This window comes from Thalassobacillus cyri, assembly GCF_900107755.1.
Taxonomy (GTDB): domain Bacteria; phylum Bacillota; class Bacilli; order Bacillales; family Halobacillaceae; genus Thalassobacillus; species Thalassobacillus cyri.
This window is the reverse complement of sequence record NZ_FNQR01000011.1, coordinates 1-57671: the sequence shown is the minus strand read 5'-3', so window position 1 is coordinate 57671 and position 57671 is coordinate 1. Positions and strand designations below refer to the sequence as shown.

The 57671-nt window shown below is 42.1% G+C and carries 58 protein-coding genes, 1 other RNA gene and 2 other annotated features (1 of these 61 running past the window's edge); of the genes, 5 read left to right on the top strand and 54 right to left on the bottom strand.

Translation table 11 applies throughout. The features are described 5' to 3' along the window. The 19 genes from BLV00_RS13530 to BLV00_RS13440 form a co-directional block, all read right to left on the bottom strand. Positions 1-305 carry the beginning of a peptidoglycan D,D-transpeptidase FtsI family protein gene (locus BLV00_RS13530; protein WP_342722763.1) on the bottom strand. 1333 nt of this gene lie to the left of the window's left edge, so 305 of the gene's 1638 nt are visible here — the first part of the coding sequence; it begins with the start codon at positions 303-305; the stop codon falls past the left edge of the window. A gap of 155 nt (positions 306-460) precedes the next feature. Beyond that, positions 461-937, bottom strand: coding sequence for a transcription elongation factor GreA (greA, locus tag BLV00_RS13525; protein WP_093045512.1), 477 nt, complete (start codon positions 935-937; stop codon positions 461-463). Between the two features lie 184 nt (positions 938-1121). Then, entirely contained in the window at positions 1122-1757 is a 636-nt protein-coding gene (udk, locus tag BLV00_RS13520; protein WP_093045511.1) for a uridine kinase, read from the bottom strand. Between the two features lie 2 nt (positions 1758-1759). Further along, on the bottom strand, positions 1760-2950 hold the full coding sequence (locus tag BLV00_RS13515; RefSeq protein WP_245728972.1) for a peptidase U32 family protein: 1191 nt from the start codon (positions 2948-2950) through the stop codon (positions 1760-1762). Between the two features lie 101 nt (positions 2951-3051). Continuing rightward, on the bottom strand, positions 3052-3981 hold the full coding sequence (locus BLV00_RS13510; protein WP_093045509.1) for a peptidase U32 family protein: 930 nt from the start codon (positions 3979-3981) through the stop codon (positions 3052-3054). A 7-nt stretch (positions 3982-3988) separates the two neighbouring features. Next, complete coding sequence (locus BLV00_RS13505; RefSeq protein WP_093045508.1) at positions 3989-4621, bottom strand: O-methyltransferase; 633 nt, start codon at positions 4619-4621, stop codon at positions 3989-3991. Positions 4622-4797: 176 nt separating this feature from the next. Next, positions 4798-5934: an endolytic transglycosylase MltG gene (gene mltG / locus BLV00_RS13500; RefSeq protein ID WP_093045507.1), complete on the bottom strand. Its 1137-nt coding sequence runs from the start codon at positions 5932-5934 to the stop codon at positions 4798-4800. Between the two features lie 142 nt (positions 5935-6076). Then, positions 6077-6358, bottom strand: a complete 282-nt coding sequence (locus BLV00_RS13495; protein WP_093045506.1) for a DUF1292 domain-containing protein — start codon at positions 6356-6358, stop codon at positions 6077-6079. Between the two features lie 14 nt (positions 6359-6372). Then, on the bottom strand, positions 6373-6789 hold the full coding sequence (ruvX, locus tag BLV00_RS13490) for a Holliday junction resolvase RuvX (protein WP_093045505.1): 417 nt from the start codon (positions 6787-6789) through the stop codon (positions 6373-6375). Beyond that, positions 6790-7056, bottom strand: a complete 267-nt coding sequence (locus BLV00_RS13485) for an IreB family regulatory phosphoprotein (protein WP_093045504.1) — start codon at positions 7054-7056, stop codon at positions 6790-6792. A gap of 72 nt (positions 7057-7128) precedes the next feature. After that, positions 7129-9756, bottom strand: a complete 2628-nt coding sequence (gene alaS, locus BLV00_RS13480; protein WP_093045595.1) for an alanine--tRNA ligase — start codon at positions 9754-9756, stop codon at positions 7129-7131. 310 nt (positions 9757-10066) lie between these two features. Next, positions 10067-11128, bottom strand: a complete 1062-nt coding sequence (locus tag BLV00_RS13475) for an AI-2E family transporter (protein WP_093045503.1) — start codon at positions 11126-11128, stop codon at positions 10067-10069. A gap of 1 nt (position 11129) precedes the next feature. Further along, positions 11130-11306, bottom strand: a complete 177-nt coding sequence (locus BLV00_RS22020) for a hypothetical protein (RefSeq protein WP_093045502.1) — start codon at positions 11304-11306, stop codon at positions 11130-11132. Between the two features lie 141 nt (positions 11307-11447). Next, positions 11448-13763, bottom strand: coding sequence for an SF1B family DNA helicase RecD2 (gene recD2 / locus BLV00_RS13465; RefSeq protein WP_093045501.1), 2316 nt, complete (start codon positions 13761-13763; stop codon positions 11448-11450). Between the two features lie 25 nt (positions 13764-13788). Then, entirely contained in the window at positions 13789-14454 is a 666-nt protein-coding gene (locus tag BLV00_RS13460) for a tetratricopeptide repeat protein (protein WP_093045500.1), read from the bottom strand. Positions 14455-14538: 84 nt separating this feature from the next. After that, a complete protein-coding gene (mnmA, locus tag BLV00_RS13455; RefSeq protein ID WP_093045594.1) occupies positions 14539-15651 on the bottom strand; it encodes a tRNA 2-thiouridine(34) synthase MnmA in 1113 nt (370 codons plus the stop codon). A gap of 26 nt (positions 15652-15677) precedes the next feature. Further along, complete coding sequence (locus tag BLV00_RS13450; protein ID WP_093045499.1) at positions 15678-16820, bottom strand: cysteine desulfurase family protein; 1143 nt, start codon at positions 16818-16820, stop codon at positions 15678-15680. A gap of 20 nt (positions 16821-16840) precedes the next feature. Beyond that, on the bottom strand, positions 16841-17260 hold the full coding sequence (gene cymR, locus BLV00_RS13445; protein WP_028783311.1) for a cysteine metabolism transcriptional regulator CymR: 420 nt from the start codon (positions 17258-17260) through the stop codon (positions 16841-16843). Next, positions 17193-17897, bottom strand: a complete 705-nt coding sequence (locus BLV00_RS13440; RefSeq protein ID WP_093045498.1) for a YczE/YyaS/YitT family protein — start codon at positions 17895-17897, stop codon at positions 17193-17195. Before BLV00_RS13440 ends, cymR begins: the two co-directional genes overlap by 68 nt. A gap of 150 nt (positions 17898-18047) precedes the next feature. On the opposite strand from BLV00_RS13440, the gene BLV00_RS13435 reads away from it, so the two are divergent. Together BLV00_RS13435 and BLV00_RS13430 are read left to right on the top strand one after the other, a co-directional pair. Further along, positions 18048-19325, top strand: a complete 1278-nt coding sequence (locus BLV00_RS13435; RefSeq protein WP_093045497.1) for a replication-associated recombination protein A — start codon at positions 18048-18050, stop codon at positions 19323-19325. A 111-nt stretch (positions 19326-19436) separates the two neighbouring features. Further along, a complete protein-coding gene (locus tag BLV00_RS13430; RefSeq protein ID WP_093045496.1) occupies positions 19437-20105 on the top strand; it encodes an RsfA family transcriptional regulator in 669 nt (222 codons plus the stop codon). Between the two features lie 309 nt (positions 20106-20414). Here the strand turns inward: BLV00_RS13430 and BLV00_RS13425 are convergent, their stop codons facing one another. The 4 genes from BLV00_RS13425 to hisS all read right to left on the bottom strand — a co-directional run bounded on the left by BLV00_RS13425 (position 20415) and on the right by hisS (position 24676). Continuing rightward, positions 20415-21170 (bottom strand): tRNA threonylcarbamoyladenosine dehydratase, encoded by a 756-nt coding sequence (locus tag BLV00_RS13425; protein ID WP_093045495.1) that lies wholly within the window; start codon positions 21168-21170, stop codon positions 20415-20417. 166 nt (positions 21171-21336) lie between these two features. Next, positions 21337-21520, bottom strand: a non-coding RNA gene (gene ssrS, locus BLV00_RS13420) — 6S RNA. A 103-nt stretch (positions 21521-21623) separates the two neighbouring features. Continuing rightward, positions 21624-23399, bottom strand: coding sequence for an aspartate--tRNA ligase (aspS, locus tag BLV00_RS13415; protein ID WP_093045494.1), 1776 nt, complete (start codon positions 23397-23399; stop codon positions 21624-21626). 2 nt (positions 23400-23401) lie between these two features. Next, complete coding sequence (gene hisS / locus BLV00_RS13410; protein WP_093045493.1) at positions 23402-24676, bottom strand: histidine--tRNA ligase; 1275 nt, start codon at positions 24674-24676, stop codon at positions 23402-23404. A 66-nt stretch (positions 24677-24742) separates the two neighbouring features. Further along, positions 24743-24966 (bottom strand) — a binding site (T-box leader). Positions 24967-25139: 173 nt separating this feature from the next. Between hisS and BLV00_RS13405 the strand changes: the two genes are divergently transcribed. Further along, positions 25140-26408 (top strand): N-acetylmuramoyl-L-alanine amidase family protein, encoded by a 1269-nt coding sequence (locus BLV00_RS13405; RefSeq protein WP_093045492.1) that lies wholly within the window; start codon positions 25140-25142, stop codon positions 26406-26408. 36 nt (positions 26409-26444) lie between these two features. On the opposite strand, the gene dtd is transcribed toward BLV00_RS13405, so the two are convergent. The 7 genes from dtd to BLV00_RS13370 all read right to left on the bottom strand — a co-directional run bounded on the left by dtd (position 26445) and on the right by BLV00_RS13370 (position 35636). Further along, positions 26445-26891, bottom strand: coding sequence for a D-aminoacyl-tRNA deacylase (gene dtd / locus BLV00_RS13400; RefSeq protein WP_093045491.1), 447 nt, complete (start codon positions 26889-26891; stop codon positions 26445-26447). A gap of 14 nt (positions 26892-26905) precedes the next feature. Further along, positions 26906-29107 (bottom strand): RelA/SpoT family protein, encoded by a 2202-nt coding sequence (locus BLV00_RS13395; protein WP_093045490.1) that lies wholly within the window; start codon positions 29105-29107, stop codon positions 26906-26908. Positions 29108-29246: 139 nt separating this feature from the next. Continuing rightward, complete coding sequence (locus tag BLV00_RS13390; RefSeq protein WP_093045489.1) at positions 29247-29759, bottom strand: adenine phosphoribosyltransferase; 513 nt, start codon at positions 29757-29759, stop codon at positions 29247-29249. After that, complete coding sequence (gene recJ, locus BLV00_RS13385; RefSeq protein ID WP_093045488.1) at positions 29749-32091, bottom strand: single-stranded-DNA-specific exonuclease RecJ; 2343 nt, start codon at positions 32089-32091, stop codon at positions 29749-29751. Before recJ ends, BLV00_RS13390 begins: the two co-directional genes overlap by 11 nt. Positions 32092-32157: 66 nt before the next feature. Then, positions 32158-32499 carry a LapA family protein gene (locus tag BLV00_RS13380; RefSeq protein ID WP_093045487.1) on the bottom strand — a complete coding sequence of 114 codons (342 nt, stop codon included), beginning with the start codon at positions 32497-32499 and terminating at the stop codon, positions 32158-32160. A gap of 329 nt (positions 32500-32828) precedes the next feature. Then, complete coding sequence (secDF, locus tag BLV00_RS13375) at positions 32829-35105, bottom strand: protein translocase subunit SecDF (RefSeq protein ID WP_093045486.1); 2277 nt, start codon at positions 35103-35105, stop codon at positions 32829-32831. A 225-nt stretch (positions 35106-35330) separates the two neighbouring features. Continuing rightward, entirely contained in the window at positions 35331-35636 is a 306-nt protein-coding gene (locus BLV00_RS13370; RefSeq protein ID WP_093045485.1) for a post-transcriptional regulator, read from the bottom strand. A 124-nt stretch (positions 35637-35760) separates the two neighbouring features. On the opposite strand from BLV00_RS13370, the gene spoVB reads away from it, so the two are divergent. Continuing rightward, positions 35761-37314 carry a stage V sporulation protein B gene (gene spoVB, locus BLV00_RS13365; RefSeq protein ID WP_093045484.1) on the top strand — a complete coding sequence of 518 codons (1554 nt, stop codon included), beginning with the start codon at positions 35761-35763 and terminating at the stop codon, positions 37312-37314. An 80-nt stretch (positions 37315-37394) separates the two neighbouring features. On the opposite strand, the gene BLV00_RS13360 is transcribed toward spoVB, so the two are convergent. Further along, complete coding sequence (locus BLV00_RS13360; protein ID WP_093045483.1) at positions 37395-38084, bottom strand: DUF421 domain-containing protein; 690 nt, start codon at positions 38082-38084, stop codon at positions 37395-37397. A gap of 118 nt (positions 38085-38202) precedes the next feature. Further along, a complete protein-coding gene (locus BLV00_RS13355) occupies positions 38203-39495 on the bottom strand; it encodes an ArsB/NhaD family transporter (RefSeq protein ID WP_093045482.1) in 1293 nt (430 codons plus the stop codon). 120 nt (positions 39496-39615) lie between these two features. Between BLV00_RS13355 and BLV00_RS13350 the strand changes: the two genes are divergently transcribed. Continuing rightward, a complete protein-coding gene (locus tag BLV00_RS13350; RefSeq protein ID WP_093045481.1) occupies positions 39616-40005 on the top strand; it encodes a TIGR04086 family membrane protein in 390 nt (129 codons plus the stop codon). Between the two features lie 28 nt (positions 40006-40033). Here BLV00_RS13350 and yajC read toward each other — a convergent pair whose 3' ends face one another. The 22 genes from yajC to BLV00_RS13240 all read right to left on the bottom strand — a co-directional run bounded on the left by yajC (position 40034) and on the right by BLV00_RS13240 (position 57428). Then, entirely contained in the window at positions 40034-40297 is a 264-nt protein-coding gene (gene yajC, locus BLV00_RS13345; protein WP_093045480.1) for a preprotein translocase subunit YajC, read from the bottom strand. A gap of 15 nt (positions 40298-40312) precedes the next feature. After that, positions 40313-41449 carry a tRNA guanosine(34) transglycosylase Tgt gene (tgt, locus tag BLV00_RS13340; RefSeq protein WP_143030725.1) on the bottom strand — a complete coding sequence of 379 codons (1137 nt, stop codon included), beginning with the start codon at positions 41447-41449 and terminating at the stop codon, positions 40313-40315. 19 nt (positions 41450-41468) lie between these two features. Beyond that, positions 41469-42494, bottom strand: a complete 1026-nt coding sequence (gene queA, locus BLV00_RS13335; RefSeq protein WP_093045478.1) for a tRNA preQ1(34) S-adenosylmethionine ribosyltransferase-isomerase QueA — start codon at positions 42492-42494, stop codon at positions 41469-41471. 19 nt (positions 42495-42513) lie between these two features. After that, on the bottom strand, positions 42514-42714 hold the full coding sequence (locus BLV00_RS13330) for a DUF2905 domain-containing protein (protein WP_093045477.1): 201 nt from the start codon (positions 42712-42714) through the stop codon (positions 42514-42516). Further along, a complete protein-coding gene (gene ruvB / locus BLV00_RS13325; protein WP_093045476.1) occupies positions 42711-43712 on the bottom strand; it encodes a Holliday junction branch migration DNA helicase RuvB in 1002 nt (333 codons plus the stop codon). The genes BLV00_RS13330 and ruvB overlap by 4 nt, the downstream gene beginning before the upstream one ends. A 20-nt stretch (positions 43713-43732) precedes the next feature. Further along, positions 43733-44350 carry a Holliday junction branch migration protein RuvA gene (ruvA, locus tag BLV00_RS13320; RefSeq protein ID WP_093045475.1) on the bottom strand — a complete coding sequence of 206 codons (618 nt, stop codon included), beginning with the start codon at positions 44348-44350 and terminating at the stop codon, positions 43733-43735. A 115-nt stretch (positions 44351-44465) separates the two neighbouring features. Continuing rightward, on the bottom strand, positions 44466-45026 hold the full coding sequence (locus BLV00_RS13315) for a BofC C-terminal domain-containing protein (protein WP_093045474.1): 561 nt from the start codon (positions 45024-45026) through the stop codon (positions 44466-44468). A 76-nt stretch (positions 45027-45102) separates the two neighbouring features. Next, on the bottom strand, positions 45103-45855 hold the full coding sequence (locus BLV00_RS13310) for a YebC/PmpR family DNA-binding transcriptional regulator (RefSeq protein ID WP_093045473.1): 753 nt from the start codon (positions 45853-45855) through the stop codon (positions 45103-45105). Between the two features lie 93 nt (positions 45856-45948). Continuing rightward, on the bottom strand, positions 45949-46524 hold the full coding sequence (locus tag BLV00_RS13305) for a YhcN/YlaJ family sporulation lipoprotein (RefSeq protein WP_093045472.1): 576 nt from the start codon (positions 46522-46524) through the stop codon (positions 45949-45951). 76 nt (positions 46525-46600) lie between these two features. Then, positions 46601-47347 (bottom strand): NAD(+) synthase, encoded by a 747-nt coding sequence (gene nadE, locus BLV00_RS13300; protein ID WP_093045471.1) that lies wholly within the window; start codon positions 47345-47347, stop codon positions 46601-46603. 34 nt (positions 47348-47381) lie between these two features. After that, entirely contained in the window at positions 47382-48344 is a 963-nt protein-coding gene (locus tag BLV00_RS13295) for a phosphotransferase (RefSeq protein ID WP_218131908.1), read from the bottom strand. Beyond that, positions 48328-49488, bottom strand: a complete 1161-nt coding sequence (gene safA / locus BLV00_RS13290; RefSeq protein ID WP_093045470.1) for a SafA/ExsA family spore coat assembly protein — start codon at positions 49486-49488, stop codon at positions 48328-48330. The genes BLV00_RS13295 and safA overlap by 17 nt, the downstream gene beginning before the upstream one ends. Before the next feature lie 290 nt (positions 49489-49778). Then, a complete protein-coding gene (gene pheA / locus BLV00_RS13285) occupies positions 49779-50678 on the bottom strand; it encodes a prephenate dehydratase (protein WP_093045469.1) in 900 nt (299 codons plus the stop codon). A 22-nt stretch (positions 50679-50700) separates the two neighbouring features. Beyond that, positions 50701-51150: an ACT domain-containing protein gene (locus BLV00_RS13280; RefSeq protein ID WP_028783339.1), complete on the bottom strand. Its 450-nt coding sequence runs from the start codon at positions 51148-51150 to the stop codon at positions 50701-50703. Between the two features lie 59 nt (positions 51151-51209). Further along, entirely contained in the window at positions 51210-52490 is a 1281-nt protein-coding gene (gene obgE / locus BLV00_RS13275; protein ID WP_093045468.1) for a GTPase ObgE, read from the bottom strand. 5 nt (positions 52491-52495) lie between these two features. Further along, positions 52496-53038: a Spo0B domain-containing protein gene (locus BLV00_RS13270; RefSeq protein WP_093045467.1), complete on the bottom strand. Its 543-nt coding sequence runs from the start codon at positions 53036-53038 to the stop codon at positions 52496-52498. 247 nt (positions 53039-53285) lie between these two features. Beyond that, complete coding sequence (gene rpmA / locus BLV00_RS13265; protein ID WP_028783342.1) at positions 53286-53576, bottom strand: 50S ribosomal protein L27; 291 nt, start codon at positions 53574-53576, stop codon at positions 53286-53288. Between the two features lie 13 nt (positions 53577-53589). Further along, complete coding sequence (locus BLV00_RS13260; protein WP_093045466.1) at positions 53590-53919, bottom strand: ribosomal-processing cysteine protease Prp; 330 nt, start codon at positions 53917-53919, stop codon at positions 53590-53592. Between the two features lie 11 nt (positions 53920-53930). Then, entirely contained in the window at positions 53931-54242 is a 312-nt protein-coding gene (rplU, locus tag BLV00_RS13255; RefSeq protein WP_093045465.1) for a 50S ribosomal protein L21, read from the bottom strand. A 13-nt stretch (positions 54243-54255) separates the two neighbouring features. Then, positions 54256-54327 (bottom strand) — a sequence feature (ribosomal protein L21 leader region). Between the two features lie 36 nt (positions 54328-54363). Next, complete coding sequence (locus BLV00_RS13250; protein WP_093045464.1) at positions 54364-55797, bottom strand: ribonuclease E/G; 1434 nt, start codon at positions 55795-55797, stop codon at positions 54364-54366. Positions 55798-55810: 13 nt separating this feature from the next. Continuing rightward, positions 55811-56671, bottom strand: coding sequence for a M50 family metallopeptidase (locus BLV00_RS13245; RefSeq protein WP_093045463.1), 861 nt, complete (start codon positions 56669-56671; stop codon positions 55811-55813). Then, positions 56658-57428 carry a M23 family metallopeptidase gene (locus BLV00_RS13240; protein ID WP_093045462.1) on the bottom strand — a complete coding sequence of 257 codons (771 nt, stop codon included), beginning with the start codon at positions 57426-57428 and terminating at the stop codon, positions 56658-56660. The genes BLV00_RS13245 and BLV00_RS13240 overlap by 14 nt, the downstream gene beginning before the upstream one ends. Positions 57429-57671 lie beyond the last annotated feature (243 nt).

The window sequence follows — 57671 nt, the reverse complement described above, 5'->3', positions numbered from 1 at the left end:
AGATTATATCCTTTATCTTTAAGAAAAAATGCTTCCTCTTCTTTGGAGAACCAATCATTCCATAACGATTGATCAACACCGGTGATTTCTTTTAGCACAGTCTTAATTTCTTCCACTTCATTGACAAAAGGAAACATCACCACGTCTCTTTCTATTTTCTTATTCATCGGGTTGCCATATCTATCGAGAATAAGACCTCTGCCAGCAGATAATTCGATTTTCGAAGTCCGCTGTGAAGTACTTTCCTGCAGCAAATTCACATGTGAATTTCCGAAGTTTTCCGTACTGAAAAGCTGGATATCCATCAACCGGTAAATCAAAATGGCAAAAACAACAAGTAAACTAATCATAAAAATTATTAAACGATTAGGGTTCATGTCCACACCTCTATCTCCAGTATGGACTTCAGTTATCGTTCTAAAACAAAAAAATGACGGGGAACCCCGTCATTTTTTACAAGCTATTCAACACTTACAATTTTCACTTCAATTTCTCCACCGGGGGTCATTACAGTAACCTGCTCTCCGACCTCATGCCCGATAAGACTTTTAGCCATCGGAGAGTCGTTGGAAATTTTCCCTTCAAATGGATCTGCTTCTGCACTTCCGACAATCGTATATTTTTCTTCGTCTCCTTCAGGAAGTTCCTGGAAGGTAACAGATTTACCTAAAGAGACCATATCAGGGTTCTGATTATCATTTTCAATAATTACAGCATTGCGAATCATATTTTCTACTTGAGAAATACGTGCTTCCACAAAGGCCTGCTCATCTTTAGCAGAATCATATTCAGAGTTCTCAGAAAGGTCACCAAAATCACGGGCGACTTTAATTCTTTCTACTACTTCTTGTCGACGCTCTGTCTTCAAGTAATGTAGCTCATTCTCTAACTTTTCTTTACCTTCTTGTGTCATATAGTAGCTTTTTTCTTCAGCCATATCACAAACACTCCTTTTATCCCAACTATATTCCTATCCCCAATATAACTATAAATATAAGTTGCACATAGCTCATGTGCGCTCTTGCTTGAGTATACTTCATTTTATCGAGGAACATGTCTATCTAGAACTACTAAACAAAACTATGCCAGATTTCATATGACATTTCAACTCTTTTTACCAATTATTTCTCGCTGCGTTCTTCCAGAATCGTTTTAATTTTAGTAGCCATCAAATCAATAGCCACATGATTTTGGCCGCCTTCCGGGATGATGATGTCCGCATATCTTTTCGTCGGTTCTACAAATTGAAGATGCATAGGACGTACAACGTTGATATACTGCTCAATCACGGAGTCAATCGATCGGCCGCGTTCTTTAATGTCTCTCATCAGACGGCGAATGATACGGACATCAGCATCGGTATCGACAAAAACTTTGATATCCATCAGGTCACGGAGACGTTCATCTTCCAGTACAAGAATACCCTCGACAATGATAACTTCTCTCGGTTCTACATGTATCGATTCATTAGATCTTGTGTGCATTTTATAATCATAGACTGGCTTCTCAATCGGTTTCTCCTGGATCAGCTGCTTTAAGTGCTCGATCAGTAAGTCATTGTCAAATGCCAAAGGGTGGTCATAATTAGTTTTTAAACGTTCTTCCATAGGCAGATGATATTGGTCTTTATAATAATAATCTTGTTCAATCATTAATAATGGTTTATCAGCAAAACGCTGGATCACAGAACGGGTCACACTTGTCTTTCCCGATCCTGTACCACCAGCAACTCCTATTACAACTGGTCTTTCTGACATGCTTAGTGGTTCTCCCTTCGCATCATGTTATATGGATATACAGGTCGATCAACTTTTATTTTTACTATTTGAAGCGGGTGGTTGGCTTTATCGATCTGCTGTTCATTTTCATCCCAGATTGCTGCAACTCTTTGAGAGAATCCACCAATTTCAGGACCGAAAAATTCAATCTTGTCCCCTACTTTAAACAAGTTGCGCTGCTGTATGGTTGCGGTATTTGTTTCCATATCGAAATCAATTACCATTCCTGCAAATACATAATTAGTTTTACGTATTCCATTATCTTTCCCATACATTTGCTCTTCAAAGCTTGGAACCCCTTCATAAAAGGCGGAAGCGGTGTCTCGATTGGCACACTTAGCAAGCTCTCTTACCCATTCTTCTTTAATCGTAAAATTATCAGGATCTTCACAGTAAGCGTCGATAACCTGACGATAGACACTGACTACGGTTGCAACATAGTGAATCGACTTCATCCTGCCTTCGATTTTCAAACTATCGATACCAATATCACACATTTTAGGGATTGAGTGAAGTAAGTTCAAGTCTTTGGGACTCATAGCAAATGGTGCAGATTGTGTAGGAAATACATTTTTATCTGCCTCACTATCTCTTTGCTTCATCAAATCATAATCCCATCGGCATGACTGACAACAGCCACCACGATTAGAATCCCGTGCTGTCATATGATTACTTAATACACACCTGCCAGAATATGCGATACACATGGCACCATGAATGAATGTCTCGATTTCGATGTCTACATTTTCTTTCATTTCTTTGATTTCTTCGTGACTCGTCTCCCTGGCCAGCACTACCCGTTCCAGACCTTCTTCTTTCCAAAACTGGACCGCTTTCCAATTGGAAAGAGATTGTTGCGTACTCAGATGGATCTCAAGTTTAGGGGCTGCCTGTTTGCATGTTTCAATGATTAAAGGATCAGCGACGATGATCCCATGAACGCCTGCAGCTTCAATCCCCTTTAAATACTCTTTTAACCCTTCCATATTTTCATTATGAGCAATAATATTAGTAGTCACATAAATACGTGCTTTATATCTTTCAGCAAACTGAACACCTTCCCGCATCTCCTCTAAGGAAAAGTTATCTGCATTTGAACGGAGACCGAACTCTTGTCCTCCGATAAAGACAGCATCAGCCCCATATCGGACAGCTATTTTCAACTTCTCCAAATTTCCTGCAGGTGCAAGCAGTTCTGGTTTTTTAGTGATTTTTCTTTTCCATTGACAACAGTTGATATTTCTCCGATTGCCATCATGGTACCCCCTTAACTCTAGTAAACCGTCTCTTTGAAGAAGAAGCCTGTATCCAATTTCCGATTCTTAGGTTGAATGTTTTCTATCTTAGCGTGCCATTCTCCTGCTTGTTTAAAATACTCGTTTTCGTCATTCAAATAAGTATCTATCGCCTTCCGGTATAAGGCGGTGACTTCTTTCTTGTAAGAAGCTGATTTAAAAATGAAATCAATTTTTAAAGCATCAATACCTGAATCGACCAGCTCATCCAATTCATCAATCATACAAACGTCATTAGGGCTCATGATATGGGTGCCATTTTCGTCTTCAAAAATTGGATAACGATTATCACGTTCATGGTCATATAAGTATAAATTTTCATCTTTTCCCTTTCGTTCGATTTCCATGGCTCTCCCTTGATAACGGAAATAATTCCCTATCAATAGTCGTTTTGATTGGAACATAGCAGTCATCCCGTGGACCTGTACTTCAATCTCTACTTCAGCATTTTCTTTGATTTCTGTCACCTGGTCCAAGTTCAGCTCTTTTGCAAGAACAGCTCGTTTTGAACCTTTTCTCCCCCAATAATTGGCAGTGTACCAATTAGTGCCGGTCGTTTCTGTGCTCCAATGCAGCTTCATATTTGGTGCTACTTCTCTGACTGTCATGAGCACAGCTGGATCTCCGAAAATGATGGCATCTGCATCTATACTTTCAACAAAGCTGACGTAATCTTTCATTGCGTCCAACTTCTCATTATGGAAAATGCCATTGACAGCGACATAAGCTTTTTTATCATAGTTGTGAATAAGTTGAACCGCCTTACGCAGCTGCTCTCTTTTAAATTCACCAGCCAGACGAAGTCCAAAAGCTTGTTCTCCAATAATGAAAGCATCAGCACCAGCCTCGGCTAGTATGCCAATATCCTCTAAATTACCGGGCGTCACTACTAATTCTGGTTTCTTCATCGTCGTATCACCTCTTTACAGTCAGTGCTATGCCGTCACCAATCGGTACAATCGTAGTATGATAATGCGGATGGTTGATCAACCATTCATTATAGGAACGGATTTTGTCGCCAATTTTTTGCATGCGTTTGTTTTCATCATCTTTTCCTGCAGGGTATCCTTTAAACAAAACATTATCAGAAATAATGATTCCTTTATCTGTAACCATCTGACTATAATACTCAAAGAATTTTTGGTATTGACCTTTAGCAGCATCTATAAAAAGCAAATCAAAAGGACCTTTTTTAGAGATTTCTTCTTGTAATTCAAGAGCATCCCCAAAGACAAGGTCGATATGGCTGTGCTCATCTAATCTTTCAAGGTTGGCTTTCGCTTGTTGATGACGTTCAGGGTCCCGCTCGATTGTCACTATGGCAGATTCCGGGTAAGCTTCCAACATTCGCAGGGCAGAATAACCGATAGCGGCACCTATTTCTAAAATTCTTTCTGGCCGACTGACTCGTACAAGCTGCATTAAATAATGAATACCTAAAGGCTCCATAATTGGAACATGATTCTCTTTGGCAAACTGCTCTAATTCTTCAGCCCATAACGGGGTAGATGGTAAGAGCGAGGCCAAGTATTCTTCCGTTCGATCCATTATAAACACTCCTTTACCAACCTTTCGTTCATTTTACAACCCTAATATTTTAACATAAAGCTTATATTTCTTCAGTAAAATATCTCACACACTAAAAAGACTGCCTCCTCAGGATGCTGTCTTTAAATAGTGCTAATCTATTCAGACGTTACAAACCTGCTGAGACAGCCCCTTCATTACCTTTGGCTATCGATATGTTTCTTTTTCTTTTTAAGGTGGTCATCATAATTGGTCGAATAATATACGTTACCGTCGCCATCAGCTACAAAATATAGATTATCAGATTCTTTTGGACGCACTGCAGCTTCCAGTGAGTTTTTGTTAAAATTTGATATCGGTCCTACTGGCAGGCCTTTTATCTGGTAAGTATTGTATGGAGACTCTACTTCTAAATCTTCATGAAGGACTCTGTCTTTATGTTTTCCAAGCGCATATAGGACTGTGGGATCTGTTTGAAGCGGCATTTCTTCCTCCATTCGATTATAAAACACACCAGCTATTTTCTTTCGATCTTCGGCTGTAGGAGCTTCGTTCTCTAAAAGTGAAGCCATTGTAATTACTTCATGTACATTAGAAATACTTAAGTTTTCCAGTTCAGACAGGTAAGGCTTAACATTTTTCTGCGTTCTGGTCAACATGCTCTCGATAATCGTTTCTATGCTTGGATTTTCATCATAAAAATCGTAAGTAGAAGCGAATAAATACCCTTCTAAAGGGTGACGGATTTCAGGTGATTGAATTTCCTCCGTCAATAGCTGAGGATATTGCTTTATCAATTTTTCTATATACGCAGGGTCGTCCGCTTTCTTCATGAATTCCTTGGCTGTGAAGTCTGTCTGTTTTGATTTTGCAAAGGTCTCTGCAATTTGTGTGATTTTTCTGCCTTCAGGGACAGTTACCCGGAACAATGGCTCCCTGATAACCTTTCCTGTTTTCAATGACTCTATCAATTGGTCGATAGACATTGCCTGGGTAAACTGATACTCCCCCGCTTGAAAATCAGATTCATTTTTGAATTTGGTATAAAACCGGAAAATTACATCATTTTTAATGAGGTCGTTCTCTTCTAATATGCTTGCGATAGAAGAAGTAGAAGAACCGAGTGGTATTTCAACTGTAATTTCTTCTTCTGCATTGGGGTCAACCGGCTCTAAAGATGCTTTAATATATAAATAACCGGCGATTCCGCCGCCAATAAAAACAACTAATAATGTTGTCAATACAATAGCTACAACTTTACGAACCGTGCTCGCTTCTTCCCCTCTTCTTTTCAGTCGCTTCTGATATAAATCCTTAAAGTTCGAATCAGACATTGCCCCATCCTCCTTAAATCCATCCGGTACATTATACTACAAAAAGCACCATATTTTCTACGGTGAAATGAACAAAGGGGCAACAGACCGGACTTGAAGGCATTAAAAAAACACGCTTCCTATCAGGAAGCGTGTCGAATCCTTACTCGTTCTCTTCAGTCAATGTGTTCAAAGTTTCTTCTACCATATTCCACTCTTCGTCGGTCTCAATTTGGTATAACGCCAAATCATCATCGTCCCCTTCTTTTTCCTCGTAACGGAAAGCGAATACTTCAACTTCTTCTTCGTCTTTCTGTTCAGCTGGAACGACAGCGATATAAGAATGGTTGGTCTCGTCTACATCAAAGGTGAATAATACTTCAAATAAATGTTCTTCCCCATTCTCATCAGGGATAATAATTCGCTCTTGTTCTTCTAAAGCCATGAAAATCCACTCCTTTATTGATTGGCATCTAGGTAGCTCTGTAAAATAATGCCGGCTGCCATTTTATCAATTACTTTTTTTCTTTTCTTCCTGCTGACATCCGCATTCAATAACACACGTTCAGCAGCCATTGTTGTCAATCTTTCGTCCCAGAAAACAACAGGGATTTCGAAAGCTTCTTCAATTTTCACACCAAAATCCTTGCTGGCTTCACCTCTGGGACCCACCGTGCCATTCATATTCTTCGGAAGGCCGATGACCATCTTAGAAACGTCATGTTCCTCGATGAGTTTCTTCAAGGCCCCATGTGCTGTGTCAAAATCAGGCTCTGTCCACTTGAGCGTAGTTATCCCTTGTGCAGTCCAGCCTAATCCGTCGGAGACTGCTACTCCGATTGTTTTTTCTCCGACATCTAATCCCATCGTTTTCATTTATTTATCTTTATTTCCCTCCAAATAGTATTTCACCAGCTCTTCAATTAATTCGTCCCGTTCCATTTTCCTGATTAAGTTTCTGGCATCTTTGTGGCGAGGAATATACGCTGGATCCCCGGAAAGCAGGTAGCCGACTATTTGGTTGATCGGATTATAGCCTTTTTCTTTCAGTGCTTCGTGCACCGAAAGAAGGACGGATTGTACATCCTGATCGAACGGCTCCTCTGAAAAATTAAACTTCATGGTCTTGTCCATTGAACTCATCTTAACACCTCGCACTTTTTTATGATTTACTCCATTATATACTTAATTCAGGAGTTTGAAAAACATAGGAGCTTATTGGACGTATTCTTTTGCATACTGAAGGGCGTCACCAATTTTTGAAGGGTCTTTCCCCCCGGCTTGCGCCATATCTGGACGTCCACCACCACCGCCGCCGCAGCGAGCTGCAGCTTCTTTGATCAATTTTCCTGCATGATAACCATCTTCGATAAGGTCTTTGGAAACTCCTGCAATTAATTGTACCTTTTCACCATTTGCAGCTGCTAACAGGATAATTCCTGAGTTTAATTTTTGCTTTAGCTCATCCATCATGTTTCGCAAACTGTTGGCATCTTTGACGTCTACCTGCTTCGCGAGCACTTGGATGCCATTCACTTCTTCCACTTCATTCAGAATTGAGCTAGCTTCCAAATTGGAAAGCTTACCAGCCAGGGATTCCTTCTCCCTTTGTTCGGCTTTCAGCTCCTGATGAAGCGCATCGATTCGTTCAGGCACTTGTTCAGGTTTTGTTTTCAGACGTTCAGCAGCATCCTTAAGGAGTATCTCTTTCCCATTCATATATTGATATGCGCCTTTTGCTGTAACTGCTTCAATACGTCGGGTACCTGCCCCGATTCCTGTCTCGGAGACAACTTTAAACAATCCGATTTCGGCCGTATTAAGTACATGACAGCCACCGCAAAGCTCAAGACTGTAATCACCTACTTGAACGACACGGACTTCATCTCCGTATTTTTCACCGAATAATGCCATGGCACCTTTTTCCTTTGCTTCCTGTAAGGAATTATATTCTATTTTTACAGGAATGGAATCCCAGACTTTCTGATTGACGATTTCTTCAATTTTATGCAATTCATCTTCCGATACAGACCCGAAATGTGAAAAGTCAAAGCGAAGACGGTCTGGCGCCACAAGTGAACCAGCTTGATTAACATGATCACCGAGTACATCCTTCAATGCTTGATGCAGCAAGTGAGTCGCCGTATGGTTTTTTACCACAAATGAACGAGAAGATTGATCTACAGTTGCTTCCACTACTGCACCTTTTGTCAGCGTACCTTCCTTGACCACTACTTCATGCATATGTTGTCCATTAGGTGCCTTTTGTACATTCTGCACTTCAATGACAACCTCATTATTTTTCATAACACCTTTATCAGCGATTTGCCCACCGCTTTCTGCGTAAAAAGGAGTTTTATCCAGAAAAATATAAGCCCTCTCTCCTGACTCAACAGTGTCTGCAAATGTTTTCCCTTTAATCAGTTCAACAACTGTTGCTTTTACATGTAAGTTTTCATATCCGACAAATTCACTGTCTACCTGAACATCTCCAAGCACGCCTTCCTGAATTTGCATGGAATCCGACTTCTGGCGAGCACTTCTGGCGCGTTCACGCTGCTTTTCCATTTCTGCCTGGAAGCCTTCTTCGTCAATGGTAAATCCGGCTTCTTCAACATATTCCTCTGTCAATTCCTTCGGAAAACCGTAGGTATCATATAAACGGAAAACTTCTGTTCCAGGGAACACATTGCTCCCCTTTTTCGTTTCATCCTTGATGATGTCTGACAGAATCACCAGCCCGTCATTCAATGTTTCATGAAAACGCTCTTCTTCTGTTTTAATTACATTTTGGATGAATGATTGCTTTTCGTTCACTTCCGGGTAGAAATCGATCATGATTTGAGCAACCTGAGGAACCAGCTTATACATGAATGGCTCATGGATACCGATTTGCTTTGCAAATCTTACTGCGCGGCGCAAAAGACGACGTAAAACATATCCTCGCCCTTCATTGGAAGGCAGTGCTCCATCTCCTACCGCAAATGCCACCGTACGGATGTGATCGGCAATTACTTTAAATGCTACATCATAGTCGCTGTGTTGCCCATACTTTACATTGGCAAGCTTCTCTGTTTCCTTAATGATAGGCAGGAATAAATCCGTTTCAAAGTTTGTCGGGGTATCCTGGATGACACATACCATACGTTCCAAGCCCATTCCTGTATCAATATTCTTCTTCGGTAAAGGTGTATAGGTATCATCAGGGTTATGATTGAATTGGGAAAATACAAGATTCCATATTTCTAAGTAACGTTCATTTTCTCCCCCAGGATATAATTCAGGGTCGTTCGGGTCATTACCATATTTTTCTCCACGGTCGAAGAAAATTTCCGTGTTTGGGCCACTTGGCCCTTCCCCGATATCCCAGAAATTCTCTTCCAGGCGGATGATGCGCTCTTCAGGAATACCAACTATGCCTTTCCAGATACTGTATGCTTCATCATCTTCGGGATGGACAGTAACAGATAAACGTTCTTCCTCAAATCCAATCCACTCAGGGCTTGTAAGGAATTCCCACCCCCATTTTATTGCTTCTTCTTTAAAGTAATCACCTATTGAGAAATTTCCGAGCATTTCAAAGAACGTGTGGTGACGTGCAGTTTTACCAACATTCTCAATGTCATTGGTTCGAATTGATTTTTGAGCATTGACAATCCGTGGGTTCTCAGGAATGACCCGGCCGTCAAAGTACTTTTTCAAAGTTGCTACCCCGCTGTTGATCCATAGTAAAGACGGATCTTCATGGGGAACAAGGGAAGCACTCGGTTCAGTCCGGTGCCCTTTTTCATTGAAGAAGTCCAGATACATTTGACGTACTTGTGCTGATGTCAGTTTTTTCATCATTCATTTCCTCCTTATCGTATAAAAAAACCCGTCCATGCTCGTATTGAGCAGGGACGGGTTATGATTTCCGCGGTACCACCCTGATTATGGAGTAGAACTCCATCACCTTGGACGCTTGATAACGGTGCGCTGCCGGCGGGAATTAACCGCACTCTGGAATAGCTTCCGCAGCCCTTCATCCAGGATCTCTTTCAGCCAGGGAAATCCTTCTCTTAAAGATGGTCTGCTGCATACTCATTTCCTTCTACATATTTCGATAACATTTTGATTTGGATATGCGTTATTATAGATAAATATCCAAGAGATGTCAATGGGTAGTCCTTGCTCTCCATATATGCTCCACAATCACCTTGATACAGGTGAGAATCGGCACTGCAAGAATCATTCCTAATATCCCTGCCGTTTCTTCCCCTACCAGCAATGCAAGGATGATCAATATCGGGTGGATATGAATACTCTTCCCTACAATATAAGGTGATAACAAATTCCCTTCGATCACCTGTACTACAATGATTGTAATAAGAACATAGGCTACCATATTCACAGAGGTAGTCAGCGCGATAATGACAGCTGGAAAGGCACCGATCAGAGGGCCGAAATACGGTATGATATTCGTTGCCCCGACAATTACCCCTAAAAGTAAAGGATACTTGATCCCAATCAGCCAAAAACCAAGAAAAGACAGACCCCCTACGAATAGGCATACGATGAATTGGCCACGAATATAGCCCCCTAAAGAGACACTGATATCCTGTACCAGCGTCTTACCTTCAAAATGGAAGCGTTTTGGAGTCAGCTTTTTGCAAGCGTCCTTAATTCGTTCGATATCCTTTAAAAAGTAAAACGTCAATACAGGAATGACTGCTGCAATAACAAGCACTTCCACGATACCACTAAAGCTCGCAATCAGCATGGTGACACGCTCATTGGTCCAAGTTTCCATTTGATAAAGGATTTCGGTCAATTGATCATGAAAGCTTTCCGGCAAGTCCGATGTTTGCTGGTAGATTTGTAATATTAAATTCCGGTAACCTTCGGCGAATTCCGGGATTTGTGCATTCAAGTCTTTCAATTGATGGATTAACCGGGGTATTCCTTTATATAATCCATACCCCACTCCAGCAAAAAATATAAAGAAGATTACCAGTATCGCTATCCAGCGAGGAAGGTGGCGTTCATGTAACTTTTCGACGATAGGATGAAGTAGAAAAGCAATAAACCCTGCAATCAAGAAAGGGGTGAGTACCTTCCAGATTCCGACTAACAACCCGTTGTAGTAAGGAAACAGCTTCGCAAGCAAGAATAGACTTAATAGTATAAAGATCAGCAGCACAAAACGATACAATGCGCGTCTGATTTTCTCTTCCATTTTACTCTGCTTCCTGGAAGAAAAGGTCATTAAGGGAACTGAGGCTGCCGTCTTCTTCAATCTGATGGACGTTCATTCTGCCATTTTCATAGGATAATTCAATATAGCAATTCCAGCAATAGTACTGGTTGGTACCAACTTTTCCAATATCTTTTCGCTGACAGTTAGGGCAAATCAAGAGAAAAACTCCTTTTTAGCCCCTATCATGTCCCGGCAAAGCTTCAAATATACATAGAAATACTCTCCAGTGCCCGGAATTTGGCTTACTGGGTACCATTCTTATATTGAGAGTAATCCCTACAACCTCCACCTATGCTGTTCACATAAAGTCATAAGGAGAAATCTCTTCTTCTTCCTCGTCTGGTATTGGTGTAGCGTTGTTCTCCATCAGTTTTTCTTTCAACTGCGTGTAGCGAAGGTTTGTATCCTCAGTTTTGACTCCTTCTAAAAAAGCTTGTTTATCTCCACAAATAATCAACGATTGCTTGCTTCTTGTAATAGCAGTATATAAAAGATTTTTACGCAGCATCCGACGGTAGCTGCGAACCACTGGCAGAATGACAATCGAAAATTCAGAGCCCTGGGATTTGTGGATAGAAGTGCAATAGGCATGCGTGATGTTAGTCAGGTCTTTCTTAGGGTAGACAACTTCTTTTCCGTCAAAATCTATTACTACCTGTTCTACCTGATCAACATTCTCATCTTCTCTGAAAATGGCAACAATTTCTCCAATATCCCCATTATAGACACCGTCCTCCGGCTGATTGACTAGTTGAATCACTTTATCACCCGTTCTGTAGACAAGCTCTTTGAACTTTATATCACGTTTTTGTTTACTAGGGGGATTAACTAACAATTGAATCTCTTCATTCAATTTGTTGATGCCTACCTGTGTTCGGTACATGGGAGCAAGCACTTGTATTTCACGAGGTTCAATCCCTTTATCGATAGCGCGTTTTACTATATGTGTCACTACATCCACTAACTGATGTTCTTTGGCGTCAATAAAGGTGAAGTCTCGCTCTTTTTTCAAGGATTGTGAGGTACAATTGTCATTTTTAATTTCGTGAGCCAATTGAATGATACGTGAGCCCTCTTTTTGGCGGTAAACCTCCTGCAGCTGGACATAAGGCAACTGCTCCGAACCTAGCATATCTGTCAAGACCTGCCCTGGTCCGACTGAAGGCAGCTGATCTTCATCACCTACGACCAGTACTTGCATATCTTTCGGTATAGCTCGGAATAATTGGTTAGCCAGCCAAATATCCACCATGGAAAATTCGTCAACAATAAGAACTTTGCCTTCCAACTGATTATTTTGGTTCTTTTCAAAAGAATTTTTACCATCCCAGCCAAGTAGGCGGTGAACCGTTCTTGCCGGTAAACCAGTTGATTCTGTCATCCGTTTGGCAGCTCTGCCGGTAGGCGCAGTCAATATAAATGGAAAAGGTTCATCCTGATCATAATCATCCGGGTTAAGCGATAACTCATTCAATTCGGCATAGGCCCGGATGATTCCTTTGATAACCGTCGTCTTCCCCGTACCTGGACCCCCTGTCAAAATCATCACTTTCGATTGTAATGATTTTTCAATGGCCTGGAATTGATCCTGCCCATAACTAAGTGATTCTTCTTCTTCTACTGAGCCGATAATCTTCAATAACTCCGCTTGTGTATAATCAGCATCCATTTTTTCTGCTGTTATCCGATCTAACTGATGGCAAAAGCCATTTTCTGCATGAAACAAGGAAGGAAGATAAATACGATCCGTTTCGATCCTCACCACCCCTTCCTCGCCCATTTGAATCAGTTGTTGGGAGAGATGATCAAAAGTGATTCCCTGCTGGCTGCCATTCAGAAGCCGGTCAAGGCTTTCCAATACATCACGGGTAGGTAAGTAAACATGACCAGTCTGATAACTTTGTTGAAGAATATATAGACATGCAGCCCTGATCCGTGTCGGATGATCGAAGGGTACCTGGTTTACTCGGGCTACTTCATCAGCCCGGTGAAAACCAAATCCCTCCACATGGAATACAAGCTGATAAGGATCTTCCTGAAGGATAGAGAGGCTTTCATCTTTGAACACCTCATAAATCTTTTGAGCCATTTTCAATCCGAATCCATATTGCGACACATGAATAACGACGTGTTCAAAACCTTGGTGTTCTTTCAATGCATGATATAAACGGTCAGCCTGTTCTTTCTTCATACCTGGGACATTATCTAATACATTTTTATCGTTCAGGATGGAGTTCACAGCTTGGTTCCCAAGGGTTTGATAAATTTTTTCCGCTGTTTTTTTACCAATGCCCTGGAACAAATCACTGGATAAGTATGCGATCAGTCCATCTTTTGATTCAGGCAGCACCCTGCGGTAAAAATCAATTTGGTATTGTTGCCCAAACTTAGGGTGCTGCTCTATTTTTCCTTGAAATAAATAGCTTTCCCCCTCTTCTAAAGGAGAAAAATGTCCCTTGATTACGACGTCCTTTTCTTCTATTGGTTCATTCGTATCTTTGATACGGACGGAAGCAATGGAAAAATGTTCGGACTCATTATGAAAGATCATCCGGTTCAGCGTACCTTTAATATAACCTGATTCAAGCTGCTGCTTATCGTCAATCGTTTCCATTGCTATCCGTTTTCTCCTTTCCTGCCTAGCTTTGGTTGTCTAACATATTTTCTATCTGTTTTTTACCATTGGCCGCGAGCATGTGTTCCGGCTGGATCTCCAAGGCCTGATTAAACTTGGCAAGTGCCTTGTCTACATCTTCCTTGTACAATGCAATCACACCAAGGTTATAATAGGCATCACTATGATTTGGTTCTAATTGTAGCACATGATTCATCTGTTGCTCTGCGTGCTCGATATCTTCATTTTGTGCCAGACACAGCCCATATTGGAATTGTATATCAATATCATTTTCATCTATTTCAGCTGCTGTCATTAAATAAGGCAATGCAAGACGGTAATGCTCCTGATGGATGAACGTCATTCCCATCATGAAATGGACATCTGCTTCATTCAAGCCCTCTTCAATTGCACGTAAAAATTGCTCCTGAGCCCTGCTATAATCCTCTTGTTCGTAAAAGGTGTTTCCTAAACCATAATAGGCGGTAGCCGCGTGGCTGTCTTTTTCTATCGCCCGCTCAAAAAAGCGCTGTGCTCGTTCATAATCTTTCATATGCAACAATAAGTTACCAAAATTGATATAACCTAATGGTTCCTCCGGATTATCTTCAATCGCTTCTGTGAACCATTTAGCAGCCTGCTCTAAATTCTGTTGTTTCATCTCTTCGATACCTTTAGCCAACTTATCCATATCGTATCCCTTCCTTTCTTCACATGAGAAAAGACCATGCGCGCATCCTGCCATGCATGGTCTTAGTTGAACATTTTCTTGCTCTTACCCTACATAGGTCAGAGCTTGCTCGTTCTTAAGCACCTCATCAATCGTTGCTCCCCCAAGACAAACTTCTCCATCATAAAAGACAACAGCCTGGCCAGGTGTAATCGCCCGTTGTGCCTCGTGAAAAATCACTTTCACTTTATCGTCGTCTAACACCATCACAGTCACCGGACTGTCATCCTGGCGATAACGGAATTTGGCGGTACATTCCATCTTTTCTGCCGGCATTTTACCACTGATCCAATTGATTTGGCTGGCAATCAGCGCGTCTGAATATAAGGTCTCATGATGAAACCCCTGTCCGACATAGAGGATATTCTCTTTCAGATTTTTCCCAACGACAAACCAGGGTTCACCAGCTCCGCCGATTCCCAAACCTTGTCGCTGGCCCAGCGTATAATACATCAACCCATCATGCTTACCCTTCACTTCCCCATCAAGGGTCTGCATTTCTCCCGGTTGCGCAGGTAGATATTCACTCAAGAATTCCTTGAAATTACGTTCACCTATAAAACAGATGCCAGTGCTGTCTTTCTTTGTTGCTGTAGCTAAATCATGCTCTTTGGCAATTTCCCGTACTCTCTTTTTCTCCAGATGGCCAAGCGGGAACATTACTTTAGCCAGTACATCCTGGGAAAGCTGATTCAGGAAATACGTTTGATCTTTGTTATTATCTATCCCGCGCAACATTTCAAATTGACCGTCTTTTTCTCTCACCTGTGCATAATGGCCGGTAGCCAAATAATCTGCACCTAGAGAAACAGCGTGATCCAGAAATGCTTTGAACTTGATTTCCTTATTACACATGACATCCGGGTTTGGAGTTCTACCTGCCTTATATTCATCTAAAAAGTAGCTGAACACTTTATCCCAGTATTGTTTTTCAAAATTGACTGCATAGTAAGGGATATCCAGCTGATTACACACACGTATGACATCTTCAAAATCTTCTGTTGCGGTACATACGCCATTTTCATCCGTATCATCCCAATTTTTCATAAAGATGCCGACAACATCATACCCCTGCTCTTTTAAAAGCAAAGCAGCTACAGAGGAATCCACTCCCCCGCTCATTCCGATGACGACTCGAGTATCTTTAGGATCTTTCATATTTTTCACCATCTTTCATGCTTCTATCATTCACTCAACCGTTTAATCACCTGGCTGATTTTTTTGGCTGCGTCGACTACATTCTCTTCGTTGTTTGCCATTCCAAAACTGAACCGTATCGAATTAATCGTTCTGGCATCTTCTTTGCCATACATCGCTGAAAGCACATGAGAGGGCTCTACAGATCCAGCTGTACAGGCACTGCCACTCGAAGCAGCTACACCTGCCAGATCCAAATTAGTCAACATGGTCTCAACGTTCATTCCTGGAAAACTCAGATTAATGATGGTCGGAGCCATATTTTCCAGTTCTCCATTGATTGTGAATTCAATCTGTTCATCTTCTAAGGTTTCCAAAAACAGCTTTTTATATCGATGATAGGTTTCCATCCGGGACTCTCGTTCTTCCAGCATTACTTGTACTGCGGTTTGCAAACCTTTGACACCAGGAAGATTTTCAGTGCCAGGGCGTCGTTTTCGCTCTTGTTCACCGCCATAGTGCAAGGTTTGCATCTGGGTCCCCTCTTTTGCATAAAGGAACCCGATTCCTTTAGGACCGTTGATTTTGTGCCCTGACACAGTGAGCATATCCACTTTCATGGCTGCCACACTAACATCCAGAACTCCATAAGCCTGCACCGCATCAGTATGGAAATAAGCCTGATGTTTTTCTAAAAGCTCGCCAATTTCCTTGATCGGCTGGATCATACCCGTTTCATTATTGACTGTCATTACTGAAACGATCGTCGTATCCTCGGTTAAAGCAGCTTCCAATTCTTCCATCCCAATGAGGCCAGATTTATCCGGGTGTAGATAAGTGACGCGGAAGCCTTCTTTTTCCAGTTGCTTTGCAGCATGGAGCGTTGCATGATGTTCCATCGCCGTTGTGATGACATGATCTCCTTTTCCCCTGTTCGCGCGGGCTGTTCCGATTAATGCAAGGTTATCCGCTTCCGTGCCACTACTTGTAAAAATAATTTCTTTTTCACTGGCTCCGATGCTTTTTGCTATGGTACGACGCGCCTCATCAAGGATTCTCCTCGCCTTTCGGCCAAACTGGTGGACACTTGAAGGATTTCCGAACACATCCTGATAGACAGGCAGCATACTTTCAATCACTTTTGGGTGCATGGGAGTAGTGGCTGCATGATCTAAATATATTGCTTTCATTCCAATCACTTCCATTTAAATTAAATATAAAACATATATGCGTCCTGTGTTTGATCCTCGACATGATCTTTCAAATCTTCGAGAGTCGTGGTATCCAACACTTCTTTCACTGCATCCCTTACTCTTTTCCACAAAGCTTGCTTGGCTGGCTCCTCGTCCTCGATCCCTTCTACGGGAGTGATAGGACCTTCTAACACACGAATAACATCTCCTGCAGTAATCTCATGTGGCGCTTTAGTCAGCATATAGCCTCCATACGCTCCACGGACACTTTTTACTAAACGTGCATTTCGCAGAGGAGCAACCAACTGCTCCAAATAATGCTCAGATAGATCCTTTTCTCTAGCTATTTGTTTCAGTGATATCGGTCCCTCACCGTACCTTTTCGCCAGTTCGATCATGATTGTCAGCCCGTAACGGCCTTTTGTAGATATTTTCATTTCTTTCACCTTTCTTCAAGAAAAAATTAAGTAATTTTTTTGCCTGGGGAAGGGAATATCCAACCATCGTTCCGAGGAACAACGCGATAAATACCGTCCCGATTCCGACTGGTCCGCCTAGCAGCCAACCAAGAAGTGCTACAATGATTTCATTCCAATTCCTTACTGTTGATACTTTCCAACCTGTCACATCTGTCAGAACCAGCATCAAACTGTCCCGGGGGCCAGCTCCCATCCCAGGTGAAACATAAATGCCTATTCCATAAGCCATGACTGCCGTCCCTGCTACGAATACTAATAATTCTGTCCATAAGTGATCGGGTGCTGGCAAAATCCAATTGAAAAAATCAATAAACACACCGATTAACACCATATTTAATATCGTACCGATTTGTGGCCATTGTTTCATCGCTATTGATGTAACAGCTACAATTACCAATCCGGCAATAATGGACCAGGACCCTACGGTTAAACCCAGTTGAACAAATAATCCATAATGAAAGACATCCCATGGACCGATACCAAGACCTTTTGCTTGCATGGTTAGTGAGATGCCCAAAGCTAATATGATTAAACCGATCACAAAAAATGACCAGCGTACCACTTGGTTATGAGAATTCTTCTGATGTTGAAGCATGTATTTCCTCCTAACTTCCAAACAGCGTCAGAACGACCACTTCCGTTTTGAACTAAACGCTATTATAGCATGAAAGTGCGGCTCTTGCATTCTATCTGAAATATGACTACGCTTATCAAAAGAAAGAAGAAGAATAAAGGGGATAATAAAATGAAACAACAGCCGCTTGCTTTTCGGATGCGACCTACCAATATAGATGAAATAATCGGACAGAAGCACCTCGTTTCTGAAGGGAAAACGATAAGGAGGATGGTGCAAGCCAACCGATTGGCTTCCATGATCCTTTTCGGCCCGCCAGGAACCGGCAAAACATCCATGGCTATGGCCCTGGCAAAAAGTCTGAACTTGCCTTACAAATTATTGAATGCCGTTACGGATAAGAAAAAAGATATGGAAATTGCAGTTGAAGAGGCAAAAATGCATGGTCAGATGGTGTTGATTTTAGATGAGGTACATCGTTTAGATAAAGGAAAGCAGGATTTCCTGCTCCCCCACTTAGAGACCAATTTGTTGACGCTGATCGGCTGTACCACCAGTAATCCTTATCATTCCATCAACCCGGCAATCCGAAGCCGCTGTCACTTATTCGAACTTTACAGACTAAGCAAAGATGATATCAAAGAAGCTTTATCACGTGCTATTGCAGATAAAAAAGAGGGGCTGGCTGAGCTTGAACTCGAGGTCTCGCAAGAAGCGATGGATCACTTTGCTCAGGCTGCTAACGGCGACCTTCGCGCGGCCTTAAATGGGTTAGAGCTAGCCGCCTATTCCACCCCAGCTGATCAGGACGGAATGGTACATATTAATCTTGAATCGGCAGAAGAGTGTATGCAGAAGAAAAGTTTTACACACGACAAAGATGGAGATGCCCATTATGACGTCTTGTCAGCCTTTCAAAAGTCCATACGCGGAAGCGATGTAAATGCCTCCCTCCACTATTTAGGTCGTCTGATCGAAGCTGGAGACCTTGATAGTATCGCCCGGAGGTTAGTGGTAATCGCCTATGAAGAAATTGGGCTTGCTAACCCACAAGCAGGGCCACGTGCAATTGCTGCTGTAGAAGCCGCTGAACGCCTTGGCTTTCCTGAAGCCCGGATCCCACTTGCTGTAACCGTATCAGAATTAGCCTTGTCTCCTAAGTCCAATTCTGCCTATAAAGCGCTGGATGAAGCATTAAGTGATATAAGAAATGGCAACAGTGGGGAAGTACCAATACATTTGAAAGATTCTCATTACAAGGGAGCCAAAGAACTAGGCAGGGGGATAGAATATAAATACCCTCATAATTATGACAATGCCTGGGTAAATCAACAATACCTGCCTGATACAATCAAGGATAAGAAGTATTATAAACCTAAAAATACAGGCAAGTTCGAGCAAGCCATGAAACAAATCTATGATAAAATCAATCATCAAAAAAATAATTAATTCTTGCTATTTTGGTATAAATCCTTTTCTTAGTGGTCACAATAGGCATAAAAATAACAAACTAGTTTTTTAAAAATACTAGAAAGACCATTAAGAAGAGGAGTGATTGATATGACAAAAGTAAGACAGGATGCTTGGTCTCATGAAGATGATTTATTGTTAGCTGAAACGGTCCTCAGGCATATTCGGGAAGGTAGTACTCAATTGAAAGCTTTTGACGAAGTGGGAGATGCATTGAATCGTACTTCCGCAGCTTGTGGATTCCGCTGGAACGCAGAAGTCCGCCAAAAGTATGATCAGGCGGTTGAAATCGCTAAAAAACAACGAAAAGAAAAGAAACGTGCAGAAGCTATTGAGCAGCCAAAACGATCTGCGAAGACACCAGCTCCTTTTACCGGAGAACAAACTTCTCCTACGGAGGAGATAGATGCGCACATTACTGAACAATCTTCCGAAACATCTGTTCCTCAGATAAATCTAGGGGCCGTTATTAACTATTTGCGTAACTTACAAACTGATATGGACAATTCTACAAACCATCGTAACAAGCTGGATAGAGTAACAGCCGAAAATCAGCAACTTAAAGAAGACAAAGAAAAATTAGAAAAACAATATGCTCAGCTGCAACGTCAGCTAGTGACAATGCAAGACGACTATCAAGCGTTGATTCAAATTATGGACCGGGCAAGAAAGATGATTGTATTCGACGAAGAAGGCGATTTCGCTAAACCACAATTCCGCATGGAAAGAAACGGTAACCTGGAACAAGTTGCAAAATAAGAACAAAAGCGCAAGCGCCTTGCTCACCCCCGACAAGCTTAAGACAAGCCTCAGTGTGACGTTCTTTGTACTTTAATACAGACTAACTTTATTAAAGGATCAAAGTATAAGAAAAACTTAGGCTTTCGCCATTAGGAATCGGCGATAAGCCAAGTTTTTCTAATCACAGAGAGGCTTGTCTTAAGACCTCGAGGGGGTAGGCGCTGGAGCTGGATGTAACCCACCACGTAAAGTTATCCACACAAAGAAAATTTTATAATTTCCTAGATAATCTAAAAAGCAGGAAGCGAGTATGTCGCTTCCTGCTTTTTAATTACGCTCTATTTCAATTGGTTTTAAGATTTCATTAACAACATGGCTGGCCATGATCAGACCAGCAACAGACGGTACAAAAGCATTGGAAGAAGGAGGCATTTCGGCTTTCCTCGTTCCAGGATTCTCCGGTGCAACTTCTTTTCGCACTTCTTCTTTGATTTTAATCGGTTTTTCCTGAGAGTAAACAACCGGAATTCCTTTTTTAATACCAGCTTCCCGCAATTTTTTTCGAATCACTTTTGCGATAGGATCATAGCTTGTTTTGAAAATATCATCAATCTCAAACTTAGTAGGGTCTGTCTTATTGGCTGCCCCCATACTAGAGATAATCGATATATCACGAGCAATACATTCTTTAATAAGATGTACTTTATAAATAATCGTATCACTGGCATCTACTACATAATCAGGTTGATATTCAAATAGCGTTTCATAAGTCTCTTCCGTATAAAACATGTTCAACGTCACTACTTCACAGTCCGGATTGATATCCTTTATTCGTTCTTTCATCAATTCTGCTTTTGGCTGGCCGATCGTAGAAAGCAGCGCTGGTAATTGACGATTTATATTTGTAATATCAACGACGTCTTTATCAATCAATATCAGCTTACCTATTCCGGTTCGGGCTAATGCCTCGACGCTGAAGGATCCGACTCCTCCTATGCCTAAGACAGCTACTGTGGAATTTTCCAGTAAATCTAAACCTTCTTTTCCAATGGCCAGTTCATTTCGTGAAAATTGATGCAACATGAGATGAGCCGCTCCTTTTTACTCTATTAGAAATGCTTGGCTTGTCGCCAAGTCCTTATGGCGAAAGCCCCGGTATTTCTTATCCTTTACTCCGTTAACTAAATTAAACTTTCTTAAAGTATAAAAAAACCTTAAGGTTTCCCTTAAGGTGTGTGGTTATGTAAGTTCCAATCCCAATTGTGCCGTTGTTTCATGAGTTTTGAACCCGCTCCTAGCAGGTGGGTGCCCTGTTTCATGCTTCATGCGTCCTCATCGTAACGAGGCCTGCACTCCACATGAAAACTCCAGGCTCCCTGTACATCAATGTTCGGTCAAAACGTACATTCGAACAACGTACACATCAGGATTGGTTCCTTTACTTTGTAATCAAATAATAGCATACGAACTATCAAATATCAATAAATTTACTATAACGATTCCGTAATTATTTATTACAAAAGCATTTCAGTCCCCTTATTGATTGCTGTCCTTTTTAGCAGTGGTCTGTAAGTGCAATTCCTCTAATTGTGCTTCACTAACATCCCCAGGTGCTTCTGTCAACAAGCAAGAGGCAGAAGCTGTTTTAGGGAATAGAATCGTATCTCGAAGGTTGTTCCGCCCTGCCAGCAGCATAACAATCCGGTCAAGCCCCAAAGCGATTCCGCCATGTGGGGGAGTTCCATATTCAAGTGCATCAAGTAAGAATCCGAATTGTTCCTTGGCTTCTTCTTTTGAAAAGCCAAGTACTTCAAACATTCGATCCTGCATTTCTTTATTGTAAATACGCAAGGAGCCTCCTCCCAATTCATACCCATTCAATACCAAGTCATAAGCCTGGGCATGAACTTTGCCTGGGTCAGTTTCCAATAAGTTAACTTCATCCGGCTCTGGCATTGTGAAAGGATGGTGGGCTGCAAAATAACGTCCTGCATCCTCGTCATATTCAAGCAAAGGCCAATCTGTCACCCATAAGAAATTGAATTTACTTTCATCGATCAGTTCCAGCTGCTTGCCCAGCTTCAAACGTAAAGCACCTAGTCCTTCCTGGACCACCGTCACCTTGTCAGCAACAAACAGGATCAAGTCACCTGGCTCTGCTTCTACAGCATTACCAAGTCCTATCAGTTCATCTTCACCGAAGAATTTAGCTATTGGACCGTTCCATTGTGCTTCGTCTACCTTCATCCAGGCTAATCCTTTAGCGCCATACCCCTTGACGAACTCCGTCAACTTATCAATATCTTTTCGGGAGAATGCATCTGCTTGCCCTTTGACGTTAATAGCACTGACCTGACCTCCAGTAGATACTGCCCCACTGAATACTTTGAAACCAGAATCTTTTACCAATTCAGAAACATTCACCAGTTCCATTCCAAAGCGAGTATCTGGTTTATCTGAACCAAATCGTTCCATTGCCTCCTCATAGCGCATTCTTGGAAGTGGAGTCTCCAGCTCAATACCCTTAACTTCTTTCATGACTTTCCCCATCATCCGTTCGGTCATATCCATGATTTCTTCTTTAGACATGAATGAGGTCTCAATATCAATTTGGGTGAATTCCGGCTGTCGGTCTGCTCGTAAATCTTCATCACGGAAACAACGGGCAATCTGGTAGTATTTTTCAAAACCGGACATCATCAGCAATTGTTTGAATAATTGCGGAGATTGCGGCAGCGCGTAAAACTCACCTGGATGAACACGGCTTGGGACAAGATAATCCCGCGCACCTTCCGGGGTACTTTTCGTAAGCATCGGCGTTTCCATTTCCAGGTACCCATCATCATTCAAGAAATTTCGTACCACCTGGTTGGTTTTATGGCGTAGCAGGAATGTCTCTTGCATTGGTTTCCTTCTCAGATCCAAATAACGATACTTCAGACGAAGGTCTTCTGCAACATCCGATTCCTCTTCTATCATGAATGGCGGGTTTTTTGCTTTATTAAGAATTTCTAATTTTTCTGCCTGAATCTCGATAGCACCGGTTTCGAGATTTTCATTAATGGTATTTTCACTTCTGCCAAGTACTTCACCGTGAATTTCTAATACATACTCATTCCGGACAGTTTCCGCAACCTTCAAAGCCTCGCTGGAAACCTCAGGATTAAATACAACCTGTACAATGCCGGATCGGTCCCTTAAATCGATGAAGATCAATCCGCCTAAGTCCCGTCGTTTTTGCATCCAGCCTTTTAACATAACTTTACTGCCGATGTCTGATTCATGCAGTTTGCCGCAATGATGTCGTTCCATCCTTATTTCCCTCCTGCTAGTTCGTTCTTTAAATAAGTGACTAACTCAGTTAGTGGTATTTCTTTTTGTTCACCAGTTTCCATTAATTTCACGTTCGCTTGGCCGGCTTCCAGTTCATTTTCACCTAACACAATCACATATTTTGCTTTCAGCCGGTCAGCGGATTTGAACTGACTCTTGATTTTCCTTCCGAGGTAATCTTTATCTACCTGAACACCGGCTTTCCGCAGCTGATAGGTGAGGCGGACCGCTTCTTTTTCAGCTTGATTGCCAAGAGCCAAAAAATAGCAATCGATTCCTTCATCGACCGGCAATTCGATTCCTTCCGCCTCTAGTGCCATTAACAGGCGTTCAATACTCAACGCAAATCCGATACCAGGAGTCTCAGGGCCTCCCATTTCTTCAACCAGACCATTATAACGACCACCACCGCTCAATGTAGTGATAGCACCAAAGCCTTCAGCGTCACTCATGATTTCAAAAGCGGTATGGTTATAATAATCCAACCCTCGGACAAGGTTTTTATCAACCACATAAGGAATTTCCATGGCATCTAAATAGGATTTGACTTGCTCAAAGTACTCTCTTGATTCCTCGTTCAAATATTCCAATACAGACGGTGCTGTTGCCATTGCCGGGTGTTCTCTATCCTTTTTGCAGTCAAGCACGCGGAGTGGATTCTTATCCAGACGAACCTGACAGTCCTGGCATAGTTCCTCCCGATGTGGATCAAAGTGGTTGATCAACGCTTCACGGTGCTGCTTACGACTTTCTGTATCACCTAAGCTGTTGATGACCAGCTTTAATGATTTCAACCCAAGCTCCTGGTAGGCCGCCATTGCCAAAGCCATCACTTCCGCATCGATAGCTGGATCGGCACTTCCCAAGGCTTCGATCCCAAATTGGTAAAACTGTCGCATCCTGCCTTGTTGAGGACGCTCATAACGGAACATCGGTCCGATGTAAAACAATTTAGTCGGCTGCATTGGCAGTCCAAAAACCTTATGTTCCACAAAAGAGCGTACGACGGAGGCTGTGCCTTCTGGTCTCAGAGTTAAACTTCTTCCCCCACGGTCTTCAAAGGTATACATCTCTTTTTGAACGATATCGGTGGTATCCCCAACTCCCCGTTGGAACAGTTCCGTATGTTCAAATACAGGCGTACGAATCTCCTGATAATTATATTTTCTGCAAAGCTCGATCAGAGCACTTTCTACAAATTGCCATTTTTCAGACGTCCCAGGTAAAATATCCTGCGTCCCTCTTGGTGCCTTCATCACAACATCCTCCTTTATATAATTGTCAGTGACTGGAAAAAAACATAAAAAACTCCCGTCCCTAATAAAAGGGACGGGAGTTACCCGCGTTGCCACCCTGGTTGAAACATACCATTCCATGTTTCCTCTCCATACAGTTAACGCCTGTGTACGGCTGAGCCTACTTATGGTTCGACACAGCACCTAAAGAATGTCTTTCATCAGGCTATTACACAGAAATGCTTCCAGCCACAAGGCATTTCCTCTCTGTCTGCATGTTTCCTGATTACTCTTTCTCTCATCGGTTTTGACGACTCTAATTAAGAATTGATTATTATCATATGATTCCCGAAAGGCAATGTCAAGCTTTTAAAAAGTTTTTTCACTATATTTCTTAAAAAAATTATGGAAAAAAAGGGATTTAAAAGAAATTGTCGAAATGATACTATTAAACTCGAATAACTAACAGAAGGAGGTATGACTTTTGGCAAAACAATTGAATAAAGTATTTGCTTTGCTTTTCTTACTTTTGTTAAGTGTTGCCGCATTCACTGCCTTGCCGGTAAAAGCGGATAATGCAATCGTTAATATCGATACACTTAACGTGAGAGAAGCCCCTAGTTCATATACAAAGAAACTGGGTCAAATACATAGAGGGGAATCTTATCCTATCCTTAGTGAAAAGTATGGATGGCTCCAAATCCAATACAATGGCGGAAAGGCATGGGTAGCGAAATACCTCGTCAAAATTCAGGAAAATACAGCTGTCCGCTCAGATGCAGACTACTTGCGAGTACGTGCAGAGCCTAATACAAACTCCAGAATTTTGAACCACTTGATGGAGGGGCAGTCAGTAAAACAGCTTGGCACAAAAGGTGACTGGTACAAAATCAAGAGTAAATATGGCACGGGCTGGATTCACAGTGATTACGCCAGTCCAGGCAACACCAGCCAAAGCTCTACTCAACCTGTTCAGACAAGTACCGGAGGAGCAAGCTCCCAAACCTTGACACTCCTTTATGATGGTACGAATATCCGCAGTGGTCCATCGACGAATCATAAGATCCTCGGTAGAGCTCATAAAGGCGACGACTTTCAAGTGGTCAGTAAAGATGGCAAATGGTATAAAATAAAATATGGCTCGGGTACTGCGTATGTTGCCGGCTGGATTGTAACACTAAATAACGGGAGCCAGAACAACAGCTCTAGCGGAGGTCTCCAGGGAAAAGTCATTGTGATTGATGCCGGACACGGAGGACGTGATCCAGGGGCAATCGGTCTAAGCGGGACTTACGAAAAAAATGTCACCCTTGCAACAGCACTGCATGTTAAAGAAAAGCTCCAAGCTGCAGGAGCAAAAGTAATTATGACTCGCAGTAATGACCGTTATATTTCTCTGGCAAACAGGGTAAATGTTTCTCATTCATCTAATGCAGATGTTTTCCTCAGTCTGCACTACAATAGTTTTCCTACGTATTCGGGCGCCAAAGGTATAGAAACCTTTTATCATAGCAGCCAGGATAGGAATCTGGCTAAACTGGTCCAGCAAGGAATGATCCGTGCTACAGGAACAGTCAATCGCGGCGCAAAAGCCAATAGCTTCCATGTAATCCGGGAGAACAACAACCCTTCGCTGTTGCTGGAACTTGGATATTTATCAAATGTTGCGGAAGAAAAGCTGGTTAAAACATCTAACTATCAACGTAAACTAAGTACTGGTATTGTAAATGGACTAATGGATTATTTTAATTAATAGTAAAAAGGATGGCCTTTATGGCCATCCTTTTTGTCATTTATCTTTACTATCTATGATTAGTGTAACCGGTCCTACATTATTCAATTGAACGTCCATCATTTCGCCAAATGCTCCTGTTTCCACAGGGACACCTTCTTCTTTTACCAGGCTATTGAAAACTTCGTACAGTTCCCGTGCCCTGTCGGGCTTTGCGGCTGACATGAAGTTAGGCCGGCGCCCTTTGCGACAATCGCCATAGAGGGTGAACTGGGAGATGGACAGTACCTTTCCTTGTACATCCTTCAAACTTAAGTTCATTTTTTCCTGGTCATCTTCAAAGATACGTACATTAATGATCTTATTAGCCAGATATTTAGCATCGTCTACTGTATCTTCGTGGGTGACTCCTAACAACACCACCAGACCGGAATCAATCGCACCTGTAGTCTCACCTTCTACAGTGACTGAGGCATTTTTGGCACGTTGGATGACTGCTCTCATATTAACGAATCCCCTTATTGCATCATTCTTCTTACGGTATATACTTCTGGTATTTGTTTAATACGATCTACTATTTTTCTTAAATGGTTGATATTCTGGATTAAAATTGTGATATTGATGGTAGCCATTTTATTACGATCCGACTTACCTGACACGGCTGTAATGTTTGTTTTCGTTTCATTAACGGCCTGCAAAACTTCATTGACCAGGCCACGCCTATCATATCCGGATATCTCCAAGTCTACATGATACTGCTTCGAATCAGAGACACTGCCTTCCCACTCTACTGGAAGTAAACGGCTTTGAGCATCTTCTGTTTGGACATTCGGACAATCTGCACGATGTACAGAAACGCCTCGTCCTTTTGTAATATACCCAACAATATCATCGCCTGGAACCGGGTTGCAGCACTTAGACAGTCGTACAAGCAGGTTGTCGACACCTTTCACCCTGACACCGGAATCCCGCTTACCCGATGGTTTTGCTTTCACTTCATTCTTAACTTCTTCCAGTGTCTCTTCCAGATTCTGTTCTTGTTCTTTCTGTCGTCTTATTTTTTCAGTCAAACGGGTGGCAATTTGAGCAGCTGTAATTCCCTGATAGCCGACTGCAGCGAACATATCCTCTTCGTTACTGAAATTGAATTTTTCAGCAACACGATCGAGATTTTCCTGGGTAAGAACCTCCTTAGGAGACAAATCCATATTCTTGATCTCTTTTTCGACAAGTTCTTTCCCTTTAAGAATATTTTCCTCGCGACGCTGCTTTTTAAAAAATTGTTTAATTTTACTCTTAGCCTGGGAGGTTTGGGCCAACTTTATCCAATCTTTTGAAGGGCCATACGAATGCTTGGAGGTCATCATTTCTACAATGTCGCCTGTCTTCAACTCATAATCAAGGGGCTCCATTTTTCCATTAATTTTTGCACCAATCGTATGATTTCCTACTTCAGTATGGATTCGGTATGCAAAATCTACCGGGACAGAACCGGACGGAAGTTCAATGACATCGCCCTTTGGCGTAAAGACATACACCATGTCAGAAAATAGATCGACCTTTAAGGATTCCATGAATTCCTCTGCATCGTGGGTTTCATTTTGCCATTCCAAAATCTCACGGAACCAGGTCAATTTTTCTTCGAACGATTGTTTTGTCTGGTTGAATTGGCCGCCTTCTTTATAGGCCCAATGAGCTGCAATCCCATATTCAGCTATTTCATGCATCTCTTGAGTACGGATCTGCACTTCAAGTGGATCACCTTTTGGTCCTATCACCGTTGTATGGAGAGATTGATATAAGTTTGGCTTCGGCATGGCAATATAATCTTTGAACCTGCCTGGCATAGGCTTCCAGCAGGTGTGAATGATGCCAAGGACAGCATAGCAGTCTTTAATGCTATCGACTATTACCCTAACAGCAAGAAGATCATAAATTTCATTGAACTGTTTGTTTTGCAGCACCATCTTACGATAAATACTGTAGAGATGCTTCGGACGTCCGGAAATATCCGCCTTGATATTCACTTCTTCCATCCGGTCTTCTATCTCTTTCATGACATCTTCTATATAGAATTCCCGTTCGTTCCGCTTTTGTTTCATCAAATGCACAATGCGATAATATTGCTGAGGATTCAAGTAACGCAGCGCGGTGTCCTCGAGCTCCCACTTGATTGTTGAAATACCAAGCCTATGAGCAAGTGGAGCGAAAATCTCCAACGTTTCATTAGAAATTCTCCGCTGTTTTTCGGGAGGAAGATGCTTCAACGTCCGCATATTGTGGAGTCGATCAGCCAACTTGATCAGGATCACTCGAATATCTTTCGCCATAGCAACAAACATTTTCCGGTGATTTTCTGCTTGTTGTGCCTCTTTGGATTTATACTTGATCTTACCAAGCTTGGTAACGCCATCCACCAGCATAGCTACTTCCCTGTTGAAAGTCTCCTCTATTTCTTCGATAGAAACATCGGTATCTTCTACGACATCATGCAGAAAGCCACCAGCAATGGTCTCTGGGTCCATTTCCAGGTTGACAAGAATCCCTGCAACTTGAATAGGATGGATGATATATGGTTCTCCAGACTTACGAAATTGATCCTTATGTGCCTGCTCCGCAAATTCATAAGCGCGTCGAATAAAACCGGCATCTTCTTTCGTCAAATACCGGCTTGCTTCTTCAATCACTTCTTCTGCGCTTAAAATTTTGTCTTTCGACATCTAATCACCTTGGTTTCTATACATACTTGTTAAAATATAATTATTGGTTGTATCTCATTATCAAAAAAAGACTGATAAATGTAAAGAAAAAAATATAATTATAAACAAAGAGTACCCATGGGAGGGCACTCCAATAACTTTAGTATTGCATCAATGTCAACACATCGTGTCCTTCAAGCTTATCTCTTCCGTGCAAATAGGTCAATTCAATTAGGAAAGCACAGCCTGCAACGACACCACCTAGTTCTTCAACCAGTTTGATGGTTGCTTCAATCGTTCCACCGGTAGCTAATAAGTCGTCGGTAATCAGAACTCTCTGACCAGGCTTAATTGCATCTTTGTGCAGCGTAAGTACATTTTTGCCGTATTCTAAACCGTAATCAACTTTAATCGTTTCTCTTGGTAATTTCCCTTCTTTACGCACGGGGGCAAACCCCACCTCCAATGCGTAAGAAACAGGACAGCCTACGATAAAGCCGCGGGCTTCAGGACCGACTATCAAATCGATATTTAATGATTTAGCATACTCTACGATTTCATCGATAGCAGATTTGAAGGCCTTGCCATTATCCATTAAAGGTGTGATGTCCTTGAATCGTACTCCCTCTTTTGGCCAATCTTCTACTATAGCGATATGTTGTTTATAATCCATGTGTTACTTCCTCCTTAACGGCCAAGTCCAGTTGCTCCATATATTGATCGAACCATGATTTCAGTTCTTGATAATTGGAATAGTAAAGTTTCTTTTCGACTTGTAATCTCCGTTGTTTTAACTGATACGTATCCGAATCATTCAAATCCTTCTTTGAAGGGGAAGGATGGAGTGAAATCAGTCCATTCTCTATTTTAACAAAATCCAACTCAAAAAACACCTGCGAGATGAATTCCAATGTATCCTTATCCCATCCTTTATAAGAGGCGAGCTTGGATGCTCCGTATTTCATATCCAATGACTTATGTTTCATGAGCATTCCATAAAACCATTTGAAATCTTCTCGAGTCGGGAGTTTATTGAAGAATGTGCTGTCGTCAATACGATAGCAAGCATAAATTTTCCTCGGCTGGACAGCTTCTATTATTTCACCTAACTCCTCTAATTTGGATGGCAAGTCCAAAAGGACAAGACCTGAAACCTGTCCTTCTTCGGAGTACATAATCGAATGCTTATCCAATACGTTCAGATTTAATGGTGCTTGGCTGACCCCATCAAAAGAAAGGGCGACATGATCATTAAGATTGCTTCCGGAAAGTTTTTTTTCGATATATTTAGAACCCCTGTAGTCAAACAACTGCCATTCAGCAATACGGAGGTCTTTGATCATGATTTGCAATTTTTTACGGCCATTCCATTCATTGATGCCTAATTCCCCAATTGCTTCCACATTAGAATACGGGGAAATATCACTATATAAATCCCCCATCCCAAAAGCAATACCATCGAGCTGGGTACCAGACTTGTGAAATTGGAATTTCAGATGATTCTGTTTGCTCCCGATTTGCCTAATTTCCTTTGGAGCATGATCGATATGAAAAAGCGGCTTAGGGTTTCCCATTCCAAACGGACTCAGCTTTGCGATTTCTTCAATTTGTTGTAACGATAACTCAGCAATATCTATAGTATTTTCCACATCAACGCTTTGAGTAAAATCATTCGGTGTCAACTGTTCATCTGCTAATCGATTCAATTCATGCCGTAATTCATCAATATTATCTACTTTCAAGGTCATTCCGGCAGCCTGAGCATGTCCACCGAAATGTTTGAATAACGGTCTGACCTTCATGCAATTGACAAATAAATCAAAAGCATCAATACTCCTGGCTGATCCTTTAGCTTCGCCTGTTTCTTCATCAATTCCAAGTACAATCGCCGGGCGATCGAAACGGCCAACCAGTTTAGAAGCGACTATCCCTAGCACACCTGGATTCCAGCCGATTTTAGCCACGACTATGACAGAAGCATTATCCCCTGATTCATCGCCTTCCAGCATTTTTTCAGCTTCATCTGCTATATCTGAAACAATCTTCTGTCGTTCTTTATTCAATTGATCAATCAATTTTGCCAAGTCTTCCGCTTGCTCATAATCTTCGGTCAGCAGCATTTCAACAGCTGGAGATGCATCTTGCAGACGTCCTACCGCATTGATTCTCGGTCCGATCATGAAACCGATCGTTTCTTCGGTGAGGTCACCTTCGATTCCACACATTTTTTTTAATGCCTGAATGCCAGGTCGCTTCGATTGGGAGATAGCTTGCAGCCCAAAAGACGCAAGCACCCGATTTTCATCCTGAAGCGGAACAAGGTCAGCAATGGTTCCAATTACCACAAGATCTAACAGTTCTTGCGGCAGTCTGCCCAGGAGAGCCTGCGCAAATTTAAAAGCCACCCCTACACCTGCAAGCTCCTGAAAAGGATAAGAAGCGGAGGCTTTAGGATGAATGATTGTATAGGCATCTGGTAATTGGTCCTGCACTTCATGATGATCGGTTATGATGAGATCGATTCCAAGCTCTTTGGCAACATCCGCTTCGTGTACTGCAGCAATTCCGGTATCGACAGTAATGATGACATCAAACCCTTTGTCCTTCGCATTACGGAATGCTGCTTCATTTGGTCCGTATCCTTCGGTGAACCGGTTGGGAATATAAAAGTCACATGCAGCACCTGCTTCACGCAAGGCTTCTACCATGACAGACGTCGCGCTGACACCATCAGCATCGTAATCCCCGAACACTAAAATATTTTCTTTTCGCTCGATAGCAAGCCGAATGCGTTCTGTCGCTTCTATCATTCCTTCCATTAGGAATGGATCATGTAAGTGATCCAATGAAGGGAACAGAAAACGTTTGGCCATTTCGGGCTCCGTGATATTTCTTTGCCACAATAATTTTCTTGTAAGCGGTGAGATTCCCAGTTCTTCTAAAAACACTTCGGTATCCACAATATCGTTATATGTAAAGTTCCATTTCATTTTACTTTTTAACATACGTTCACCCCTGACCCACTTATTATACTAGAGGGAATCAGGGGTAGCAAATAACTGAAAGATATTTTATTCAGAGGAATGGTCTGAGGTATCAGCGGTGTCTGTCCGGATACGTTCTGCCGGTTTATCCCTGTTTTTTTTAATATCGGATGCGTCTCGTGATTCCTTATTTCCCTGTTTGCTTCGAAGGTTTTTAACTTCGCGTTGCAGCCGGTATACTCGAACTGCGCCAAGAGCCGCAGTTACAATCCCACCCATAAGCACGGAAATTAAAATAACAAGAATCAATGGTGCTTCCCCAGTGCCGAATAAATAATTAACTTCTACTGGATCCACATTGATTACTGCAAACACCGCAATCAATAACGCAAATATAAGTGCTAAAATCCAATAATATTGTCCCTTCATATTACTCCTCCTTTCGCGGTGATAAAAGTACTTTACTCTATTTATTACCTTAATCTATTTTCCACAAACGTATTCGATAGAAAAAGCCATATTTATTGTAAACTTATGTGCCTATGGGTAGGATCATCGCTCGATTTCCCACGAACGGGATGCCCTGGCTGAATCAACCTTTCTTTATTTCATCACTTCCTCACGAAAAAACCGCTGGGAGCTCCCGGACTGTCCTTTTTTCCACAGAACATTACTTCTTGATATGAACACAAAAAAAAGACTGACCCATTTAGTCTATTACAGACTATAGGACAGCCTCTTTCCTTCCAGCATCCTTATTAAACTTGAGGACCGCCTGATTTTTTCTTTTTCACGAAACTAAGTGGTTTTTCTTTGATGTTTCTTCCACGCAATACCAGCCATAATTGAGCAGCAATGAATAAGGAAGAGTACGTACCAGCGATCAGCCCAACTACTAATGCAAACGCGAAGTTAGTAATGGAGGTTGCTCCGAATAACAATAACATAAGCGCTGCGAATACTACTGTAAGGACTGTATTGATACTTCTTGCCATTGTTTGCATTAAACTCTTATTAACGATCTTCGCAAGCTGGGAGAATGTCTTGACTCGTTTTTCCCGCTTGACATTTTCCCTGATCCGATCAAACGTAACAATCGTGTCATTGACGGAATAACCGACAATTGTCAATATCGCTGCAATAATCGTAATATCGAATTCTAATCTGGTGATACTGAACAATGCAAGAATGAAAAAGGCATCGTGCAGCAATGCAATGATTGCTGTCAACGCAAAGTAAATCTCAAATCGTATCGTTACATATATAATTATTCCGATTGATGCATAAAGTACAGCAAGAGCTGCATTCTTAGCAAGCTCCTGACCTACTATCGGTGAGACTGTACTTACATTTGGTTCATTACCATATTCCTCATTATAGTAGGATTTGATTTCAGCGATTTTATCTTTTCCTAAAACACTGTCAAACCGCACATCAGCGATTTCCCTATTATCTCCGGAAAGCACCACTTTTTTAGGTGTTACATCAAATTCTTGCTCAAACGTTTCTTCCACTTGCTCAGAAGTAATATTACCATCAGACAAAATAGAAACACGAGAACCACTGGTAAAGTCGATGCCTAAATTCAAGCGCATGAGTGCCAGCGATAAAATCCCTGCTACTATCAATATGATAGAAAGGGTAAAGAAACGTTTACGCATACCGACGAAGTCGATTTTTCGTTTAAAGAAAGTGGCTTCTACTTCTTCTCCATCTTCTATATTAACGATTTCCTCATTCTTCACTCCGAACCAGCCCGGCCGCTTATCAAGAAGGCGGCTTTTCACCCATAGGCCTAAGAATAGACGACTGCCATAGACAGCAGTTACAAAGCTGACCAGGATACTGACAATCAACATTGTTGCGAACCCTTTGACCGAACTAGTACCAAAGGTGAATAGCACAATAGCAGCAATTAACGTCGTAATATTCGCATCAAAAATCGTAGATAAGGAATGCTGATTACCTGCCCGGAAAGAAGCTAAAACTGACTTACCGGACTTCAATTCTTCCTTGATTCGTTCGTAAGTTATGATATTGGCATCGACCGCCATACCAACCCCCAGAATCAAGGCTGCTATCCCTGGTAAGGTCAAGACACCATTCATCCATTCAAAAACCAAAAGAATAAGGTAGATATACACACTCAGCGTAATTGTAGCAATAACCCCAGGAAAACGATAATAAATCATCATGTATAAAAAGATGATTGCAATTCCGATAAACCCAGCATAAATAGTCTTACTCATGGCCTGCTCCCCGAATTGGGCACCTACAGATGTAGAGTACATTTCTTCCAGGTTTACCGGCAGAGAACCAGCATTTAGAATATCAGCCAGGCGCTTTGCTTCTTCAACCGTAAAATCTCCAGTTATTTGAATGTTTTTGCTACGGATCGGTCCGTTAGAGAAGCCAGGTGCTGAAATATACTGTGGATCTTCTTTTCCAAACTCTTCAGCAAAAGATGTCTCTTTATCATAATCCATCCAAATGACCATGACATCATCAGGATAAGGGGTGCTTGGATCTTCTTGAATACTACTGATTTCTTTAGAAACCTCATAAAATTTGTTCGGATCCTTCACTTGAAGTGTGACAATCGGAGAGTTAGTTTGTGAAAAGGACTGAGCTGCGCTCCCCTCCACCAGATCAGATCCATTCATGTATTCGTTATCCTCTGCATCCCGGAAGGATAATTGGGCAGTTGTGGACAACAATTCACGTGCTTCTGATTGATCTTCTACACCGGCAAGCTGTACCCGAATACGATTAGGTTCCTCTATGTCTATGTTTGTTTCACTGATACCCAGGACATTGACACGCTCTTCCAGGGAGCGCACTGTGGATTCTAATACCTTCTCGTTCACTTCCTGACCCTCATTCAGGGGCTCTACTTCGTATAAGATTTCAAATCCGCCTTGCAAATCAAGTCCAAGCTTGATGTCTTTCGTTATTCCTGTGATCGTGGTACCAATTGTTCCTGCTAGTATCAAAATAACAAGAAAAAAGGCTACGATACGGCCTCTTTTAACCATATTCTATTGCTCCTCCTTTATCTTACCATCGCACGCTGATATCCAATCGAAACAAATAATTTTATGTAAACAGACGTAAATAGGGTACCAGGACAGCCTTATCATCATGGAAAGTCTTGTCAGTTGTCAGGCCTTTCCTCGTACCAATTGAATAGATTACTGAAATTTTCCAATAGAACTATTATAAAAACCTTTTCAGGTGTATGTCAATAAAAGGTCTGGCTTTCACTCGTGGACAGTGGAAGTCTTTTCGTGCTTCACCAGTGCTGAAATAGACATATCCAAGTCATCATCCTGGTAAGCCTGAACGGTCAGATAACTTATGTATAAGGCAGTGTTCAAATGAAATATATCCTGGACGACTTCATATAGACGTTTCTCCGGGTTGCCTTTCCAGACTTTGTCCGTCATACACTTCCAGATATTTTCTGGGGTGGAGCCAGCATAACCCATCAACTGAAATTCTATTGCTTTACTTTCCAATACAGCAAATATTTCAGATTTCCACATTATGGTAGTTTTTGCAACCATCTTCTCGCCTCCCCCAAGCTTATGGGCCACTCCCATATAAATAATGTCATGCTTGGACACCTCTTTCGCATATACATTCATTGTATATGAATTTAATCACTTTGAGAAGGCAGGTCGTTATTCTATGACCAAGCAAACATTTTTACAAGGGACCCTGATTTTAATAGTTGCGGGAATGATCACCCGTTTTTTAGGTTTTATTAATCGCATTGTAGTGGCACGGGTAATGGGGGAAGAAGGGGTCGGCTTATATATGATGGCGTTGCCCACCTTATTCCTGGCGATTACACTCACACAGTTCGGTCTGCCTGTGGCTATTTCAAAGCGTGTAGCAGAGGCTGAAGCGGCCGGTGATTTGAATAAGATCAAACGTATCCTTGTAGTATCCCTTTCTATCACTGGGGTGTTGAGCATTATATTCACCGTTTTGATGATTCTATTAGCCCCTTGGGTAGCCAATCATTTACTTACAGACTCCCGAACAGTCGTTCCTTTACTTGTCATCAGTCCTATCGTTCCTATCATTGCTATTTCCTCCGTTCTCCGAGGTTATTTTCAGGGAAGACAAAATATGAAACCACAAGCTTATTCCATGGTCATCGAACAAATTGTCAGAATACTGTCTGTGGCTTTCTTCACCAACCTTTTGCTGCCATATGGGATAGAGTATGCTGCAGCAGGGGCAATGGCATCTGTTATCCTTGGAGAGTTGGCATCTCTGTTTTTCATGCTTCGAATGTTTTCAATAAAAAAGCGTTTCAAAGTAAGAAAAAAATTCTTATCCTATCTCCAATCCGGTGGTAAAACAATGCAAGAATTGTTGTCTATCGCGATACCGACCACGGGCAGCAGACTAATTGGATCATTCTCATTTTTTCTGGAACCTATCTTAGTAGCGCAAAGCCTGGCTTTAGCAGGGGTTCAGACTGCTCTTGCTACCAAACAATACGGGGAGCTGGCAGGTTATGTTCTTCCACTATTAATGTTGCCTACATTCATCACTCATTCTTTATCTGTAGCTTTAATACCTTCTATCAGTGAAGCGGGTGCAAAGAATAAAACTAAACTGATTCACTACCGGATACATCAATCCCTACGTCTTTCATTCGCTTCTGGAGGACTTGCAACTATCTTATTGACCAGCTTCGCTGCGACCATCCTCCAACTGATGTATGGGACGAGCAATGCTGCCTATATGCTAGCATTGATGGCCCCATTCTTCTTGCTCCTCTATATACAGGCGCCACTGCAAGCTGCTTTACAGGCATTGGACTTGGCTAAGCCAGCCATGTGGAATAGTTTAATCGGAGCCGTAGTAAAATTCGGGGTGATGGTGGGACTAGCCGCCCAACCCGCCTTCGGCATCCGGGGCGTGGCTATTTCTATCGTGGTAGGTGTATTAGTGGTAACCTTTTTACATCTAGCTGCTCTTATGCAGTCCATTAGTTTTCGAATTCCCTTTGGCGACCTTGCCAAAATGGTAGTATTGATCGGAGTGACCTGGTGGATCGGCTCTGAATTAAAGGCTTTGTTAGCTTACAACGTCGGTGAAGTTTTCCAATTTGCCATCATCAGTATAACTTTGACTTGTCTGTATATCATCCTTTTATTCCTATTACGATTTCTTACCAAAGATGAACTGAAACAGATTCCTTTCCTTCAAAAACTGATAAAATAAGAATCGAAAGCCCCTTGGCACTTATGCCAAAGGGCTTTCGATTCTTATTTTATGTCACCTCTGCAGTCGCAGCGCTATTGTTATTCATACTCGTTTTTTTGGTCGATGAACAGTTCTCCTTGTTCGTCAAGGGAGCAGAAGGAGATGTCTTTTTCGGACTCATAACCTTTTTTCTTCAGTTCGTTCAGAAGCCAGCTTTTATTTTTTTTCACTCGTTGGAGAGAATCATATTGTATTTTTCCATCTGCAATCAAAATAGCAGAATAACCTGAGGAATGGTCGGAGTCATTTTCATCCTTTTGAAGGACCGAAAGTTTACCATTAGGTTCAAGAATGGCATAATCCACATCCTGGATACTATATATTTCCTTTTCACGAAGTTGAATGAGTAAATCATTGAAGTTATAACGCTGCTTTTTCATTTCATACTCATCGACTTTTCCATGCTTAATAATGAAAGTAGGTGTACCATCAAACCATTCCCGAAAGTTCTGGCTCTTCAAAGAAAGAAAAGCGGATAACCGTTGAATGATTAAAAGGAGGGTCATGGGAATCAGGGCATGAACTAAAGATTTATCTGGTTCTTCAATCGAGAAAACCGCAATTTCAGCAAGCATGACAAAAACCACTAAATCTAATACACTCAACTCCCCAATTTCCCTTTTTCCCATAATTCTTAGAATCACTAAGATCAATAAATATGTAAGCAGCGTTCGAAAAACTATTGTCCATACTTGAATATCCACTTCTATTCCACTCCCGCTATCCATCTAGATGTCCTTTGTTACTTTAACCAAAAAGCCCTTGCTTTATCCTAAACCTAACTGCAAAACAAACACCCGCGTAAATTATTACGCGGGTGAAGTGTTTACTATGATCAAACTGATTTTAAGATAAAAATGGCACCAGATAACGGAAGTAGATATATATCGTAGCAACAATCAATGAGAACAATAAAACAGGGATTCCATATACAATAAACTTCACAAAAGAAATTTGATGATTAGCGCTGGCAGCGAGCCCAGCTACCACTACGTTAGCCGATGCCCCAAGCAACGTCCCATTCCCTCCAAGACATGCACCAAGCGCTAATGCCCACCAAATTGGATCGATGTTCATCATGCCGTATCCTTGAAGTTCCTGTACAACAGGAATCATAGCCGCTACAAAAGGAATATTGTCAACCACCCCGGACAGTATTCCGGCACTCCATAATACGATTAATGATGTCAGCGGTAAGTCCCCGCCTGACATCCACATCATCGCTCTTGCTATTTCATCGATCACGCCTACTTTCTCCAGTCCACCAACGAGCATGAATAAACCGATAAAAAAGAACAGGGTAACCCATTCCACTTCCTGAAAGACTTTTTCGCTGGAGGCTTCCGCATCGGTCAAAAGTAATAACAACACAGCCGCACAAACAGCAACCGTAGTGAGCTCCACATGAATGATCGGGTGCATCAGGAAGCCAACCATGGTCATAGCCATTACGGTTAAGGACTGATAGAGCATCGGTGTTTTTTTTAAGTAACTCGAGGGATTCAAGTTCATCAATTCAATCGCTTTCTCTTTTTCATATACTAATTGCTTACGAAAAATTAATACCAGCCCTCCCAGCGTAAAGGCGAATATGACGATAACAATCGGCCCAAGGTTTACCAGGAATGATACAAAGGTAAAATGTTCGACCGCTTGTCCAATCATTATATTAGGAGGATCCCCTATCAAGGTAGCTGTACCTCCGATATTTGCGCTGAATATGGTAGTAAGAAGAAAAGGAAACGCTGGTAAGTTGAGCTGGCTCGTCAGCGTCAACAGAATAGGAACAAATAATAGAACGGTAGTGACGTTATCTAAAAAAGCAGAGCCAACGGCCGTCAAAATGGCAGTTCCTATAAGTAAAGGTACAGGTTTCCCTCTCACCATTTGTGCGAAGCGTATGGCAATATATTCAAACACACCGGTCTTCTTTGTAATGGCTACCAGAACCATCATCGAAAAAAGCAAAGCGATCGTTTCCCAGTCGATATAATGCGTGAAAGCATCCTGCCATTCATACACATTAGTCAGTAGTAACAGTACTCCCCCCGAAATTGCTACGAGGGCACGATTTATTTTTTCAGACATGATCAATCCATAACTGATGATAAAAATAAGAATGGCCATCCACGTTATCATAACCTGTCTCCTTTTCAGCCTTTTCTATGATATCTATTCAAAAGGCAGGAGAAATATATACTTCTATTTATAAATTATAAGACATATAGTATATGGACAAAGTAGACAAGGAGGGGAATCATGAAAAAAGAAGTTTGGAAGGCTCTGGGATATGGTCTTGCCATCATCCTTATTCTTATGTTGACGTGCAGTTTTATATTGGCGCTTTTGCTCCGCTTTACAACCATCGATACAAATATCATCAACTTACTTACAATGATTTTGGCCATGCTCATACTGTTTACTGGTGGAGCAACAGCCGGGCATCGGGGCCAGGAAAAAGGCTGGATGTATGGTCTTTTGACTGGTGGGGCATTTTTATTATTTATTATCCTATATCAATATCTGGGACTTGAACAGGGGTTGTCACTAGCACAGCTTCCGTACCTTGCAGGAATGGTCGGTTCCGCTTTAATCGGTGGGATGTTGGGCGTCAATATCCGTTCTAATCCCGCAGCCAGAAAAAAATGACTCCGGCTATTTTTGCCGGAGTCATTTTTTAGTCTTGATTCAATACCTCTCGAACAGCTGAACGATCGAAAGTCATTTTAGTTCCATCATTTACCGTTAATACTACAGTTCCTTCATCAATCGCGTGAATGGTGCCATGAAGCCCCCCGATAGTAATGATTCTATTTCCCTTTTGTAAATCCGCTTGCATCTGTTGAACCTGCTTCTGTTTCTTTTGCTGCGGACGGATCAACAAGAAATAGAAAATGACGAACATAAGGATAATCGGTAACAATCCTAATATGCCATCCATTTTCATTCCCCCTTTCTAGAAATTCTTAGCATTCGGTTTATTGAAACCATATTGTTCAAAGAATTCTTCTCTGAAATCGCCAAGGCGGTCTTCTCTAATAGCCTGGCGCACATGCTCCATTAATTTTAACAGAAAATATAAGTTATGGTAAGTAGTTAATCGAAAGCCAAAAGTTTCATTATTTTTTACCAGGTGTCTGATATAAGCACGTGAATAATTGCGGCATGTATAACAGTCACAATTCTCATCAATCGGACGGAAATCCCTGGAAAATTTAGCATTCCTGACCACTAACCTGCCATTGGAAGTCATGCATGTACCATTTCTTGCGATACGAGTCGGCAGTACGCAATCGAACATATCAATTCCTCTGATGGAACCATCAATTAAGGAATCTGGTGAACCTACTCCCATCAAATACCTCGGCTTATTTTCAGGAAGCATTGGGGCAGTAAAGTCCAAAACACGGTTCATGACATCTTTCGGTTCTCCAACAGATAAGCCTCCAATTGCATAGCCAGGGAAATCCAATGATATCAAGTCTTCCGCACTTTGACGTCGGAGTTCTTCATACTCCCCACCTTGAACAATGCCGAACAACCCCTGCTTATCCGGATTCTTATGTGCAGCTAAACAGCGTTCTGCCCAGCGGCTTGTCCGTTCGACTGACTTTTTCAAATACTCGTACTCCGCCGGATATGGTGGGCACTCATCGAAAGCCATCATGATATCCGATCCTAAAGCGTTCTGGATATGCATCGCCTTTTCCGGAGATAAAAATAATTTTTCACCACTGATATGGTTCCGGAAATGTACGCCCTCTTCCTCAATCTGCCTCAGGTCACTTAAGCTGAACACTTGAAAGCCGCCAGAATCAGTCAGAATCGCCCCATCCCAGTTCATAAACTTATGCAGGCCACCAGCTTCTTCGATGATATCTTCTCCTGGTCTAAGCCAGAGGTGGTACGTATTGGACAAGATGATGTTAGCATTCATTTCCTGTAATTCTTCCGGACTCATCGTCTTTACGGTAGCAAGTGTTCCAACCGGCATGAACGTTGGTGTGTCAAATGAACCATGGGGAGTGTGCACCCTGCCCAATCGGGCTCCAGTTTGTTTACAGGTTTTTACAAATTCATAGGTGATTGCCATCAGTAATTAAACCCTTTCCTTATAAAATCAACATTGCGTCACCGAAACTGAAGAAACGGTAACGTTCTTCTACAGCTTGTTGATAAGCGTCTAAAATGAACGCTCGTCCTGCCAGAGCACTGACTAGCATAATCAGTGTTGATTGCGGAAGATGGAAATTGGTAATCAATCCATCAATCGCTTGCAGCTCGTACGGAGGATAAATGAATATATCCGTCCAGCCAGATGCTTCGGTAAATTTCCCATAGTCACGCATAATCGTCTCCAATGTTCTCGTGGAGGTGGTTCCTACTGAAATGATACGTCCACCGTTCTCACGGACATGGTTCAGTTTATCCGCTGTTTCCTGTGATACTTGGTAGAACTCAGCATGCATATCGTGATCCTCAATATTATCTACACTTACTGGTCGGAAGGTACCCAACCCGACATGAAGTGTAATATAAGCGAGTTCAACCCCGGACTGCTCAATTTCTTTCAATAGCTCCTTTGTGAAGTGCAATCCTGCTGTGGGAGCTGCGGCAGAACCTTCTTCTTTAGCATAAACAGTCTGGTATCTTTCGCTATCTGAAAGCTGTTCCTTGATATAAGGTGGTAACGGCATTTCTCCGAGCGTTTCTAATACTTCTAAAAATATTCCCTCATATTCGAAACGAAGCATTCGGCCACCATGTTCCTGGGCTGCCGTACATTGTGCAATCAATTTTCCTTCACCAAATATTATTCTGGTTCCTACTTTGATTTTCTTCGCTGGTTTCACCAATACTTCCCATTCATCCTCTTCTGTCTGATGGAGAAGAAGTACTTCTACTTTGGCTCCAGTATCTTCTTTTACTCCATACAACCGTGCAGGCAGTACCCTGGTATCATTCAAAACAAGGCAATCACCGGGACGCAGATATTCCCTGATATCTGAAAATCGCCGGTGATTGATTGTTTTATTTTCTTTATCAAGAACCATCAATCTTGATGCAGCACGATCCAACAAAGGTGTTTGGGCGATCAACTCCTCAGGAAGGTCAAAGTCATATTGCTTGATGTCCATAATTATCTCCTATCTTTATTCATTTTATTTTACCTATGAAGTAAAAAATCAATGAAAGTATGATGCTTACTACAATGGAAGTGACAATTGGAAAATAAAAAGTAACGTTCCCTTTTTTAAAGCTGATATCGCCTGGGAGCTTGCCAATAAAATTCCAAAGCAAACCGATAATGACGAATACAACCCCTATTACAATAAATATTTTTCCAAATCCGGTCAAGCTTCAGGCACCTCCCGGTGAAAGTGAAGATAAGCTTTAGGTGTTACCACTCTGCCCCTTGGGGTGCGTTGGATGAATCCGGTTTGCAGCAAGTACGGTTCGTAAACATCTTCAATGGTCTGGGATTCTTCACCGATCGTAGCCGCAATCGTATCAAGTCCTACAGGTCCTCCCTGGAAGCCGTCCATGATTCCCAGTAATAACTTATGATCAATATGATCAAGTCCTACAGGATCCACTTGAAGCATCTCCAATGCCTCCTGCGTAGTCTGCAAATCTATTTCTTTTTTGCCTTTGACTTGAGCTATATCACGTACCCGCTTCAATAAACGGTTAGCAATCCGCGGCGTCCCTCTTGAACGTCTCGCTATTTCTATTGCTGCATCATGTGTGATGCCCACTTGAAAAATTTCCCCTGTCCGTTCTACAATGTCACATAAATCTTTCGTATCGTAATATTCTAAACGACTGAGCACGCCGAATCTGTCACGGAGCGGTGCTGATAGCAATCCGGCTCGTGTAGTTGCTCCAACCAAAGTAAACGGCGGCAGATCAAGTCGTACAGACCTTGCACTTGGTCCATTCCCGATAACGATATCCAGACAAAAATCCTCCATAGCAGGATACAACACTTCTTCTACTGATCGAGGCAGTCTGTGAATCTCATCGATAAAAAGTACGTCTCCTGCTTCCAGCGAAGACAAAATAGCAGCCAAGTCTCCTGCACGTTCGATGGCAGGTCCGGCAGTTGTGCGGAATTGAACTCCCATTTCATTAGCAATAATAGAAGCCAATGTCGTTTTACCTAACCCCGGTGGGCCATATAATAAAGCATGGTCCAAAGGTTCATTCCTCATTCTTGCTGCTTCAATAAAAATCTGCAAATTCTGTTTCGTTTTCGTTTGACCAATATACTGCCTCAAGCTGCTGGGCCGTAAGCTTAATTCAATCGATGCATCTTCTTCCTGCATCTCATTTGATATCATTCGTTCTTCCATGCCGAGTCACCCCCACTCGTTTAGCTTTTCATCATCAATTGCAAGCCTTGACGTACGTAGTCATCTACATTGGCATGCTCTTTTTTAGACAGCTCAGGGCGAAGAGTCTTGAGTTCCCGTTCCGAATACCCAAGAGCTTTCATGGCCTCAAGCGCTTCCTCAACTGCCTGGTTACGTTCTTGAGAAGTATGATCTTTCGCATAAAAAATAGATGACTCATTTTCTTCATCTGGAATCCATGCTGTCAATTTCCCTTTCAGATCAAGAATCATCTGCCTCGCGGTCTTTTTCCCGACCCCTGGAAAACGTGTCAAAAACTTCTCATCTTCCTGCTCAATAGCAGCTACGAAATCCCCGACACTTGTAGAAGCCAAAATAGCCAGTGCCCCTTTCGGTCCAATTCCTGATACATTCAGAAGCTTAGAGAATAAGGCTTTATCTTCTTTCTTCTTAAATCCGTATAAGGCTTGCAAATCTTCTCTGACATAATGATATGTATAAATTTTCACTTCATTATCTATATGTTCCTGAAATAAATAAGGATTGGCACATATCAATTCATAGCCTACCCCGTTCGTTTCAACAATGACACTATCATCGTCTAAATCTGTCAATAATCCCCGTACATATGCTATCATGCTGTTTCCCCTCTAATCTTACTAAGTATTCATCTATTGTAACATACAAGCACATGTTCGCCCATTCTAAGTAAACAAAAGTAAAACTCTCCTGATAATACAGGAGAGCCGGTGTCTATTGTTTTCCAGTCATATTCTTTCCGGAATAGGTTTTAATCACTTTTTGAAAATGCTCTTTATCTTTGATTTTAATCCCTTTTTCAAGCTCTTCCATCCGCTTGCTTTCCAACGTATCTACAGGGATCGGGAAAAATGACTCCATGATTTGACCTTCGGCCGGTTTCCCCAAAAAGATGGTCAATTGCTCATTTATATCAATTCCAAAATAACCGTTTGCTTTCACCTCGGGTGAAAGGTCATCGATCTTTTTCTTAAATTCAACAAACCCATCTCCCTGATCCACTAATGTCCAGCCTGTATAGCTGGCCCAAAAATCTTCCATCGCCCAAATTGTTTCAACTTTTTCCTCGGTTTCACGAACACCATCAAGGTACTCCTTCGTCATAGTAACCTTTACTTCTAATGGCTGACTTGCAACTAAGGAAGTCTGCTTTTCAGATGCAATTGAAGTTTTTTTCTCTGTACTTCCCTTTATCGTAGAATCTGCATCTGGTGCAAGCATAATGGTACCAAGCAATAACATGCTTATCGTTATCGATTTGATTATCGTCCTCATCAGATCACCCCTAAAAGAAAATAGCTTCTATTTCCAGTTTGCCCAGAAATGGAAGCTATTATAATCAGGAGTGGATTTAACTTAATTTTTCTAAAACCTCTTCATCGGCTTCAAAATTATGATAAATGTCCTGGACATCATCATTATCTTCCAATGTATCAATAAGTTTCAGCATTTTTTCGGTTTCTTGCTCGCCCACAGGCGTATAGGTTTGCGGGAACATCGTTATTTCGGCAGTTTCGAACGTATAGCCGCTTTGAGCTAATGCAGCTTTGACTTCTGTAAAGCTTTCAGGTTCGGTATAAACTTCAAAGGTTTCTTCGTTTGTTTCCATTTCCTCTGCTCCGGCTTCAATCGCCTCAAGCATGACATCATCTTCCTCAACATCATGGGCTGAACGGTCAATTACAAGATATCCTTTACGATCGAACATATAAGAAACACAACCATTTTCACCAAGATTGCCATCGTTTTTGTTAAAAGCATGCCGGACTTCGGCAGCTGTCCTGTTTTTATTATCAGTCAGTACTTTAACCATCACTGCTACGCCACCAGGGCCATAACCTTCATATGTGATTTCTTCATAGCTGACACCGTCCAGGTCACCCGTAGCTTTTTTAATGGCGCGATCAATATTTTCATTAGGCATGTTGCTCGCTTTTGCTTTATCAACCGCTAAACGAAGTGATGGATTCATCTCTGGATCTCCGCCGCCCTCTTTAGCTGCTACGAAGATTTCACGGGCCATTTTCATAAATACCTTGCCCCGCTTTGCATCTTGAGCGTTTTTACGCCTTTGTATATTCTTCCATTTAGAATGACCAGCCATGGTACATTCTCCTCTCCAACATACATATAGTTATCTGATTTCTTTTATTACTATACCATATTGGAGGGTATCGTTGAAGAAGGAGAAGTTACATTATTTGGAATTATCAGGCTGGAACCGTTTAAGGAATTTATTGATTTCTCCTTTCACTTTTTCCGGAGCTTTTTCTGCTCTAACTCTGGCATTCAAATCTCTCAATTCTTCCCAGTCGCTATGGTTCATATAAATCACCACATTTTTTTCTTCGGTGACCTCCGCTACTTTTTCTCTAACTAAATTTTTAAGGTTATGATCTTTACGGCCATATATAGTAGGAACTACTCCTACAAGAACGCGATCTTCGGTAGCAAATGCTGTCGATGTACTTACCTGAGGCAATTCATTGATGGATCGTGTGATTGCCATTGATTGCTCATTATAATACTCGTTATTATGTGCCCGATCAGACATATTGTAAGTAGTGTTCCGCATATCTTCTTCTGCTTCTCGCTTAATTCTATTTGGAGCTCCACGGCGTAATTCATTACTCTCTGTATCGTTATTCTTTTCTGTTGTTTCCAATGGATCATAAACGTTGTTCTGTTTAGAATTTTCCTGTGCTTCTTCGGTGTTACAACCAGTCATCAAGATTCCGATTGCAAAAACACTTGCGATTGGTTTTTTCCACATTACAAAAAACCTCCTTTTCCTTTATGTTGGATTAAGGAGGTTTTTTTACTCTGTTAAAATAACCCACTATCTAATTTTAGTTAAAGAATTTTGGTGGGGCGGCAGCCAACTCACGTTTGTGGGCCGAACGCCGATGTAAGGATTCAATGATTTCACGGTCTTCATCGGGAATCGCTTCCCCTCTTAGGTGCTTATCAATCATGTTGTAAGTAGTACCCATCTCATTTTCGTCCGTCTGTCCTTCCCAAAGTCCGGCACTTGGTTTTTTATCAATGACCTCTGCCGGTACTTCAAGATGACGAGCCATGTCACTCACTTCTCCTTTGGTATAATTCACTAGCGGAACCAGATCGACCCCACCATCCCCGTATTTAGTAAAATACCCTGTGTACCATTCGGCTGCATTATCAGTACCCACTACCAGGTAACGGTAATTAGTAGCTAACGTATAAAGGGTACTCATTCGAAGGCGAGCTCGTAAGTTCGCGTCCGCAAGTTGTTCCTGAGAGGCATCGAAAGTCTGGTGAGTTTGCAGCTGATTTTTAATGGTAGAAAACATGACTTCATGTGTCTCTGTCAAATCGACGGTCAGATGATCGATACCACAAGTATCAATCACCGCCTGGGCATGGTTCTGATCGTCCGGGTTGCTCTTACAAGGCATAATGACACCAAGAGAGTTTTCTGGACAGGCTCGTTTGATCAAATTAGCGACTACGGCCGAATCGATTCCGCCGCTCACCCCTACCAGCAGGCCATCTACATTCGTTTCCTTTACTTTTTGTTGAAGCCATTCCACAATTGCATCTACTTGTTCATGCATAGCTATGTTCCCCTTTTCACAAATATATAATTATTTATGTTAGCATATGTTGGACTTTTTCAACAAACTCCTTCCTTTCTTTCCAAGACGACTCTAACCAGTCCAAATGGCCGGCCAGTTTCTGTTTTTGCCTTTGGTAGCGCCGATGAACATATAGCCATTCTCTCAAAAGGTCACTTGGAACAAGTACCCCTTTCATCCAGGCTGTTTTCCATTTCGTTTTATGGAAATGACTGGTGATTTCAGTCAAAGAATGATTCGTATATGGGAGAAAACGTTGACCCAGTTGAATATCATCATAAAGTTCTGGCCCCATTTGCAATAGATCAAAGTCGATCAATTTAATCTTTCCATCCTGACAACGTATAAAATTATGATGCGCCACATCTCCATGCAGCCAACTTTTCCGCTCCCATGCATCCTGTTCTATTCTTCCCCAGTCCAATTGCTTGAAATCTTCTAATGTCTTCCTTGAGAAATAGTGAATGTCATTGAATAAAGTACGGTTTCCTCCGAATAAAAAGTCTTCATACGTGGCTTCAAACTGTTCGATCCTTCGCTCCCACTTAATATACAGAGGATTTCGAAGAAGGAGTGGTCCGGTTATTCCTTCCACACTGGAATGAAATGCATGAACGAGCTTGCTTGCCCTCGTTCTATCCTGCTTTTGATTGAAGCGTAAATGGGATCCTTTCAGCCATTCAAATAATCCCCAGGTTCCATCTTCATTTACTGCCATCCATATATTTTCTCTGAAAGGGACCGGTGTTGCAGCATAAAGACCAGCATTCTTCCATTTCTTAAAAAAAAGATGCTGTTTTTCAAGTTTCTCCTGGTCTTGATAGCATTTTAGTGCCCATTCCTTTTTCCCAGACCTCACCCAATAGACGTTTTCTTTGATCTTTCTATAATCATTTATATAAAAACCTTTTTGTTCCAAAATAGGAAGAAGGCGATTCAATTTAGAATCGCCCTGGTAATTATTCGTCGTCATCATCGTCAAAATCATAGGAATATGGCATTTGACCCGGCATGCCACCCTGGAATGACTGACCAGGTTGAGCATATCCCATTTGTCCCATTTGCTGACCATCCCAAGGCATCATTTGTTGAGGCATACCTTGCTGCATCATCGGCATTTCCGACTGTTGATATGGCATACCCTGCCCCTGCGTCATTGGTGCACCCTGGTACGGCATACCCTGCCCCTGTGGCATTGGTGCACCCTGGTACGGCATACCCTGCCCCTGTGGCATTGGTGCACCCTGGTACGGCATACCCTGCCCCTGTGGCATCATTGGTGCTTGCTGTCCCTGGTATGGCATCTGCTGTGCCATTCCGTAATGAGGCTGGGCATGGTGTCCTGACATCATCTGTGGCTGCATATGATGTCCCCACATAGGCATAGCAGCTGATTTTCCACCCGTGCAACCACAGTCGTCAGCCATAGGTATTTGCTGCGGCATTGCTGCTGATTCATCATCATCCATCCACATGCCTTGAACTTGAGGCATTGGTCCTCCGTGATAAGCTCCCGCTTGCTTCTGACCCTCCATATCATCTTCACATAAGAAGTCGCTATGGACTAACTGTCCTTGTGGCATTGGAGGACATGGCATCGGCGGACAAAAGACCGGGAAATATCCAGGTGGGCATAATGGCATTGGTTGCTGCATCATCGGCTGTACTTGTGGCATTTCTTTTACTGATTCAGGCGACTCCTCTACTTCCTTCACTTTTTCCTTTGGAGGCGCTGGGGGGGTATAAGGCATCTGCGGTAAGTGGAAGGTGGTATAATAGTTCTGTAATTGCTGCTCCATCATCGGCATTTGGATGGGCTGCATTTGCTGCATCGGAGGCATCATCGGCATTTCTTTCTCATCTTCTTTTACTTGCGGGATCGGTTTTGGGACTTCCTTCTTATAAGGTACTTGTGGTGCTGCTTTAGGCTGTTCTTTCTTCATCGGTGCTTCTTTTTTTACCTGTTTTGAACCTGTCGGGACTTTTATCTTCATCCCCGGCATAATCATATCTGGATTGGATAGCTGAGTGTTCATTTGTTTCAGCTGCTCAAAATCAACTCCATACTTTTGAGCGATTTTCCACAACGTATCACCTTTTTGTACGATATGAATTCTCACTTTTGTAGCTCCCTTCTTTAAACAAATCAATCGATTTGGTCAAGAAATCTTCATAACAACTTATGCATCGAATGGGAAAAGTTGATGAAAAAGCCTAAACTTTTTTTAGAACAAGTTTTATTTATATATATTCAACTAGGCATCTATCCGTGTCCATGAATATAAAATGGATTATTTTCAGCGAATACTCGGCAGCTTGTAGAGAAATCACTTTGATATTATCAACAATAACAAGAAAAGGGCTGCCCCGATAAGTCTATTACAGACTTATGGGACAGCCCCGCTTTTAGTTATTGGCTAGTTTGCATATTCGGTGTCGGCACACTTAATTCATAACTTGGATACGTCCCCAACAGTTTCAAAGAACACCCAAGGGCTTCCAGTTCTGCTTCTACACCAGGAAATAATACTTGATCATACGCTTGATCGATATCAATTAAAAAGAAATAATTACCCAGACCCGTTTTCATTGGTCGCGATTCGATTTTCGATAAATTCATTTTCCTCCAGGCAAATGCAGCCAGAACCTGATGCAAGGCGCCCGCATAATCTTTCGGCAAGGTCACCATGACGGTCGTTTTATGTTTGGTAGGAATATGATCACGAATCTTCATGGTTTTCGGCTGCTTCTGTACTACAGCAAACCTTGTATGATTATTATCATAATCGTGAATATCATGCTTCATGATGACCAACCTATTTTCCTCAGCTGCCAGGTGGTTTCCGATTGCAGCTATCGGCTCATCAGAGTCAGCAACAATTTCTGCTGCCCTTCCTGTCGAGGAAGTATACCTGAGCTCAGCGTTCGGATATTGCTTATGCAAATATTGATGACATTGAGCGATTGCATGGCTATGGGAATATACTTGAGTTATTTCTTCCACTTCAGGGTCAAAGTCTTTCCGAACAAGCAGATGCTGCTTGATAGGGACTGTCATTTCAGCAACAATCGGCACATCGACGTGATGGGTCATGTAATCGATAGTCAAGTGCACAGACCCTTCGATTGCATTTTCCATCGGAACTACCCCTGTATCTATCTCTCCTGCTTCCACAGCATCCAGGCATGCCGGAATCGTTTCATAGCTGGTGAAGTCTCCCCCATGAAACAATGCATCTACAGCCATTTTTGTAAAGGTTCCCTTTGGCCCTAAATATCCAATTTTTTGGTTGTATTCTGATTCTGGCATGACTTTATGTCCTCCTTGCAGTTTATGCTCCTGTACTTAACAAATCTACACGGTTGATAAAATCGACTTTCTTCAACCGCTGAATCAATTCATCAATGGTAATCGTCATAGCGGCGGTGTTTAAAGACAAGGTAACGTTCGCTTTTCCTTGTAGAGGTATCGTCTGGTGAATCGTCAGAACATTACACCCTGCTTTAGCTACTGCTGCCAACAACTTGGACAAAGATCCTTTCCTGTCTTCCAAATGGAAAAAGAGGGTGATCATTTGTTCTTTCACCATTTCCTGAAATGGATAGACAGCATCACGATATTTATAAAAAGCACTTCTGGAAAGATCCACTTTCTGAACAGCTTCGTATATGGAATCAACGCTGCCTTTTTCCAGCAATGTTTTGGCTTCGATCGTTTTCTTCATCGCTTCTGGCAATACGTCGCTTCGTACAAGATAAAAGTGCTCTTTTCTATCTCCCATCTAAAACCCCCCTTTTCCCACAGCGCTCTTTACATTATTTTCCAAAGATAAGGTTTTGTCTATTCAACAAATTCGAATTCATAATCAAGCAGACGCACGGTATCTCCATCCTTAGCTCCACGTTTACGCAAAGCGTCATCGACACCCATCCCCCTCATTTGACGGGCAAAGCGGCGAATCGATTCATCTCGATTAAAATCAGTCATTTTGAATAATTTCTCTATTTGAGCACCGTAGAGTACATAAGCTCCGTCCGGATCACGTGTAACCTTGAACGGAACATCTTCTCTCTCATATTTATAGAGGACGCGCTCCTCTTTTTCTTCAATCGGCGTACTGTCTTTTGGAATTCGTTCGAGCGTATCCGCTACAGCAAACAATAAGTCTTGCAAGCCATTTTTTGTAAGCGTTGAAATCGGATAAACCGGGTATTCCCCTTCAAGCTTCTGCTTGAATAATTCCAATTGCTCATCCGCCCCCGGCATATCCATTTTGTTGGCTGCAATAATTTGTGGTCTTTCCTTTAATCGTTCATCATATTCAAAAAGTTCCTGGTTGATTGTTTGATAGTCCTGGTATGGATCCCTTCCTTCGGTTGCTGCCATATCAATCACGTGCACAATGACCCTTGTCCGTTCAACATGACGCAGGAATTGATAACCAAGTCCGACTCCCTCATGAGCCCCTTCAATCAAACCAGGAAGGTCTGCCATAACAAAGCTTCTCTGATCCCCGGTCTCTACTACCCCTAGGTTGGGAGCAAGCGTTGTAAAATGGTAATCGGCAATCTTAGGCTTTGCTGCTGAAATCACAGAAAGTAAAGTGGATTTTCCAACGCTAGGAAAACCGACTAATCCGACATCGGCAATCAATTTCAATTCTACTTGAATATCCCGTTCTTGAGCAGGTTCTCCATTCTCAGCCAGTTCAGGTGCGGGGTTCCGTGCAGTGGCGAAACGAATATTTCCTCGTCCGCCCCTGCCACCCTTTGCAATAACGGCTCGTTGTTTATGATCCACAAGATCGGCGATTACTTCACCAGTATCGGCATCTTTTACGGTGGTACCAGGGGGCACCGGGACCACTAAAGGCTCCGCATTTTTCCCATGCTGGCCTTTACTCATTCCATTTTCTCCTCGCTTTGCTTTAAAGTGACGTTGATAACGGAAATCCATCAATGTATTAAGCCCTTCGTCCACTTCAAAAACGACGTCGCCGCCATTTCCGCCGTCTCCACCTGCAGGGCCTCCATTCGGTACATATTTTTCCCGACGGAAAGCCACTAAACCGTTTCCGCCGTCTCCACCTTTAACATAAACTTTCACTTGATCGACAAACATGCCCATCACCTCTTTACTTCTACATTCATTTTAGCTGTTACTTGATGATACTGTTCTGACTTATCAATTTCAACTGTCTCGATAAAATCTTTTGCCTGGAGTGTTTCTTTTAACAGAGAAGGATCGCTGAATTTCCCTTTCAAAACAATTTCAATCGCTGTCGATCCTTCGTTGTAACTTTCAATAGTTAAAACACCATGATAAAGAATCGAAGAATCACTGAAGCTTTCCATTACATGGATGACTTCTTCACATTGGGCATACAGCGTTATATCTTTATGGCGTAAATCATGCTTGTCCCCTTTAACCTGATAAGTAAGCCTGTAATAAGGATGATGCCAGTTGAAAGACATCAGCCATATAGACAAGTAGGGTGCATTCAAGTTCATTAACCGGCGTTCCTCATCGGCATTAGTCAAAACATCGGCAAGTTTTTCTTTTACCCGATCCATTTTTCCCATTGAAGCATACCCTTGGATCAACTGCAATTCGTTCATCCAGTCATGCCGGGCATGACGCATCAAATCCATTACTTCATCCGCTCGCATTCAGGCCCCTCCCATTCCCTAATTACATAATAAAAGAATTATAGCAAATATCAATAACGAAGGCGACTGTACAACGAAGTACGGCCTGAGCTGCTCCAGGTGAGATACACGAAACACGAATCAGGTTTTCCAAGGAAAGTTTATCGGTTCCCTGGATACCAATATCTTCCGTTCCATTAAAAAAGCCGCGCTGATGCAGATGCATAGCGCGGCTTTTCGCTTTGTATTTATCTGGATACCCAGCGGTTTACGCTTCTTGAGCAGCTGGATAAACACTTACTTTCTTACGGTTACGTCCGTAGCGTTCGAACTTGACAACACCATCAACTTTCGCAAATAGTGTGTCGTCGCCGCCACGACCTACGTTTGTACCTGGGTAGATTTTTGTACCGCGTTGACGGTAAAGGATAGATCCGCCAGAAACAAATTGTCCATCAGCACGTTTGGCTCCAAGACGTTTCGCCTCGGAATCACGGCCGTTCTTTGTACTACCTACACCCTTCTTTTGGGCGAAAAATTGCAAATCTAGACGTAGCATGGGTTGCACCTCCTTATCGTTCCGATATCGTTATATATTGATTATAATCTCGTTCAATGGTCTGTAGAGATACCAACATTCCTTCAATCAGCAGCTGTGCCTTCCTTTTTGTTTCTGCTTCCAGATTGTCCGGGAGCATGACTCGCAGGAACCCACCTTCACCGCCTTGATCGATGGCCGGCTCTACTCCGCATAACTCCATGACGGCATTGACTGCTCCAAAGGAGACAGCTGATACAGCTGCACATACAAGGTCATGTCCATAAGGACCGCTCTCTGCATGGCCTGATATCTCAAATCCAGTCACTTCATTGTCGTTGCGGTCTATCAGCACTTTAATCATAATACACTGCCTTACGCATTGATTTTATCAATGGTTAGCTTGGTGTATGGCTGACGATGACCTTGCTTACGCTTGTAGTTTTTCTTTGGCTTGTATTTGAAGACAGTGATCTTCTTCTGACGGCCTTGTTTCTCAACTGTAGCTGTAACAGAAGCACCATCTACGAATGGAGCACCGACTTTAACGTCATCTCCTCCACCAATGAAAAGTACTTGGTCAAAAGTGACAGAATCCCCATTTTCTCCGTTGACTTTTTCAACGTAGATGGATTGACCTTCTTCCACTTTGAATTGTTTACCACCAGTTTCAATAATTGCGTACATTACTGCACCTCCTCGTAGAACTAAGACTCGCCATCCCAGGTACCACTTGGGTTTGAAAACCTGTTCTGAGCGGTTGTAGCAGTCGGGTGCTACTAGAATAACATAACGATGTTACCATGATTCAAAAGCTTTTGTCAACATGATAGCCGCGACTCGCCACATATGCCTTTACCATTTCATCAGATCCAGCCATTTCAATCCGATAATCATTGATAGCAGGATCGATACGGAAAAAGACTTCCTGTGGAATTCTACTAGATACCGAAGCAGAAAGCAATTGTTTTTTCAAGTCGGCCACAACTGGAGAAACCGTCAGCAGAACTGTTTCATGTGAGGAATCCTCATATGCTAATAATTCTCTTTCCAGCTCGAATACTTTGGTGGCCAGATTCTTACACGTTGTTGTTTCTTCTATTAACTTACTTCGCCAGGAGGGCAGCTCACGTTTCCGGGTCAATTCAAAAAGGCCAAGGGCTGTAAAACCATGACACCGGGATGAAATCGGATCCTCTTTTAATTCGTTTGACAGGGCCTTCTTAATTTTCCCCTCGAGGTCCTGGGAATCTGTATTAATGAAATCAATGACGATGATACCAGAAAGGTTTCTCAGCCTTATTTGACGAGCAATTTCCTTTACAGCTGCCAGGTTGACTTGGTAAGCGGTATGTTGTTTGTTCGACCTTCCAGTAAAACCCTGGCTGTTGACATCAATAACAACCAGCGCTTCCGTTTCCTCTATTGTCAGGCTGATTCCCTGACCAACTTCTACAACTGAATGAATCATTTGTTCTTGCACTCCCTGGATAGAATGGCGGCTTTCCTTGTGCCAAAATTTCTTCCAGGTGATACGATTTTTATATGCTGGATACCGGCTTTGCAATTGCTTGGACAAATCTACGTCATCCACGACATATTCGTCAATCAAATGTACAGGGTATTTCCTCAAAAGATGATCCGGAACAAGCTTGGACGTTAAGATAACCCCAGGGCTTTTCTTAACAGGGGCACCGGCACTTTCCTTCCACCTCTTTTTCAGAGCTTCCAATTCTCCTTTGATGACTTCATCATCTTTATATTGGGCACTGGTTCTAATGATTGCCCCTTCCCCGTCGTCAAGCCATTCAGTTACAGATTGCTTCCACTTTATCTGTTCTTCTTTAGAAATCTTATTAGAAACAGATATCTGGGCTCTAAGGGGTAAATAAATGATATAAGCGCCTGGAATCGTAATGTCAGTTGTGAGCACCGGTCCCTTATTACCGACCCCATCTTTTTTTACTTGGACATAAATATATTGTCCTTCTGTAAGTAACGATTCTATCCTGCCAGTTCCGGTTTTCACATCCTGCTGACGTAAAAAGCCATTGTTTTGCATGCCGATATTTACGAAAGCTGCCTGCAACCCCTGCTCGATTCTAACGACCTTTCCGAGATAGATATCATCCACTTGCGACCGGCTGATGTCCCGGTCGAAATAGACCTCCATTAAGCGGTTGTTTTCATAAAGCATTGCGACCTTCTCGGTTGTTCTATTGGAAATAAATAACTGTCTCATCTTGTACCTCTTTCTATCTACAATACTGATTCAATTCACGTACAGGAAGGTGAGGGTTTCCATAAGTGAAAAAATGTTCCAAACAATCACTTTCCTTTACCACTAACTTTCCTCTTCGCTCATTCCATACATACAGATGCTGTCTATCATTCCTCATTCGAATCAAGACATTCCATATCGTCTCCTGAGGATCTATCGGCTGTGTCACTACTTTAGATGGGGATGCTGGTTTTCGGTAGCGGTGCATCAAATAACGGATAAACAAATAATAACGCCGTTTCCATTCTAGCCGATTTTCTAACAACAGAAAAGCTGCCAATAGACATCCATGTAACGTAAAATAAGAAGTTACCGTCAAAACAAAGATAGCCACCATCAATAATACACAGGATAAAATAATAGCCAGATGATGAGATTTCCGATAAGGAAAAAAGCAATTAAGAAGGTAAAACAATAACTTTCCCCCATCCAACGGCCAAATTGGCAAGAGGTTGAATGCGAGGATCAACCAATTGTATGAAATCGCGATATCCAGCAAGTTCGATGGAGCTGGTAAAAGAATCATCAACGCATAAAGAATGCTTAACATCCACACATGTTGAAAAGGTCCGGCTAATGTAACATAGATCTGTTCACGTAAAGGACGGTTTCCATGCTCCTCAGCTTCCATCGTTCCCCCGAAAAGCCATAAGGTCACCTTCTTAATACGCCAGTCGAAGGACTTGGCCATCCGGTAATGGCCCCATTCATGGATAGTCACAATTAAAAATAAAATCAGGAGCTCGATAAAAGCCCCTGTAATAATAGAAGTAACTACAAATAGAATCAAAATTGGATGCAGATGAATATTAGAAATAAAGTCACGGAGTTTCATCGACTTTTATCGCCTCAACAGGATCTATATATTTATTATCCTTTTCAATAGCAAAAAAGAAGTTGCCTGCCTGTCCTTGTTCAGGGTTAACGCTCCCAATGACATCGTTTGGCTTCACATGTTCATATAGATGTACATCAATCGATGATAAATACCCATAAGTACTTTTACTTCCATCGATATGCTGAATGATAATGGTTTGCTCCGTTTGTGAATCTTTGCCAGCAAACACCACTGTACCTTCATCCATCGCGACTACTTCGGAAGGTTGCTCCGACGTCATGACTATGCCTTTCCCATGCGTTTGAAAAGTTTCGCTCACGACTCCGCTGACAGGTAATGCTGCTTGATTAGGTTCTATATCTTGTTTTGGTTCAACCAATTGCAATGGACTCCCGAACTTATCCTGATACCATGAGGTTACTGCAGCAAACGGAAAGTCTTCATTCATATTATGCACCACCCACGCTTTGGGCTTTTGTAACCATCCTGCTTCCATTTGAACTAAGCTGGCAACCGCAAAAAATAAACAGGCTGCTATAATCAGCTTCAGCAAGAAATAACCAGTTTTTTGCTCCTGCCTTTGTCCCGCTTGTCCAGGTGAAGAGTGGGCAAACGGAAGGTATCCATGCTTCTCCTCTTCCTGTACCGGGTAATACATAGACTTTGGCATGTCCGAATTCTTCTTTTTATTTAAGTTTTTTTCACGCTTACGTGATGCGATATTCTTACGCACTTTTTCAATATCTTTTCCCATAGCAGCCCCGTCCCTTAAATGAGATTTGTACAAGTCTATGTGTAAGATCCCATGAGTATGAATACCCGAAAGAAAATCCTGCCTGGTCAGCCACTCAGAAGTAACTAAAAGAAGCTTTGGATACCTTGTGGATTTTTCCTAAGATGCATATTCAATTATAGGGCCGGATTATGGAAGACTCAGTTTCAAGGTAAAAGAGGTTCTTTACCAAAAAAGAGTAAGGGATGGCTGGGAAACAGTTCG

Excerpts from the sequence above, each read along its gene's own strand:
- greA (WP_093045512.1), bottom strand. The coding sequence starts at position 937 with ATGGCTGAAGAAAAAAGCTACTATATGACACAAGAAGGTAAAGAAAAG.
- udk (WP_093045511.1), bottom strand. The coding sequence starts at position 1,757 with ATGTCAGAAAGACCAGTTGTAATAGGAGTTGCTGGTGGTACAGGATCG.
- BLV00_RS13510 (WP_093045509.1), bottom strand. The coding sequence starts at position 3,981 with ATGAAGAAACCAGAATTAGTAGTGACGCCCGGTAATTTAGAGGATATT.
- BLV00_RS13505 (WP_093045508.1), bottom strand. The coding sequence starts at position 4,621 with ATGGATCGAACGGAAGAATACTTGGCCTCGCTCTTACCATCTACCCCG.
- mltG (WP_093045507.1), bottom strand. The coding sequence starts at position 5,934 with ATGTCTGATTCGAACTTTAAGGATTTATATCAGAAGCGACTGAAAAGA.
- BLV00_RS13495 (WP_093045506.1), bottom strand. The coding sequence starts at position 6,358 with ATGGCTTTAGAAGAACAAGAGCGAATTATTATCCCTGATGAGAATGGG.
- ruvX (WP_093045505.1), bottom strand. The coding sequence starts at position 6,789 with ATGAAAACGATGGGATTAGATGTCGGAGAAAAAACAATCGGAGTAGCA.
- BLV00_RS13485 (WP_093045504.1), bottom strand. The coding sequence starts at position 7,056 with ATGAGTTCAATGGACAAGACCATGAAGTTTAATTTTTCAGAGGAGCCG.
- alaS (WP_093045595.1), bottom strand. The coding sequence starts at position 9,756 with ATGAAAAAACTGACATCAGCACAAGTACGTCAAATGTATCTGGACTTC.
- BLV00_RS13475 (WP_093045503.1), bottom strand. The coding sequence starts at position 11,128 with ATGGAAGAGAAAATCAGACGCGCATTGTATCGTTTTGTGCTGCTGATC.
- recD2 (WP_093045501.1), bottom strand. The coding sequence starts at position 13,763 with ATGGAAACGATTGACGATAAGCAGCAGCTTGAATCAGGTTATATTAAA.
- BLV00_RS13460 (WP_093045500.1), bottom strand. The coding sequence starts at position 14,454 with ATGGATAAGTTGGCTAAAGGTATCGAAGAGATGAAACAACAGAATTTA.
- mnmA (WP_093045594.1), bottom strand. The coding sequence starts at position 15,651 with ATGAAAGATCCTAAAGATACTCGAGTCGTCATCGGAATGAGCGGGGGA.
- BLV00_RS13450 (WP_093045499.1), bottom strand. The coding sequence starts at position 16,820 with ATGAAAGCAATATATTTAGATCATGCAGCCACTACTCCCATGCACCCA.
- cymR (WP_028783311.1), bottom strand. The coding sequence starts at position 17,260 with ATGAAAATATCTACAAAAGGCCGTTACGGGCTGACAATCATGATCGAA.
- BLV00_RS13440 (WP_093045498.1), bottom strand. The coding sequence starts at position 17,897 with ATGCTTCAACATCAGAAGAATTCTCATAACCAAGTGGTACGCTGGTCA.
- BLV00_RS13435 (WP_093045497.1), top strand. The coding sequence starts at position 18,048 with ATGAAACAACAGCCGCTTGCTTTTCGGATGCGACCTACCAATATAGAT.
- BLV00_RS13430 (WP_093045496.1), top strand. The coding sequence starts at position 19,437 with ATGACAAAAGTAAGACAGGATGCTTGGTCTCATGAAGATGATTTATTG.
- BLV00_RS13425 (WP_093045495.1), bottom strand. The coding sequence starts at position 21,170 with ATGTTGCATCAATTTTCACGAAATGAACTGGCCATTGGAAAAGAAGGT.
- aspS (WP_093045494.1), bottom strand. The coding sequence starts at position 23,399 with ATGGAACGACATCATTGCGGCAAACTGCATGAATCAGACATCGGCAGT.
- hisS (WP_093045493.1), bottom strand. The coding sequence starts at position 24,676 with ATGAAGGCACCAAGAGGGACGCAGGATATTTTACCTGGGACGTCTGAA.
- dtd (WP_093045491.1), bottom strand. The coding sequence starts at position 26,891 with ATGAGAGCAGTCATCCAACGTGCCAAAAATGCCTCAGTCACTGTAGAA.
- BLV00_RS13395 (WP_093045490.1), bottom strand. The coding sequence starts at position 29,107 with ATGTCGAAAGACAAAATTTTAAGCGCAGAAGAAGTGATTGAAGAAGCA.
- BLV00_RS13390 (WP_093045489.1), bottom strand. The coding sequence starts at position 29,759 with ATGGATTATAAACAACATATCGCTATAGTAGAAGATTGGCCAAAAGAG.
- recJ (WP_093045488.1), bottom strand. The coding sequence starts at position 32,091 with ATGTTAAAAAGTAAAATGAAATGGAACTTTACATATAACGATATTGTG.
- BLV00_RS13380 (WP_093045487.1), bottom strand. The coding sequence starts at position 32,499 with ATGAAGGGACAATATTATTGGATTTTAGCACTTATATTTGCGTTATTG.
- secDF (WP_093045486.1), bottom strand. The coding sequence starts at position 35,105 with ATGGTTAAAAGAGGCCGTATCGTAGCCTTTTTTCTTGTTATTTTGATA.
- BLV00_RS13370 (WP_093045485.1), bottom strand. The coding sequence starts at position 35,636 with ATGGTTGCAAAAACTACCATAATGTGGAAATCTGAAATATTTGCTGTA.
- spoVB (WP_093045484.1), top strand. The coding sequence starts at position 35,761 with ATGACCAAGCAAACATTTTTACAAGGGACCCTGATTTTAATAGTTGCG.
- BLV00_RS13360 (WP_093045483.1), bottom strand. The coding sequence starts at position 38,084 with ATGGATAGCGGGAGTGGAATAGAAGTGGATATTCAAGTATGGACAATA.
- BLV00_RS13355 (WP_093045482.1), bottom strand. The coding sequence starts at position 39,495 with ATGATAACGTGGATGGCCATTCTTATTTTTATCATCAGTTATGGATTG.
- BLV00_RS13350 (WP_093045481.1), top strand. The coding sequence starts at position 39,616 with ATGAAAAAAGAAGTTTGGAAGGCTCTGGGATATGGTCTTGCCATCATC.
- yajC (WP_093045480.1), bottom strand. The coding sequence starts at position 40,297 with ATGGATGGCATATTAGGATTGTTACCGATTATCCTTATGTTCGTCATT.
- tgt (WP_143030725.1), bottom strand. The coding sequence starts at position 41,449 with ATGGCAATCACCTATGAATTTGTAAAAACCTGTAAACAAACTGGAGCC.
- queA (WP_093045478.1), bottom strand. The coding sequence starts at position 42,494 with ATGGACATCAAGCAATATGACTTTGACCTTCCTGAGGAGTTGATCGCC.
- ruvB (WP_093045476.1), bottom strand. The coding sequence starts at position 43,712 with ATGGAAGAACGAATGATATCAAATGAGATGCAGGAAGAAGATGCATCG.
- ruvA (WP_093045475.1), bottom strand. The coding sequence starts at position 44,350 with ATGATAGCATATGTACGGGGATTATTGACAGATTTAGACGATGATAGT.
- BLV00_RS13315 (WP_093045474.1), bottom strand. The coding sequence starts at position 45,026 with ATGAGGACGATAATCAAATCGATAACGATAAGCATGTTATTGCTTGGT.
- BLV00_RS13310 (WP_093045473.1), bottom strand. The coding sequence starts at position 45,855 with ATGGCTGGTCATTCTAAATGGAAGAATATACAAAGGCGTAAAAACGCT.
- BLV00_RS13305 (WP_093045472.1), bottom strand. The coding sequence starts at position 46,524 with ATGTGGAAAAAACCAATCGCAAGTGTTTTTGCAATCGGAATCTTGATG.
- nadE (WP_093045471.1), bottom strand. The coding sequence starts at position 47,347 with ATGCATGAACAAGTAGATGCAATTGTGGAATGGCTTCAACAAAAAGTA.
- BLV00_RS13295 (WP_218131908.1), bottom strand. The coding sequence starts at position 48,344 with ATGATGACGACGAATAATTACCAGGGCGATTCTAAATTGAATCGCCTT.
- pheA (WP_093045469.1), bottom strand. The coding sequence starts at position 50,678 with ATGCCAGAATCAGAATACAACCAAAAAATTGGATATTTAGGGCCAAAG.
- BLV00_RS13280 (WP_028783339.1), bottom strand. The coding sequence starts at position 51,150 with ATGGGAGATAGAAAAGAGCACTTTTATCTTGTACGAAGCGACGTATTG.
- obgE (WP_093045468.1), bottom strand. The coding sequence starts at position 52,490 with ATGTTTGTCGATCAAGTGAAAGTTTATGTTAAAGGTGGAGACGGCGGA.
- BLV00_RS13270 (WP_093045467.1), bottom strand. The coding sequence starts at position 53,038 with ATGCGAGCGGATGAAGTAATGGATTTGATGCGTCATGCCCGGCATGAC.
- rpmA (WP_028783342.1), bottom strand. The coding sequence starts at position 53,576 with ATGCTACGTCTAGATTTGCAATTTTTCGCCCAAAAGAAGGGTGTAGGT.
- BLV00_RS13260 (WP_093045466.1), bottom strand. The coding sequence starts at position 53,919 with ATGATTAAAGTGCTGATAGACCGCAACGACAATGAAGTGACTGGATTT.
- rplU (WP_093045465.1), bottom strand. The coding sequence starts at position 54,242 with ATGTACGCAATTATTGAAACTGGTGGTAAACAATTCAAAGTGGAAGAA.
- BLV00_RS13250 (WP_093045464.1), bottom strand. The coding sequence starts at position 55,797 with ATGAGACAGTTATTTATTTCCAATAGAACAACCGAGAAGGTCGCAATG.
- BLV00_RS13245 (WP_093045463.1), bottom strand. The coding sequence starts at position 56,671 with ATGAAACTCCGTGACTTTATTTCTAATATTCATCTGCATCCAATTTTG.
- BLV00_RS13240 (WP_093045462.1), bottom strand. The coding sequence starts at position 57,428 with ATGGGAAAAGATATTGAAAAAGTGCGTAAGAATATCGCATCACGTAAG.